This window comes from Nocardia sp. NPDC057663, from assembly GCF_042799895.1.
Lineage (GTDB): Bacteria > Actinomycetota > Actinomycetes > Mycobacteriales > Mycobacteriaceae > Nocardia.
In genome coordinates, this window is the sequence record NZ_JBHVHX010000022.1 from 1 (window position 1) to 55872 (window position 55872).

The 55872-nt window shown below is 66.5% G+C and carries 54 protein-coding genes and 5 pseudogenes (1 of these 59 only partly in view); 44 read left to right on the forward strand and 15 right to left on the reverse strand.

What is annotated here, in order from left to right; all coding sequences use genetic code 11:
* Window positions 1-547: 547 nt before the first annotated feature.
* Window positions 548-1422: pseudogene (gene istA, locus ACFVAV_RS30195) on the forward strand (IS21 family transposase); the annotation flags it as partial.
* Between the two features lie 2 nt (window positions 1423-1424).
* Window positions 1425-1696: pseudogene (locus tag ACFVAV_RS30200) on the forward strand (ATP-binding protein); the annotation flags it as partial.
* Between the two features lie 175 nt (window positions 1697-1871).
* On the opposite strand, the gene ACFVAV_RS30205 reads toward ACFVAV_RS30200, so the two are convergent.
* The 4 genes and pseudogenes from ACFVAV_RS30205 to ACFVAV_RS30220 all read right to left on the reverse strand — a co-directional run bounded on the left by ACFVAV_RS30205 (window position 1872) and on the right by ACFVAV_RS30220 (window position 5313).
* Entirely contained in the window at window positions 1872-2390 is a 519-nt protein-coding gene (locus ACFVAV_RS30205; protein WP_379039071.1) for a hypothetical protein, read from the reverse strand.
* 38 nt (window positions 2391-2428) lie between these two features.
* Window positions 2429-3910 carry an integrase gene (locus ACFVAV_RS30210; protein WP_379038979.1) on the reverse strand — a complete coding sequence of 494 codons (1482 nt, stop codon included), beginning with the start codon at window positions 3908-3910 and terminating at the stop codon, window positions 2429-2431.
* Window positions 3911-3938: 28 nt separating this feature from the next.
* Window positions 3939-4255 (reverse strand): annotated as a pseudogene (locus ACFVAV_RS30215) (helix-turn-helix domain-containing protein).
* A 2-nt stretch (window positions 4256-4257) separates the two neighbouring features.
* Entirely contained in the window at window positions 4258-5313 is a 1056-nt protein-coding gene (locus ACFVAV_RS30220; protein ID WP_379038980.1) for a tyrosine-type recombinase/integrase, read from the reverse strand.
* A 145-nt stretch (window positions 5314-5458) separates the two neighbouring features.
* Between ACFVAV_RS30220 and ACFVAV_RS30225 the strand changes: the two are divergent.
* Window positions 5459-5614 (forward strand): annotated as a pseudogene (locus tag ACFVAV_RS30225) (ATP-binding protein); the annotation flags it as partial.
* A gap of 40 nt (window positions 5615-5654) precedes the next feature.
* Here the strand turns inward: ACFVAV_RS30225 and ACFVAV_RS30230 are convergent.
* Window positions 5655-6752, reverse strand: a complete 1098-nt coding sequence (locus tag ACFVAV_RS30230; protein WP_379038981.1) for an alanine--tRNA ligase-related protein — start codon at window positions 6750-6752, stop codon at window positions 5655-5657.
* A 286-nt stretch (window positions 6753-7038) separates the two neighbouring features.
* Between ACFVAV_RS30230 and ACFVAV_RS30235 the strand changes: the two genes are divergently transcribed.
* Window positions 7039-7338: a hypothetical protein gene (locus tag ACFVAV_RS30235; protein WP_379038982.1), complete on the forward strand. Its 300-nt coding sequence runs from the start codon at window positions 7039-7041 to the stop codon at window positions 7336-7338.
* Here the strand turns inward: ACFVAV_RS30235 and ACFVAV_RS30240 are convergent.
* On the reverse strand, window positions 7316-7804 hold the full coding sequence (locus ACFVAV_RS30240) for a DUF6228 family protein (protein ID WP_379039068.1): 489 nt from the start codon (window positions 7802-7804) through the stop codon (window positions 7316-7318). The genes ACFVAV_RS30235 and ACFVAV_RS30240 overlap by 23 nt on opposite strands.
* Before the next feature lie 22 nt (window positions 7805-7826).
* Here ACFVAV_RS30240 and ACFVAV_RS30245 point away from each other — a divergent pair.
* A pseudogene (locus ACFVAV_RS30245) lies at window positions 7827-7925 on the forward strand (AAA family ATPase); the annotation flags it as partial.
* Window positions 7926-8213: 288 nt separating this feature from the next.
* On the opposite strand, the gene ACFVAV_RS30250 reads toward ACFVAV_RS30245, so the two are convergent.
* The gene (locus tag ACFVAV_RS30250; protein WP_379039069.1) at window positions 8214-8447 is read right to left on the reverse strand and encodes a site-specific integrase; all 234 of its coding nucleotides are present in this window, start codon (window positions 8445-8447) and stop codon (window positions 8214-8216) included.
* Between the two features lie 240 nt (window positions 8448-8687).
* On the opposite strand from ACFVAV_RS30250, the gene ACFVAV_RS30255 reads away from it, so the two are divergent.
* A complete protein-coding gene (locus ACFVAV_RS30255) occupies window positions 8688-9011 on the forward strand; it encodes a hypothetical protein (protein ID WP_379038983.1) in 324 nt (107 codons plus the stop codon).
* 81 nt (window positions 9012-9092) lie between these two features.
* Here ACFVAV_RS30255 and ACFVAV_RS30260 read toward each other — a convergent pair whose 3' ends face one another.
* A complete protein-coding gene (locus ACFVAV_RS30260) occupies window positions 9093-9818 on the reverse strand; it encodes an SDR family NAD(P)-dependent oxidoreductase (RefSeq protein ID WP_379038984.1) in 726 nt (241 codons plus the stop codon).
* A gap of 102 nt (window positions 9819-9920) precedes the next feature.
* Between ACFVAV_RS30260 and ACFVAV_RS30265 the strand changes: the two genes are divergently transcribed.
* Window positions 9921-10763 carry a LysR family transcriptional regulator gene (locus tag ACFVAV_RS30265; RefSeq protein WP_379038985.1) on the forward strand — a complete coding sequence of 281 codons (843 nt, stop codon included), beginning with the start codon at window positions 9921-9923 and terminating at the stop codon, window positions 10761-10763.
* Between the two features lie 619 nt (window positions 10764-11382).
* On the forward strand, window positions 11383-12090 hold the full coding sequence (locus ACFVAV_RS30270; RefSeq protein ID WP_379038986.1) for a histidine phosphatase family protein: 708 nt from the start codon (window positions 11383-11385) through the stop codon (window positions 12088-12090).
* 254 nt (window positions 12091-12344) lie between these two features.
* Here ACFVAV_RS30270 and ACFVAV_RS30275 read toward each other — a convergent pair whose 3' ends face one another.
* Window positions 12345-12509: a hypothetical protein gene (locus tag ACFVAV_RS30275; protein WP_379038987.1), complete on the reverse strand. Its 165-nt coding sequence runs from the start codon at window positions 12507-12509 to the stop codon at window positions 12345-12347.
* Between the two features lie 266 nt (window positions 12510-12775).
* Here ACFVAV_RS30275 and ACFVAV_RS30280 point away from each other — a divergent pair, with 266 nt between their 5' ends.
* Both ACFVAV_RS30280 and ACFVAV_RS30285 read left to right on the forward strand, forming a co-directional pair.
* Window positions 12776-13303, forward strand: coding sequence for a hypothetical protein (locus tag ACFVAV_RS30280; protein WP_379038988.1), 528 nt, complete (start codon window positions 12776-12778; stop codon window positions 13301-13303).
* 345 nt (window positions 13304-13648) lie between these two features.
* Entirely contained in the window at window positions 13649-14032 is a 384-nt protein-coding gene (locus ACFVAV_RS30285) for a hypothetical protein (RefSeq protein WP_379038989.1), read from the forward strand.
* Between the two features lie 179 nt (window positions 14033-14211).
* Here ACFVAV_RS30285 and ACFVAV_RS30290 read toward each other — a convergent pair whose 3' ends face one another.
* Window positions 14212-14844: a TetR/AcrR family transcriptional regulator gene (locus tag ACFVAV_RS30290; RefSeq protein WP_379038990.1), complete on the reverse strand. Its 633-nt coding sequence runs from the start codon at window positions 14842-14844 to the stop codon at window positions 14212-14214.
* Between the two features lie 130 nt (window positions 14845-14974).
* Between ACFVAV_RS30290 and ACFVAV_RS30295 the strand changes: the two genes are divergently transcribed.
* The 3 genes from ACFVAV_RS30295 to ACFVAV_RS30305 all read left to right on the forward strand — a co-directional run bounded on the left by ACFVAV_RS30295 (window position 14975) and on the right by ACFVAV_RS30305 (window position 17541).
* A complete protein-coding gene (locus ACFVAV_RS30295; protein ID WP_379038991.1) occupies window positions 14975-15421 on the forward strand; it encodes a hypothetical protein in 447 nt (148 codons plus the stop codon).
* Between the two features lie 99 nt (window positions 15422-15520).
* Window positions 15521-16093: a hypothetical protein gene (locus ACFVAV_RS30300; protein ID WP_379038992.1), complete on the forward strand. Its 573-nt coding sequence runs from the start codon at window positions 15521-15523 to the stop codon at window positions 16091-16093.
* Between the two features lie 1127 nt (window positions 16094-17220).
* Window positions 17221-17541 carry an enoyl-CoA hydratase-related protein gene (locus ACFVAV_RS30305; protein ID WP_379038993.1) on the forward strand — a complete coding sequence of 107 codons (321 nt, stop codon included), beginning with the start codon at window positions 17221-17223 and terminating at the stop codon, window positions 17539-17541.
* Window positions 17542-17563: 22 nt separating this feature from the next.
* Here ACFVAV_RS30305 and ACFVAV_RS30310 read toward each other — a convergent pair whose 3' ends face one another.
* On the reverse strand, window positions 17564-18157 hold the full coding sequence (locus tag ACFVAV_RS30310) for a TetR/AcrR family transcriptional regulator (protein ID WP_379038994.1): 594 nt from the start codon (window positions 18155-18157) through the stop codon (window positions 17564-17566).
* A 155-nt stretch (window positions 18158-18312) separates the two neighbouring features.
* Between ACFVAV_RS30310 and ACFVAV_RS30315 the strand changes: the two genes are divergently transcribed.
* The 10 genes from ACFVAV_RS30315 to pntB are packed head-to-tail and all read left to right on the forward strand — an operon-like array spanning window position 18313 to window position 29011.
* Window positions 18313-19533 carry an acetyl-CoA C-acetyltransferase gene (locus tag ACFVAV_RS30315; RefSeq protein WP_379038995.1) on the forward strand — a complete coding sequence of 407 codons (1221 nt, stop codon included), beginning with the start codon at window positions 18313-18315 and terminating at the stop codon, window positions 19531-19533.
* Complete coding sequence (locus ACFVAV_RS30320) at window positions 19530-20285, forward strand: SDR family oxidoreductase (RefSeq protein WP_379038996.1); 756 nt, start codon at window positions 19530-19532, stop codon at window positions 20283-20285. Before ACFVAV_RS30315 ends, ACFVAV_RS30320 begins: the two co-directional genes overlap by 4 nt.
* Window positions 20286-20316: 31 nt before the next feature.
* Window positions 20317-21075 (forward strand): 3-oxoacyl-ACP reductase FabG, encoded by a 759-nt coding sequence (gene fabG / locus ACFVAV_RS30325; RefSeq protein ID WP_379038997.1) that lies wholly within the window; start codon window positions 20317-20319, stop codon window positions 21073-21075.
* Window positions 21072-21524: a MaoC family dehydratase gene (locus tag ACFVAV_RS30330; protein ID WP_379038998.1), complete on the forward strand. Its 453-nt coding sequence runs from the start codon at window positions 21072-21074 to the stop codon at window positions 21522-21524. Before fabG ends, ACFVAV_RS30330 begins: the two co-directional genes overlap by 4 nt.
* A complete protein-coding gene (locus tag ACFVAV_RS30335; RefSeq protein ID WP_379038999.1) occupies window positions 21524-22552 on the forward strand; it encodes a phosphotransferase family protein in 1029 nt (342 codons plus the stop codon). Before ACFVAV_RS30330 ends, ACFVAV_RS30335 begins: the two co-directional genes overlap by 1 nt.
* Window positions 22552-23775 (forward strand): acyl-CoA dehydrogenase family protein, encoded by a 1224-nt coding sequence (locus tag ACFVAV_RS30340; protein WP_379039000.1) that lies wholly within the window; start codon window positions 22552-22554, stop codon window positions 23773-23775. The genes ACFVAV_RS30335 and ACFVAV_RS30340 overlap by 1 nt, the downstream gene beginning before the upstream one ends.
* Complete coding sequence (locus ACFVAV_RS30345; protein ID WP_379039001.1) at window positions 23772-24950, forward strand: acyl-CoA dehydrogenase family protein; 1179 nt, start codon at window positions 23772-23774, stop codon at window positions 24948-24950. Before ACFVAV_RS30340 ends, ACFVAV_RS30345 begins: the two co-directional genes overlap by 4 nt.
* On the forward strand, window positions 24947-26041 hold the full coding sequence (locus tag ACFVAV_RS30350) for an acyl-CoA dehydrogenase family protein (protein ID WP_379039002.1): 1095 nt from the start codon (window positions 24947-24949) through the stop codon (window positions 26039-26041). Before ACFVAV_RS30345 ends, ACFVAV_RS30350 begins: the two co-directional genes overlap by 4 nt.
* Window positions 26038-27561 (forward strand): Re/Si-specific NAD(P)(+) transhydrogenase subunit alpha, encoded by a 1524-nt coding sequence (locus tag ACFVAV_RS30355; protein ID WP_379039003.1) that lies wholly within the window; start codon window positions 26038-26040, stop codon window positions 27559-27561. Before ACFVAV_RS30350 ends, ACFVAV_RS30355 begins: the two co-directional genes overlap by 4 nt.
* A 28-nt stretch (window positions 27562-27589) precedes the next feature.
* Window positions 27590-29011 (forward strand): Re/Si-specific NAD(P)(+) transhydrogenase subunit beta, encoded by a 1422-nt coding sequence (gene pntB, locus ACFVAV_RS30360; RefSeq protein ID WP_379039004.1) that lies wholly within the window; start codon window positions 27590-27592, stop codon window positions 29009-29011.
* 245 nt (window positions 29012-29256) lie between these two features.
* Here pntB and ACFVAV_RS30365 read toward each other — a convergent pair whose 3' ends face one another.
* Window positions 29257-30222 (reverse strand): alpha/beta hydrolase, encoded by a 966-nt coding sequence (locus ACFVAV_RS30365; protein ID WP_379039005.1) that lies wholly within the window; start codon window positions 30220-30222, stop codon window positions 29257-29259.
* 155 nt (window positions 30223-30377) lie between these two features.
* Between ACFVAV_RS30365 and ACFVAV_RS30370 the strand changes: the two genes are divergently transcribed.
* From ACFVAV_RS30370 to ACFVAV_RS30380, 3 genes are read left to right on the forward strand one after another with little or no spacing between them, the layout of a single operon-like run.
* Complete coding sequence (locus tag ACFVAV_RS30370; RefSeq protein WP_379039006.1) at window positions 30378-31040, forward strand: hypothetical protein; 663 nt, start codon at window positions 30378-30380, stop codon at window positions 31038-31040.
* Window positions 31033-32388: a glutamine synthetase family protein gene (locus ACFVAV_RS30375; protein WP_379039007.1), complete on the forward strand. Its 1356-nt coding sequence runs from the start codon at window positions 31033-31035 to the stop codon at window positions 32386-32388. The genes ACFVAV_RS30370 and ACFVAV_RS30375 overlap by 8 nt, the downstream gene beginning before the upstream one ends.
* A gap of 56 nt (window positions 32389-32444) precedes the next feature.
* Window positions 32445-33149: a gamma-glutamyl-gamma-aminobutyrate hydrolase family protein gene (locus ACFVAV_RS30380; protein WP_379039008.1), complete on the forward strand. Its 705-nt coding sequence runs from the start codon at window positions 32445-32447 to the stop codon at window positions 33147-33149.
* 68 nt (window positions 33150-33217) lie between these two features.
* On the opposite strand, the gene ACFVAV_RS30385 is transcribed toward ACFVAV_RS30380, so the two are convergent.
* Window positions 33218-33895, reverse strand: a complete 678-nt coding sequence (locus ACFVAV_RS30385) for a TetR/AcrR family transcriptional regulator (protein ID WP_379039009.1) — start codon at window positions 33893-33895, stop codon at window positions 33218-33220.
* 318 nt (window positions 33896-34213) lie between these two features.
* Between ACFVAV_RS30385 and ACFVAV_RS30390 the strand changes: the two genes are divergently transcribed.
* The 13 genes from ACFVAV_RS30390 to ACFVAV_RS30450 all read left to right on the forward strand — a co-directional run bounded on the left by ACFVAV_RS30390 (window position 34214) and on the right by ACFVAV_RS30450 (window position 48453).
* Window positions 34214-35836 (forward strand): class I adenylate-forming enzyme family protein, encoded by a 1623-nt coding sequence (locus ACFVAV_RS30390; RefSeq protein ID WP_379039010.1) that lies wholly within the window; start codon window positions 34214-34216, stop codon window positions 35834-35836.
* Between the two features lie 10 nt (window positions 35837-35846).
* Entirely contained in the window at window positions 35847-36626 is a 780-nt protein-coding gene (locus tag ACFVAV_RS30395; protein WP_379039011.1) for an enoyl-CoA hydratase/isomerase family protein, read from the forward strand.
* Window positions 36627-36640: 14 nt separating this feature from the next.
* Window positions 36641-37735 carry a Zn-dependent alcohol dehydrogenase gene (locus ACFVAV_RS30400; RefSeq protein WP_379039012.1) on the forward strand — a complete coding sequence of 365 codons (1095 nt, stop codon included), beginning with the start codon at window positions 36641-36643 and terminating at the stop codon, window positions 37733-37735.
* A gap of 35 nt (window positions 37736-37770) precedes the next feature.
* Entirely contained in the window at window positions 37771-39228 is a 1458-nt protein-coding gene (locus tag ACFVAV_RS30405; protein WP_379039013.1) for an aldehyde dehydrogenase family protein, read from the forward strand.
* Window positions 39229-39341: 113 nt separating this feature from the next.
* Window positions 39342-41000, forward strand: a complete 1659-nt coding sequence (locus tag ACFVAV_RS30410; RefSeq protein ID WP_379039014.1) for a flavin-containing monooxygenase — start codon at window positions 39342-39344, stop codon at window positions 40998-41000.
* The gene (locus ACFVAV_RS30415) at window positions 40997-41371 is read left to right on the forward strand and encodes a hotdog fold domain-containing protein (protein ID WP_379039015.1); all 375 of its coding nucleotides are present in this window, start codon (window positions 40997-40999) and stop codon (window positions 41369-41371) included. The genes ACFVAV_RS30410 and ACFVAV_RS30415 overlap by 4 nt, the downstream gene beginning before the upstream one ends.
* Before the next feature lie 5 nt (window positions 41372-41376).
* Window positions 41377-42675 carry an NAD(P)/FAD-dependent oxidoreductase gene (locus ACFVAV_RS30420; protein ID WP_379039016.1) on the forward strand — a complete coding sequence of 433 codons (1299 nt, stop codon included), beginning with the start codon at window positions 41377-41379 and terminating at the stop codon, window positions 42673-42675.
* Between the two features lie 175 nt (window positions 42676-42850).
* The gene (locus ACFVAV_RS30425) at window positions 42851-43831 is read left to right on the forward strand and encodes an NAD(P)H-dependent flavin oxidoreductase (RefSeq protein WP_379039017.1); all 981 of its coding nucleotides are present in this window, start codon (window positions 42851-42853) and stop codon (window positions 43829-43831) included.
* Between the two features lie 188 nt (window positions 43832-44019).
* A complete protein-coding gene (locus ACFVAV_RS30430; RefSeq protein WP_379039018.1) occupies window positions 44020-44715 on the forward strand; it encodes a transporter in 696 nt (231 codons plus the stop codon).
* 42 nt (window positions 44716-44757) lie between these two features.
* On the forward strand, window positions 44758-46116 hold the full coding sequence (locus ACFVAV_RS30435) for a flavin monoamine oxidase family protein (protein ID WP_379039019.1): 1359 nt from the start codon (window positions 44758-44760) through the stop codon (window positions 46114-46116).
* Window positions 46117-46306: 190 nt separating this feature from the next.
* Window positions 46307-47020, forward strand: a complete 714-nt coding sequence (locus ACFVAV_RS30440) for an SDR family oxidoreductase (RefSeq protein WP_379039020.1) — start codon at window positions 46307-46309, stop codon at window positions 47018-47020.
* 15 nt (window positions 47021-47035) lie between these two features.
* A complete protein-coding gene (locus ACFVAV_RS30445) occupies window positions 47036-47278 on the forward strand; it encodes a hypothetical protein (RefSeq protein WP_379039021.1) in 243 nt (80 codons plus the stop codon).
* 269 nt (window positions 47279-47547) lie between these two features.
* The gene (locus tag ACFVAV_RS30450; RefSeq protein WP_379039022.1) at window positions 47548-48453 is read left to right on the forward strand and encodes a hypothetical protein; all 906 of its coding nucleotides are present in this window, start codon (window positions 47548-47550) and stop codon (window positions 48451-48453) included.
* A 244-nt stretch (window positions 48454-48697) separates the two neighbouring features.
* On the opposite strand, the gene ACFVAV_RS30455 is transcribed toward ACFVAV_RS30450, so the two are convergent.
* Window positions 48698-49639, reverse strand: a complete 942-nt coding sequence (locus ACFVAV_RS30455; RefSeq protein WP_379039070.1) for an acyl-ACP desaturase — start codon at window positions 49637-49639, stop codon at window positions 48698-48700.
* A gap of 268 nt (window positions 49640-49907) precedes the next feature.
* Here ACFVAV_RS30455 and ACFVAV_RS30460 point away from each other — a divergent pair, with 268 nt between their 5' ends.
* The 3 genes from ACFVAV_RS30460 (at window position 49908) to ACFVAV_RS30470 (ending at window position 51608) form a co-directional block, all read left to right on the forward strand.
* The gene (locus ACFVAV_RS30460; RefSeq protein ID WP_379039023.1) at window positions 49908-50114 is read left to right on the forward strand and encodes a hypothetical protein; all 207 of its coding nucleotides are present in this window, start codon (window positions 49908-49910) and stop codon (window positions 50112-50114) included.
* A complete protein-coding gene (locus ACFVAV_RS30465) occupies window positions 50107-50628 on the forward strand; it encodes an ester cyclase (RefSeq protein WP_379039024.1) in 522 nt (173 codons plus the stop codon). Before ACFVAV_RS30460 ends, ACFVAV_RS30465 begins: the two co-directional genes overlap by 8 nt.
* A gap of 212 nt (window positions 50629-50840) precedes the next feature.
* Entirely contained in the window at window positions 50841-51608 is a 768-nt protein-coding gene (locus tag ACFVAV_RS30470) for a Mut7-C RNAse domain-containing protein (RefSeq protein ID WP_379039025.1), read from the forward strand.
* A gap of 8 nt (window positions 51609-51616) precedes the next feature.
* Here the strand turns inward: ACFVAV_RS30470 and ACFVAV_RS30475 are convergent, their stop codons facing one another.
* The gene (locus tag ACFVAV_RS30475; protein WP_379039026.1) at window positions 51617-51940 is read right to left on the reverse strand and encodes a hypothetical protein; all 324 of its coding nucleotides are present in this window, start codon (window positions 51938-51940) and stop codon (window positions 51617-51619) included.
* Between the two features lie 1989 nt (window positions 51941-53929).
* Between ACFVAV_RS30475 and ACFVAV_RS30480 the strand changes: the two genes are divergently transcribed.
* Both ACFVAV_RS30480 and ACFVAV_RS30485 read left to right on the forward strand, forming a co-directional pair.
* On the forward strand, window positions 53930-54934 hold the full coding sequence (locus tag ACFVAV_RS30480) for a 2OG-Fe(II) oxygenase family protein (protein ID WP_379039027.1): 1005 nt from the start codon (window positions 53930-53932) through the stop codon (window positions 54932-54934).
* 153 nt (window positions 54935-55087) lie between these two features.
* Window positions 55088-55872, forward strand: the 5' portion of a protein-coding gene (locus tag ACFVAV_RS30485; protein WP_379039028.1) for a 2OG-Fe(II) oxygenase family protein. It continues 265 nt past the right edge of the window; only the first 785 of its 1050 coding nucleotides appear in the window; its start codon is at window positions 55088-55090; its stop codon lies off the right edge, out of view.

Genomic DNA, 55872 nt, shown 5'->3' on the forward strand with positions numbered 1-55872 from the left:
CCACGATTCCGAGGAATCTTGAGGCACCGGCCCTGAAGGCGTGGGTGCCGAAGAATCGACGGCCGGCGTGATATCCGACTAGAGGGTCAGTCCGCCTGCTCGCCGTACGCACCGGCACAACGCCTCAGCCGGTACCAGCCATGACCCGCCGAGCAAATCCGCCAAGCCCGCGCGATGCTCACTCGCCCCGACGAATCCGTGTCCTCGATCGCCCGCCTGCGCTGCGTCTCCCGCTCGACTCGCTATAAATACGTGCCCGAACTCGGTACCGGCCAGCCGGTGACCGCCGAAGCTGCGGTTCACCGTCTTCACCGCGGCAAGCTGCGCCGGGTGTGCAAGTGGAACGGCCCACCCAGGGCATATCAACTGGCACCGGCTTCGGTGTTCAGGTACACCACGAGATCGCGGGGCAGGCCGTGGGTGTCGTGCAGGTAGTGGTAGTCGTCGTCGGTCAATGGAACGGTGAAATGGCTGCGGTGTCGGTGCCGACTGAATACTGATCGGATTCTGCCGAAGTAAAACTGAGCAGCCCTGTACCCCTTGGAGGGTGATAGCTGTGGAGGATTGGGCCGAGATCCGTCGGTTGCATCGCGCTGAGGGCGTGTCCATCAGCGAGATCGCAGGAGGTTGGGCATCGCCCGCAACACTGCGCGGGCGGCGCTGGCCTCGGACCGACCACCGAAATACGTTCGGCCGCCCCGCGGTTCGAAGGTCGATGCGTTCGAGCCACAGATCCGGGCATTGCTGGCGGAGTTCCCGCGGATGCCGGCGACGGTGATCGCCGAGCGGATCGGGTGGAAGCATTCCTCGTCGATCCTGCGGGCGCGCATCCACGAGTTGCGACCGGAATACGCCGGGGTCGATCCGGTTGATCGGGTCGAGTATCAGCCAGGTCGTATCACGCAGTGCGACTTGTGGTTTCCCGATGCACGGATCCCTGTCGGTCACAGCCAGGAGCGGGTGTTGCCGGTGCTGGTGATGGCGGTGGCGTATTCGAGGTTCCTGGCCGCGGTGATGCTGCCCTCGCGCCAAGGCGGTGACCTGCTGGCGGGAATGTGGCAGTTGATCAGCGGGTTCGGCCGGGTCACGAAAACGCTTGTCTGGGACCGGGAAGCAGCGATCGGTGGGACTGGGAAGGTGACTGAGCTGGCGGCGGCGTTCGCGGGAACGTTGGGGACCAGGATCTTGTTGGCGCCACCGCGAGACCCTGAGTTCAAGGGCATGGTCGAGCGGGCGAACGGGTTCTTGGAGACCTCGTTTCTGCCCGGTCGCAGGTTCACCTCACCAGTGGATTTCAACACCCAGCTCACCGAGTGGTTGGGTCGGGCCAACACCAGGACGGTTCGGGCGATCGCGGGCAGGCCCGTCGATGCGTTCGAGGTCGACCACGCGGCGATGATGGCGTTGCCGCCGAGGGAACCACGATGCGAATCGCGACCGCCCATTTCCCTCAGGTCAAAACTCTCGAAGACTTCAACCTCGACCACTTGCCTTCGCTGCGCCGAGATGTGTTGGCGCACTTGGCAACAACGACGTTCGTCGCCAAAGCTGAGAACGTGATCCTGCTCGGCCCACCCGGCATCGGCAAGACCCACCTCGCGATCGGGATCGGGGTCAAAGCCGCTCAGGCCGGGCACTCGGTGTTGTTCGACACCGCGAACAAATGGATCACCAGGCTCTCATCGTCGACGAGGTCGGCTACATCCCGTTCGACCAGGACGCGGCGAATCTGTTCTTCCAACTCGTCGCGTTACGAGGTCGGCTCGATCATGGTCACCTCGAACCTGCCGTTCGGGAAAGCGCACATGTTCGCGCAAACGTGTGCATAGCGCCGCCGAAGTTCAACGGGTTCGATGGTCAGGCTGATGTGTCTAGGACGGCAGGGCTGTATGGCCGCGAACACCGAGTTCGGTGCGCATCGCAGAGTGCAAGGCGCGGCGCAGCGGCGGCCCGGCGGCCAGCTCCCGCTCGAAGGCTTCGTTGTCACGGTCTTCGGCCGCTTTCGCCAGATTCCACAACTGTGCCTGAGCGGCGTCGGCGGCTGCTGAAACACTGGCACTGGCGGTGATCTGCAGCGTGTGGAAGGCGCGACTGAAGTCGGTCGACTCCGACTGGGCGAATGCTTCGATCAGCGTGGCAGGCGTGGCGGCTTGGCTGCACTCGTTCCGGAATACGAGGATTCGATCACGCAGCGCGGTATACGCCGAGAGATAGTCGACGAACGATTCGCGAACCTCTTGCCGATTCTTGTCGTCAGCAGCGGATTCCAGCTGCCGCTGGGCCGCGAGGCGTTGATTACGGCTGGTCAATGCGCTCGTGGTGATGCCTCCGACGGTGCTCACAACCACACCTGACAAGGTGCCGAACACGGCAATCCACGCGGGTTCCACGAGCTCATGATAGGTCAGCAGCAGCCGATCCCGGCATGTCAGCCGGTTCGGATCCCCGCAGCTGCGCCAAGGCGCAAAGACGTTCTGCCATCTTCTGACTTCCCGGCCTTGGTCCCTTTGGTGACGATGACGTGCGGGTTGGTGGTTCGCCAGGACGCGCGATGGGCCAGACAACGCTGCACGATCGCCCAGCTGGCTGGATCCATCGGGACCGGATGCGGTCGCTCGCCGAGCCGGACGGTCTGCAGGATCGGATCAACATCGTCGCAGATCAGCAGCCGGGCCTCGCGGCTGGAAGCGCCATGCAGCAGGGCGAGGATGCCGACCAGCGCTTCATGCGGATGCACCAGCGGATCGGTGGTCCACCGCCGAAACAGCGACCGCTGTTGCTCAATTGTGAGGGTCCGTCCGCAAAATCCCTTGGCCTCCTTCCGGTCCAGGCTCTTCGTCGGATCGACAAGCACCAGGCGGCGACTCCGCGCGAAGCGGAAGAACTGGCGCAGCACGGTGATTCTCCACTGTCGCGATTTCGGCAGGACGAGCAGGAACGCCTCCACATCGCCGACGTCGACGGTCGACCAATCTTGTTTCCCGCGTTCGCTGTTCAAGAACGAAGCGAAGTCTCGAACGGCTGCCAGCGCGGCCTCGATGGTCGAGTCGCTGCGCGGCAGCGTTCCCGCCCGGCGGGCGCGGGTCCTGGCGGCGAGCATGAACTCGGCGAACCCCGCGACCGCCGACCGCAGTGGCTCCGGGACCGCGTCGATCCGCCGTTGTCGGCGCCCGGCCGCAAGCTTGTCGTGCTGGTCGGTCGGCATCGCCAACCCGTGTTCGGTGAAGAAGTCCTGCATCGATCTGGCCAGCGAACCCATGGAACGGCCCGAGCGGCGGGCCCTGTCGAGCAGGGACTGCGGATGATTGGAGTGCTCATCGTCGAGCAGCCGGCCCAGCTCGGTGATCACCACGCACGCGCGGCCTGGCGAATAGCCTTCGGCGAGACAGGCGATCAGGCCGGGCAGCCAGTCCGGCGGGTCGGCGAGCCGTGCTACGAGATGCTCGCCGGCGACATGCGGCCGATTCGGATGACTTTGCCAGCACCGCGAGCACATGCCGCGGCCGGCATGGCGGCGCAACTCTCCGCAGGCGGCACAGACGCGGGGCGGCTTCTTCAAGGGTCTCGGTCTCGAACAGTGGCCGCACCAGCCGGTTTCCGCGCGCAGATACCCAGGATTGCCGCACCGCGGACAGTCCTTTTTGCGGGCCTGCCGGTCGGCTTTGCGCTGGCAGTCGCGGCACAACACGGCATCGGCCAGCCGGACCTTGTGACCGCACTGGCCGCACCGCCGCGAACACAGGATGCAGCGACCGGTCTCGACGCTCAGCACCCGGCTGCGGCCGCAGTCGGGGCAGGGTTGTTTGGACGCAGCGTCTTTGGCTCTGGCGGTGCACCGGCAGCACAGGTCGCGGCTGATGATGCCGACCGAACCACCACACCCGATACAGTCACGCTGGCGGTTACCCATGTGCTGCAACAACTTCCATGGCGGCCTGTCACATCGGGGGCAGTGAGCGGCCGCGCGCGTTGACGGCCTGGCGCTGCGTCGGCGCAGACCGGACCGGCGGCGCGGCCGGCCGCTCGACCGGGGTGGTGTCGATCTCGAACAAGTCGTCGGGAGTGCATTGCAGGGCGGTGCACAATGCGATCAGGTCGTCATCTTGATCTGGGTGGGTTCCTTGGTGAACAGCGCCGACACCGACGCCGCTGACATCTCCAGCCCGGCCTTGTCGGCCAGCAGCCGGCGCAGCTCGGTCCCGGTCCACACCTCACGCTGAGCCGCGGCCATCCGCAGCCGCCATTTGATCCTCACGCCTACTCGTCCTCTCCGCTGAGCTCGGCCAGCGTCGTGGTCACCGCGCGCCGATACGCGTCCTCGATGAACGTCGCTGACGGACGGACATACCGCATCGTCGAACCGACGGTCCAGTGACCCAGAAGCTGTTGGATCGCAACCAGATCCACGCCACGCTCGTAGTTGTGGGTTGCACAGGCCCGGCGAAGCGCATGCGGACTGAACCGATCCGAGCGGGGCCGGCCTTCGAGCTCCATCAGATACCGCAGCCGGTTGCGGATCGTTCCGCGATGCAGCGGCCCACCGGATTCGTCGGCGAACAACACCGGCGAGTCCGGGAACTTGGGCCGGACATCGGTCAGGAACCAGCGCAGCACCAGGTCCAGTCCGTCGAGCATCGGCGCCCACCGCGGACGGGGACCGGACATCTTGGCGCCCTTGCCGAAGCGGACATGGAGCTTGCCGAACGGGCCACGATCGAAATGCACATCTGGAAGTTCCAGCAGCGCGGCCTCTTCCGAGCGGAGTCCTGCGTGATAGAGCGTCCGGAACAGCGCGTAGTCCCGCGCGGCGGGCCCATACTTTCGGGCGGTGACGATGCGCGCCTTCATGAACTCGAAGAACTCCCGCACCCGCTCGGGAGTCGGCGGCGGCAGCAGCGCCGGTGAATCGTCACCGACATGGCGGGAGGCGTTGAACTCGTCGACCGGGCAGACCAGCTTCACCCCGAACGCGGCCTCGATCTCGGCTGCCTTGCGGACCTGCAGGAATCGATGGAATCCCTTGAAGATCTGCACATATTCCCGCCGCGTCGACGGGGCTCGGCCGGCGACGGCGAGGTTGCCGACGACCCGGTCGATGTCCTCGGCGGTGACTTCCCACGCGGGTCGGCCCAGCGCCGTCAGCGTCCGTTCGAGCAGGCCGATGTCGTTGTCGATGGTGACCGGGCTGAAGCCGCGGGCCCGCCATGATGCGACGAAGGCGTCCACGCAGTTGCGTTGGAACACAACCGGATCTGACTCGACCGATTCGACTGGCACCACGTTGCCGGGAATCAGTCGCAGGCCCTCTGCCATCGGCACACCTTCTTCACACCTGAACGGTTAAGGCAGCACCTAACATAGGCTGCTCACACCTTGAAGAAGGCAGGAACGCGGAAATGAGCTGAAGGGCCAGCCAGCTGCGGGTTTCCACGAGAACGAACAAGTGCCAGCCCCAGATCGATGGGGCGAAACCTTCTCCGACGACGTTGTCGCCGCGGCAATGATCGACCGCTTGGTCCACCACGCCGAGGTCCTGACGCTGACCGGAGACTCCTACCGAACCCGGCAACGCCGCGAGCTACTCGCCAAGGACAACCGCGTTACCAGCAACTAACCAACCCCGGGCTGCTCGAGTTTAGTTCGGCATCAACTGATCAGCTTTGGCTCGGCATTGACATGCGGGACAAGACCTTTCGTCCGCGCTGGAGCAGCAGATCGAATTTGCGTTCCTCATCGAGCAGGATGGTGCGCACCTCGTGGGGGTGAACAGATTGCCGGAAGTGCCCGAGGGTGTGTTCCACCAACTCGATCGGCACGTCGGACAGGGTGCGGGTCGGATCGTCGCGCCACAGCGTGGTCAGGGTGCGGCGGATCAAACGGCGGAGTACATGACCGCGACCGGACGGGGATGGCGTGACCCGGTCGCCGAGCGCGACGATGCTCGATCGCAGATGGTCCGACAGCAGTCGCAGCGACCGTTCGTCGAGCGGGCCCCAAATTCGGGGCAGGGTGATCAGCCAGGGCTGGAAGACGTCGATCTCAAAGACGGACTGCGTATTTCGCAGGATGCGCACCAGCCGTTCCAGGCCCAGGCCGGTGTCGATGCCGGGCCGGCGCAATGGCTCGAGGCTGCCGTCGGAATATCGGACGTAGCGCATCATGACGTGATTCCACACCTCCACCCACCGGTCATCGGATGTCGGTGTGCCCTGCGGTATTTCGTCCCCGGTCCAAACGAAGATCTCGGAATCGGGTCCGCAGAGTCCGGTCGGGCCGTTGGACCACCAGTTCTCGTCCGTGGTCGGCTCAACTGGTACGCCCAGCTCATCCCACGTGCGCGACGATAGGTGATCGGGCTCGACGTGTTCGTCACCGCCGAACACCGTGACGTGCAGTCGTCCGGGCTCGATGCCGAAGCCGTCGCGCAGTAGTTCAAATCCCCAACGCAGGCTCTGCGGGCCGCTGTAGTCGCCGAGTGACCAGGACCCGAGCATTTCGAACACGGTGAGGTGGGTGTCGTCACCGACCTCCTCGACATCGGTGGTGCGCAGGCAGCGCTGCAGGCTGGTGAGCCGCTGGCCCAGCGGATGGGGTCGGCCCATCAGATAGGGGGTCAACGGGTGCATCCCGGACGTGGTGAACAGCACCGGATCCCCCGGCGAGGGAATGAGCGACCCGCCCGGCGTCAGTTCATGCCCGCGTTCGCGGAAGAAGTCGAAGAAGGTTCGAACGGTCTGGTCTGTGGTAATCACAGTGGTTGCTCCATCGATGTGAAATCGACCGGAAGCGATCGCGCACGGCGAGTCCGGCAACAAGACCGACGCACACCAGCGGACCGTTTCCGGTCGCCGGCATGGGGGAAAGAGGTCAGTCGGCAGCGACCGGCGAGCTGAGAGCTCGTGCGGCCGCGGCAGCGATTCGTGAATTGACCTTCATGGCTGCACGGTACCAACCAGGCCGTGCGGAGCGCGACCGGATATCGACCGGGCGGCAACCAGCGGAATGTTGACCGCGCGCCTGCGGCGTGGCGTACTCCGGTTGAGAGTCGTCGCGGTTGCTCACGATGCCCTCGAGCCCGGAATCCGCGACGAGCGCCAGCAGCTCGTCGGAGCCGGTGTCGGCCAGCGACCAGGTCGGCGGGACCCGCACGCGCACACCGTCGTCGAGGCCGAGCTCGGCCAGTTAGGCGCGGCGCGACCAGTACAGGTCGGCGAGCAGGGCCTGGTCGTCGACGTGCAGGAGGTCGAAGACGATGTAGTCGACCTGGACCTCGTCGATCAGCGTGGTCGACGGGTAGAACCGGCTGATCAGCGTTTCAATGTGTCACGCCGGGGCTGAGCTCCCCTGGGGCTGGTGGGCCGAGAACACGGTTTAGTTTGTTGGCAAGCTGCAGCATCTGTTCACCAGCCTCGAGTACAACGGTTGTGGAGGCCGTCCAGTTGCCGTCCGTGTGCCGCCATGGCCTGACTGTCCATGTCAGGCCTACATAGCCCCGAGATGCGAACACCGCCTCAACCCGCAAGTCGTGGTCCATACTCTCCCATACCTGGGCACCGTCCCAGCCAGTAAAATCGCCAGTCAGGTCATCGAAAAACGAGACCAGATCGCAGTCGCCCATGACGGACAATGTCACTTGGTGCACAGCGGCCAGTAGCCCAGGAGCCCCGATCCGGACGCAGACCCGGATCGAGCTATCACCCCAAGGGTCGACCCGGTTCCACAGCCGAACCCATGTCCCGGCACCTGGAGCACCCAGGGATACTGCCCTGCCCGGGTCCGCATTCTGGTCACAGTCGCAGTCCATCGCCGCATGCTATCTGCAAATCCTGGCCACGAAGCTGGTCAACGAGCTCGTCGAGGCCGCCGACGACAAGATCCTGTCGAAAACGATCGCCCACTACGGTCGCGTCGACCTGCTGGTTGTATCGGCGTGACCTCACCCCATGAGATCGGTCCGGCTGATCTGGTGGACCGACTACCGGGGTCCCGTCACCAACGGGTTAGTGGTGCAACAGTCTGAGCCAGGCCAGATACCTCAGCGCCCTCCGGCCACTGGGGTTCAGGTCCACCCGCATGTCTCGGCCGACGACGACATCGACCCGAGTGACACCGCCCAGCGTCAACCCCTCGAAGACCTGATCGGCACCGACATGGTCCACGTCCACAATTCGGGCACTACCGCCCGATCAGCCGCCGTTGGAGGGGCACATCAGTTAGTTCAGAGAAGCACGCGTGCTTGTGCTGGCACGGGCTGCCGTAAGGGCGGGCGCAGGTGCCCAGTTCGAGCTTGCATAGTTCGAAGTGTGTTCGTCGAACACCGCGACATAGGTTTGGGTGGTGTTGATGTTCTTGTGCCCCAATAGTTTCGCGGCGATGTGGACAGGCAGCCCGTTGCTGACGGCGTCGGTAGCCCACAGGCGCCGGAAGTCATGCGGTGTGTAGCGCAGCGGTTGCCCGGTGGCGTCGGTGAGCCCCGCGACGCCGTCGAGGACCGCGGCGCGCCGCCACTACGGCCAAGGAAGCGCCGACCGGGATCGGCGCATCATCCGCATCACCATTGCCGTGCTCACCGACCTCGCTGGCGACGCCCGCACGCTCGGTGATCTCGATCAGACTTGGCTGGATCGCTGGATCGTTGAGGCACCCGATCGGGCCCGATTCGCGCACTGTTCGATCCGGACTCCGCCGTGCCACTCGATGTTCGGGCTGCCGGGGCGCTCGTACTGCTCTACGGCCTGCCGGTGACACGAATCCATCGATTGAACATTGACGACCTCCTCGACATCGGCGGAGATTCCTTTCTCCGCCTCGACCGGCACCAGGTGCTGCTGCCACCACCGCCGGCGCAGGTGCTGCGCACGCTGGCCCACAGGCCTCGACGCGCCAGATCTACGGCACCGCAACAGTTTCTGTTCCCGGGCAGCCGCACTGTCGACGCGCCGATAGCGGCGTACACGCTCACCGCCCGGACGCACTACCTCGCGGCACGCGAACGCCTACCCCAACAGTAGGTCCCGGTCAGGAGGCGGCAGAACTCAGCGGCGCGATCCGGCTGACGTCGAGAACGGGAATGGTTCGCACCGGTGTGCCCGTCACCAGGGCACTGTTCCGGCGTCGTCGAAGAATCCGCCGGTCGGTCCGTCATCGGGCAGGGTCGCGAGGTGAATCGCGATCGCCGCCCCCTGTTGGGGTGTGCGGACGCCTCGGAAGCCGTTGAGGTCGGTGGCGGTGAAACCGGGGCAGCCGGAGTTGATCAGGATGTTGGTGTCGCTCAGTTCCTTGACATATTGGATGGTGACGGCGTTGAGGAAGGTCTTCGACGCCAAGTACGCAGCTGGAACCGGGCCCATGTCGATGCCGGGCGTGGTCTGCAGGGCGAGCGAGCCCACGCTGCTGGACATGTTGACGATTCGCGGTGACGCCGAGCCGCGCAGCATGGGCAGCATCGCGTTGGTGACCCGGATGACGCCGATCACGTTGGTTTCCACGAGAGCTCGCACGGTCGCGGGATCGACCGTCGTGGGTGTCTGTGGGATACCGCCGGTGATCGCGGCATTGTTGACCAGGACGTCGAGCCCTCCGGCATGGTCGGCGATCAGCTGGGCCGCGGCGACGACACTCGCGTCGTCGTCCACGTCGAGTGGCACGCCGAACGCATCGGTCCCGGCCGCACGCAGTTTCTCCACCGCGGTGTCGCGGCGTTGTTGATCCCTCGCGCCCACACCGATTCGCCAGCCAAGGGCGCCCAGGCCCGCCGCGATCTCGTATCCGATTCCTTTGTTCGCGCCGGTCACCAGCGCGATCGTCGGTTCACTCATGCCGTTGATCATGTTGCGGGCTCGGGTGGTGCGTCCAAGACCGATTGGGTGGGCGGCGATACCGCACGGGTATTGGTCGTGGTGAGCGCCGGATACGATCACATGGTGGAGACGCGGGAGTTGCGATACTTCGTCGCGGTCGCCGAGGAGTTGCACTTCGGGCGGGCGGCACAGCGGCTTGCGATGGCGCAACCACCGCTGTCGCGGGCGATCCAGCAGCTCGAACGGCGGCTCGGAGTCGTTCTGCTGCACCGCAATGCTCGCGCGATCCGGTTGACCGAGGCCGGGTCGGTGCTGCTGCGGGAGGCCCGGATCGCTCTCGACGCGGTCGAAGCCGCCGAGCGACGCACCCGCCGCGCCGCTGCCGACCTGCCCGGCGTGGTGCTGGCCACCAAGGCGGGAGCGTCCAGCGAACTGTTGTCGAAGCTGCTGGACGCCTACGCCGCCGATCCCTGCGCTGTCGCAGTCGACGTAGTGCTGTGCGGGCCCGGCGAACCGGAAAGACTGCTACGCAACGGGAGTGCCGACGTTGCTCTGCTCCACCGGCCCTACGACACGACGACCGGATTCGACACCGAGGACCTGCACACCGAACAGCAGATCGTGGTCCTGCCCACAGGGCATCCCCTCGCCAACCGACCCCACATATCGATGGCCGAGGTCAACGCCCTGACCGACCTGCCCCTGCCGCGCTGGCCCCGACGGGATGGAAGTTATCCAGACGGCCCCGGCCCGCAGGTTCGCGACCACACCCAGTTGACCCAGCTGATCACGCTCGGACGGGCCTGCGCGGTCGTGCCCGAGTCGCTCCGCGCCCAGCTACACGACGATCACGCCACCGTGCCGGTGCCGGACGCACCGGCTGTCACCACCGTCATCGCCTGGCCGCCACACAGCAGATCCAAAGCCGTCGCCGATCTCGTCCGTACGGCGATACGCCTCTAGCCGATAGCATCCACATCTGCCGCTGGGCGCGCGGTCATCAACGTACGCATCTGCCGATTACAGGAAGCTGGACGAGCATTTGCCTCTGGCTGACCGCTCGGCAGATTCAGCGGCAGGACTGAACACCCCACGAGATCAACGGATCGATCCTGATCGATGAGCGACAATCTCGAAAAGTGAGGTCGGACTCGTCAGTGAAGCCCGCGCGGAGGCTGCGTCCGCGCGAAGCAGGTCCCTAGGGTCTATGTGTGCCCTGCCGCCGGACAGGCTCATCGCGGCCACCCAGCAGTCAGTTCAGCCCGTGATCCGCCTGAGCGGGACGGAGTGATCTTCCCCGGTCGCCTGACGGGATCGGCGGTATCGAAACGGCCGGGCGAGCGGGTCGCGTGAGTCGACATGCCGCTCGCGCCTCCGCTACCGGTGGTTTCGCCTGCGCGCGGTCCAGTGCGCGAAAGATCCCGATGAATGGGATACCCCGTATTTGATTCGGGCAAATGGCTGCTTCTGTGAGACGCGAAACCCCAAGTTCCGGTTCTTCGGCAACCTGAAGTGGCGTTCGCCACGATGAAAGGCATTCTCACCCATGCGAATCCGATCTCTTCGATTGTCCAGTGCGGCGATGGCGGCCGCGGTCGCGGCCACAGCCGCTACCACCGGCGTCGCGTCCGCCGATATCGACTTCGGAAGCTCCGGCAGCAGCTCCGGCAGCAGCGGCGAAATGGTCATCACCCTGGTGCGCCATGCCGAGTCTCTCGGTAACACCTCCGGCCTGATCGACACCAAGGTGCCCGGACCCGACTTGACCTCACGCGGCCGGACACAGGCAGACAATCTGGCCATCCAGCTGGCCGACAAGAATTACGACTGCGCCTTCGCGTCCAACATGGTGCGTACCGAGCAGACTGCGGCACCGACCGTCGCCAAACAGGACCTGAGCCTCAACATTCAGTCCGGTTTTCGGGAGATCGAGGCAGGCCAGTACGAGGGCACCCCGGAGGCCGAGGCGCTGTCCGGGTACCTACAGGCGCCGATCAAGTGGCTCTCCGGCGACCTGAACGCACGGATTCCAGGCTCCATCGACGGCAACGAGTTCGACGGCCGCGTCGATCAGGCACTGCTCGATGTGCAGCGCCGCGGCTGCGCCAACCCGGTGATCTTCTCGCACGGCGGAACCATCATGTTCTGGTCGATGATGAACGCCGACAACGCCGACAAGAGCAAACTCGGCACCGATCCGATGCGCAACGGCGGCCGCGTCGTCCTCGAGGGCAGCCCGCAGAAGGGCTGGACGATTGTCGAGTGGGTCGGCCACCCGGACCTGGGCTGATTCACCCTTCCGCGCCCCGGACGTCACCGACACAATCGATGGCACTGGGGCGCGGTTGTATCTCAGCCCAGGGTTCCCCATGGCATAGTCGTCCACCGCACCCGATGGGATCACCGTCGTCGAACTGGTCGCCCGCGGGAGGTTCCCGCACCAGCGGCTGCTGCGCCAATGGTCACGCGCCGACGAAGGCGCTGTCGCCCAAGCACTCTCGGCCACCGTCACCGCGGACCTGTCGACCCGCCTGGTCGACGAACCTACGACGCTACCTCGATATCGCCCACCAGATCGAGGTGCTCAACCTGCTGCACGAATTGCACCAGCAGGCCCGCGCTGTCGTCGCGGTCCTGCACGACCTCAATCGCGCCGCCCGCTAGGCCACCGACATCATTGCGATGAACGGCGGATGCGTTGTAGTACAAGGCAACCCACGCGATGTCATCGCCAACGAACTCGTCTCGCGCACCTTCGACCTCCCTGACACCGCCATCGACGACCCCCTCACCGGCACTTCCCTCGTCATTCCCATCGACACTCGCAAGAGGCAGATCCTGTACTGCCGCTTATCGCGCCGACCAGACCGGTCAGTGCGCGCGGGGCGAAGGTCGACGGGCCAAGATGATCGGGCGCTGGCCGACCGCACCATCATGCCGAGTTGAGTGTGCAGGTACTGGGATCGATAGGTTGAATGGCGGATCTGACGCATCGCGTCAACGTGATCGCGGACGAGGACGCCATGGCTGTGCAGGCGGTGGTTCTCAGGCTGGACTGCGATGGTATCGGTGTGACCGGAGAGGAGTGGCTCCTCGTTCGAGACCTCCTCGAAGTGGGTGATCTGCAAGAGGACGAGTTGCATATTTCCCTCCTGGACATTCCGCCGACGCTGGCGTATTCGTTCACACCCGATGCGCCTGAGCACATCCCCGAACCGCTTGCCGCAGATCGTCTGATGGCCATGTCCGTCGCCGGGCGGGGTGTTACTGCGGTCAGGAGGGTGTATCGGTCACCGAAACACGTGGCGGCGAATCCAGCGTCCTGGCTGTATCTCGTCGAGACCGAGGTCGGTGTGGAGGAGGCGAGACTGTCCGACTACCTGAGTTCTCAGCTGTGGCACGAGTTGAATGAAACGCAGCTGGTCGAGGCATACCCTGCCGGGGCTGTTCTACCGACCTATCATTCTGCCGCATTGGCAGCATCGAAGCTGCTCTGGCCCTGAACAATCAACGCAAGAGGCGCTGCACCTCAGCCCGCGCTATCCGCCCTGCGCGCTCATGCCGAAGAGCGGACGTCTGGGCCGCGTAGCGGAGGGCGTCCACTTTGCGGGATCGGCGATCGCTGGATACGGTGACGCCGTGATTCTTTCAACTGGGAAGGGCGTCGTGCGCCTCAGCCGGTGATCCCCGGAAGGGCCCTGACTCCCGGCGCGCGCCATCGTGCGGGTGAGGTTAGGTCCATTACCCAAGATCGGAAGCGCTTGCAGCGCAAGCGTTCGACTGCCACCAGCCAGATCAGGTTCGGCTATCGGCCGGGACCGCCCGGACGTACCGACATCCACCGGATCATGCCCCGCATAGATACCATCCCTCTGACCGATCTCATCGACACCTTCGAAATCTGCGCCGGCATGCAGCCTGCGGGTGACGCGTACGGTGGACTCGTACCCCGATTCGTCCGGTTCGAGTCGGCGATGGACCATTTCCACGGGTCCTCTCCCCTCACCACGGGACAGAAGACCCCCGTACTCGCGTGCAGTTGCGGGGAATTGGGCTGCTGGCCGCTGCTGGCTCGCATAAGCCTGACTGGCGATCTTGTCGTGTGGGACTGCTTCGAACAGCCCTACCGCACTACTCGTGACTACACCGCATTCGGCCCATTCCTGTTCGACCGCAACCAGTACGACAAGGCCGTCCAGGGACTCAGCACCGCAATCGCCGCCCACGAATGACACGCCGAACTCGCACCTGACCGTTGAGCAAGCGCATCAGCGAGACCGCTCTCGAGAAGATCCTGTATTGCCGCCTATCGCGCGGTCGCGAATGTCCGCATCTGCCGATTACACGGCGATCGCAATGCTGTTGGGCATGCCGGTCGGCGGGGCTGGACAACTCTTGGTACCGCCGTTGCCTATGCGAGCGTTGGAGCCCTTGTTCGCAGGGCGTCGGGGATGGCGGCGAAGGCTTCGTGCAGGCGGGTGATGAGCGCGGATCGGCCGCCGGCGCCGTCGGCGGCGACCCAGCCACGCCCGGCGATGCTCCAGGCCGTAGTGGTCAGCTCGGCGAGGATGCGGAGGCGCAGATCGCCGGGGGGCAGGGCCAGTTTGCCCGAAAGGTGTGCTGTCACTTCGGTTTCCACACCCGAGCGGGCGTATTCGACGTAGCCGAGCAGGCTGGGGGCGGTCAGGATCAGGCTGCGTGTGGCGATGTAGCGCTCATCCCAGTCGTCGGGAAGCGCGGTCGCCGTGTCGGTGAGGACGTCGCGTAACGCGGTGAGGATCGGCCCGGTGAGTTCACTCGCGGCGAGGGCTTGGAGATAGCCGGTCCAGAGCTCGGTCTCGGCCTCGACGGCCACTGCCTCCTTGGTGGGGAATGCCCGGAAGAACGTGCTGCGCGAGACCTCTGCTGCCTCGACCAGTTCCTCCACGGTGGTGGTGGCGAAACCCTTCTCGGTGAACAGCGCCAGGGCGGCGTCGGCCAGGGCGCGGCGGGTGCGGATCCGCTTGCGTTCCCGCAGCGGCAGGGCGCGGTCGTCTGAAGGCATACCGAGATCCTAGCGCGCCAAGAACCTCAGGCCCAAAAGAAACTCAGTTCAAATTGGGACTTGCGCACGTATGATACTTAGTGCCAGAATCGTTCACGACACCGAGCACCATCCGAACCAGGAGATCGCAATGAGCACCGCTACCGCCCCGACCACCCTGAACCCCTCGATCATTGGTCAGGCCGAGAAGCACCACACCGCGGTCCTGACCCGCGCACTGGCTGGCACCACCCTGGATGAGAAGCAGTGGATCGTGCTGAATCAAGCCCTTGCCGCTGGCGAGCCGGTCGATCCGAGCGCCCACATCGCCCGGATCGCCGCAATGACTCAGTGGGCCCGCACCGAGGTCGAGACCGCCGTGAACGCACTGCTCGCCAGTGCTCTGCTGGCCACCACACCCCACGGACTGCTCGAGCCCGCCGACACCGGCAAGGCCGTGGTGAGCAAGGTTCGCGCCGAATCCGGCGCGATCGTGGCCGCCGCCTACGGCGCGGTCCCGGCCGAAGATCTGGCCACCGCGGCTCGAGTCCTGGCCACCATCACGACCCGCATGGCCCAGGAATTGGCCCACGCCTGAACCGAATTCGCCACCGGACCATCGCTTTCGCGAGCGTGGGCCGGTGGCGCACGAGCACCGTTGCGGGTTCGTCCATCCACATAGAAGAGGTTTCACGAAATGAACAGCAGAACTACCGTTGTCGGCATAGCGGTCTCGGCCATCGCGGCGGCATTGCTGCTTACCGGTTGCGATGGAACGACCGCCGAGGCCGGACCGCCCGCGAGCAGCACCGTCGCCGCCGTGACCACGACCCAATCAGCTCCGGCCCCCGCCACCTTGACTCCATCGATCATCGGCCAGGCCGAGAAGCACCACACCGCGGTGCTGGTTCGCGCACTGACCGGCACCACTTTGGATGAGAAGCAGTGGATCGTGCTGAATCAAGCCACTGGCGAGCCGGTCGAGCGGGCCGCTCACATCAACCGGATCGCCGGATTGACCCAGTGGGCCCCCGCCGAGGTCGAAACTGCCCTGAATGCGCTACTCGCCAAGGGCCTACTGGCGAACACACCCCACGGCAGACTCGAGCCCACCACCGCAGGCAATGCCGTAGTGGGCAAGGTTCGCTCCGAATCCGGCGCGATCTTGGCCGCCGCCTACGGCGCGGTCCCGGCCGACGATCTGGCCACCGCGGCTCGAGTCCTGGCCGCCATCACCGCCCGCATGGCCGAGGAATTGACCCACGGCTGAACCGAATGGCCGCAGGCCCAAGGGCAGCGGCGGGTTGCGCGCGGGGCGGGCGCCGCTCAATCAATGTTCTCGGGTTTCTGGAGTGGTTCGCCCGCGACGCCCTTGGCCGAACCTGGCAAGCTCACCGGCAGCGACGATCGGGAGCTGGCCAGCGCGGAGGCCCATCGACTGCGCCGAAGTTCGTCGCCGAAGCCCGCAGAGATATGGGGATCGGTCCTGCGGGGTTCGGCCACCTTCACTCAGGCCATCAACTGGACTCCGGAGTCGATTTGGTTCCGCTGCGGACCCGGCCCATCCCGCAAGCAGAACTCCGTGTCGTCGCGCACAACCTGCTCCTCGAACGCCCGGAAATGCCGCTGGGCGCGGTCGCGAATGTCCGCATCTGCCGATGGCAGGGCACTCTTCTGGCGGATTGGTCACAGCGCTCAGGAATCTGCGTTCGTCGACTCCGGAAGGTAACCTGAGGCGCGCGGTGAAGCGGGAGGGGTGTGGTTTGGCGCAACGTTGGGTGACGATCTGTCTGCCGCCGGATGCGATCGATGACGTGGAAGCTGCGATCACGCGAGCTCTCGCTCCATTCGAGATGCGGCAAGGGTTCCCGGAGCGAGATATGTGGGGCACGTGGCGGATTCGGGATGGTGGAGAAGGAGCCGGGTTCTACGTCCTTCCGGGTCATGAGGACGATCCTCGGCTGATTCACGACGGCCCCAACCAATTCGGCATCGCGCTGCCACCCAAGCGAGGCGAGTGCGCGGGTGGCCCGAAGTCCTTGCTGAATGTCGCGGTACACAACCTGTCATGGCCCGATGTACTCACCCTAGACGGCCGGTGGGTCGAGTCGAGCGGCATTTGCCGACATAAGGATTGGGGCGAGACCACGTCCCGTGAGGACCAACCCGACTGCCCGATACCGCCGGGCGGCATCGAAAACTACCTGGAGACACTGCCCGACGACACAGTGCTTGTTCGGGTCTGTTGCCACGGCTAGCAACACCCTCTCCTGCCGAGTACCGCGGTGAGGACGGCACGGTATCCGCTCCGACGCAGGTGCCCCGCCGATCCGTTACGACGCTGTGGACCAAGGCTTGGCCACACTGTCCGCCATCGCGTCAGGCTCAGGTGCTTCGATGCACATGCCACGGATCGGGTGCGGATTGGCCGGTGGAACCTGGGACCGCGAGTGGCCGAGTTCCTCCGTCCGGAACTGGCGAGCGGGTCTCATTGCCCGGATCGTTTCAGCGGCGAGCCTGATCGACGATGCGCTGTCGACCGGCGAGCTGATCGCGAAGATGTCCGGCCCTGCCGCGGTTGCCACGAAGGACGCGGTGAACCGCGCGTTCGAGTCGTCGTTGGCGGAGGGTGTTCGGTACGAACGCGCGTTGTTCAGAGCGCGATTCGCGACCGCCGACAAGAAGGTAAGGTATGGCGGCCTTTCTGGAACAGCGTGACGCACAGTTCGTTCGGCAATAGTCAGGTGGCGCCGACGATGCGTAACGCCATCTCGGCGTAGGCCGTGGCGATGTCTTCCGGCGACCAGTCGCCCTCGTCGCGGTACCAGCGCGCGATATCGATGCCGAGCGAGAGCAGGGCGGTGGCCGCGATCCGCGCGTCCGGGGTGTCGAAGACGCCTGCCTGGATGCCGCGCTCGACCAGGTCGCGCATGGTCTGATCGATCCGGTGGCGGATGCCGCGGATCTCGGTGCGGTGTTCGGGGCTCAGCGAGTTCAGTTCGTAGTTCACGATCCGGGCGCCGGTGTGCCCGCGGGCGTGGTGCACGGCGAAATCGTGAACGACAGTGCGCAGCGCGATCGCCGGATCGTCGGACGACGCGGCCGCCTTCAGGATCAGGTCGAGTGTCTCGTCGTGGCCCGATCGTGAGATCAGGTAGAGCAGCTCTTCTTTCGATTTGTGATGCACATAGACCGCGGCCGGGCTCATGCCGGCGGCCCCGGCGATATCGCGCGTCGTTGTCCCGTTGAAGCCCTTCTCGGCGAACGCTGCGACGGCGGCTTCCAGCAGACGCGCGCGGGTCGAGTCGCTGCGGGATTCGGTGGTGTCGGTCATGGGATCGCCATTATCTCGCCTCGGTAGAGCGGCGCTGGTCACGGGCGGTGTGATGTGGCTAACAGGGGCTCGAGGCCGGTTGTCTATTGACGGTAACCCGGGCCGCCTGCACTATTTTACCCACTAAGCAAGCGCTTACTTATAAGGGAGATTCGATGCCTGAAGCTGTGATCGTCGCCGCTGCCCGTTCCCCGATCGGCCGCGCGGGCAAGGGCTCGCTCAAGGACATGCGTCCCGACGACCTGACCGTCCAGATGGTGCAGGCAGCCCTGGCCCAGGTGCCGAACCTCGACCCGACCCAGATCGAGGACCTCGTCCTCGGCTGTGGGCAGCCCGCGGGGGAGTCGGGCTTCAACATCGCCCGTGCCGTCGCCGTGCTGGCCGGGCTCGACACCGTCCCCGGCACCACCGTCAACCGCTACTGTTCGTCGAGCCTGCAGACCACCCGCATGGCGCTGCACGCCATCAAGGCAGGCGAGGGCGACGTCTTCATCTCGGCGGGCGTCGAGACGGTGAGCCGCTTCACCAAGGGCAACGCCGACGGCATGCCCGACACCCAGAACCCGATCTTCGCCGACGCGGTCGCCCGCGCCGCCGAGCGCGCCGCCGGTGGCGCCGCATCCTGGGCCGACCCGCGCAGCAACGGCGCACTGCCCGATGTCTACATCGCCATGGGCCAGACCGCGGAGAACGTCGCCCAGTTCACCGGGATCACCCGCGCCGAGCAGGACGAATTCGGTGTGCGCTCGCAGAACCTCGCCGAAAAGGCCATCGCCAACGGCTTCTGGGCCACCGACATCACCCCGGTCACGCTGCCCGACGGCATCGTGGTCAGCGCCGACGACGGCCCGCGCGCCGGTGTCACGCTGGAGGCGGTGAGCCAGCTGAAGCCGGTGTTCCGGCCCGACGGCACCGTCACCGCGGGCAACTGCTGCGCGCTCAACGACGGAGCGGCCGCCCTGATTGTCATGTCCGACACCAAGGCAAGGGAACTCGGCCTGACCCCGCTCGCGCGCGTCGTCAGCACCGGGGTCTCCGGCCTGTCGCCGGAGATCATGGGCCTCGGCCCGATCGAGGCCTCCAAGCAGGCACTGCGCCGCGCCGGTCTCAGCATCGACGACATCGACCTGGTCGAGATCAACGAGGCCTTCGCCGTGCAGGTGCTCGGCTCCGCCCGCGAACTCGGCATCCCCGAGGACAAGCTCAACATCAACGGTGGCGCCATCGCCGTGGGCCACCCGTTCGGCATGACCGGCGCCCGCATCACCAGCACCCTGATCAACTCGCTGCGCTTCCACGACAAGCAGTTCGGGCTGGAAACCATGTGCGTCGGTGGCGGCCAGGGTATGGCCATGGTGCTGGAGCGGCTGTCGTGACCGGCCGTTTCGCGGGCAAGACCGCGATCGTCACCGGCGCCAGCCGCGGCATCGGCCTCGGCATCGCGCAGCGGCTGGTCGACGACGGCGCGAAGGTCGTCATCACCGCCCGCAAACAGGAAGCCCTCGACGAAGCGGTCCAGCAGCTCGGCGGCCCCGAACATGCGCTCGGCGTGGCAGGCCGCGCCGACGACGCCGCGCACCAGGAAGACGCCGTCGCCCGGGCGATCGAGACGTTCGGCAGCGTCGATCTGCTGGTCAACAACACCGGGATCAACCCGGTGTACGGCCCGATGATCGAGATGGATCTGCAGGCGGCCCGCAAGATCATCGAGGTCAACTGCCTGGCCGCGCTGTCGTGGACCCAGCAGGTGCACAAGGCGTGGATGGCGGAGCACGGTGGCGCGGTGGTCAACGTGTCGTCGGTGGCCGGGATCAAGCCCGCGCCGGGGATCGGCTTCTACGGCGCCAGCAAGGCCATGCTCACCTACATCACCCAGGAACTGGCCGTGGAGCTCGGCCCGCGGCTGCGGGTCAACGCGGTCGCCCCGGCCGTGGTGAAGACGAAGTTCGCCACCGCCCTCTACGAGGGACGCGAACAGGAACTCGCCGAGACCTACCCCCTCAAGCGGCTCGGCATGCCCGAGGACATCGCGGGCGCGGTGGCATTCCTGCTCTCCGACGACGCGGCGTGGATCACGGGTCAGTTACTGGTCCTCGACGGCGGCGTCACGCTGACCGGCGGCGTCTGAGAACACACCCTTCGACTTCAGGAGATACCGAATGAGCACACCTACCAGGACCGCGATCGTCACCGGCGCCGCCCGTGGCATCGGCGCGGGCGTAGCCCGCCGACTTGCCGCCGACGGCATGGCCGTCGCCGTGATCGACCTCGACGAGGTCGCCTGCAAGCCGGTCGTCGAGCAGATCCAGGCCGCGGGCGGCCGGGCGATCGCCGTCGGCGCCGACGTGGCCGACGAGGCCGCCGTCACCGCGGCCGTCGAGCGGGTCGTCGCCGAGCTCGGCGCCCCGACCGTGCTGGTCAACAACGCGGGCGTCCTCCGTGACAACCTGCTGTTCCGGATGACCACCGACGACTGGGACACCGTGATGAACGTGCACCTGCGTGGGTCGTTCCTGATGACCCGCGCGGTGCAGAAGCACATGACCGAGGCCAAGTTCGGCCGCATCGTCAACCTGTCGAGCACCTCGGCGCTCGGCAACCGCGGCCAGGCCAACTACGCCGCGGCCAAGGCGGGCGTGCAGGGCTTCACCAAGACCCTGGCCTTCGAGCTCGGCAAGTTCGGCGTCACCGCGAACGCGATCGCACCCGGCTTCATCGAGACCGAGATGACCGCGGCCACCGCGGCGCGGGTCGGCATTCCGTTCGAGGATTTCAAAGCCGGTGCCGCCAAGGAGATCCCGGTCGCGCGCACCGGTGTGCCCGCCGACATCGCGCACGCCGTGTCGTTCTTCGCCAGCGAAGGCGCCGGTTTCGTTTCCGGTCAGGTGCTCTACGTCGCGGGAGGGCCGAGGGCATGAGGACTTTCCAGGGCGTCGCCGAGCTCGAGGCCGCGGTCGGGTCCCATCTCGGCTATTCCGAGTGGGACACCATCACCCAGTCGCAGATCGACGCCTTCGCCGACGCGACCGGTGATCACCAGTGGATCCACATCGATACCGAGAAGGCGGCCGCCGGCCCGTTCGGTACGACCATCGCGCACGGCTACCTGACCCTGTCGCTGGTCCCGCTGCTGGTCGCGCAGGTGTACCGGGTCGATGGCGTGAAGATGGCGGTCAACTACGGCTCCGACAAGTTGCGCTTTCCGGCGCCGGCGCCGGTGGATTCGACGGTGCGCGCCGGGGTCGAGCTGGTCTCGGTCGCGGCGGGTGCCGCCGGGTACCTGGTGACCGCCCGGGTCGCGGTCGAGCGCGAAGGCGGCGTCAAGCCGGTCTGCGTGGTCGAGGCGCTGACCCTCGTGGTGGCCTGATGGAGCTCCGGACCGACCTTCCGGGCCTGGATCTCGACCGGTTGTCGACCTGGCTGCGCGGCCAGGTCGACGTGGCGGGCGCGCTGCGCGGCACGGTGATCGCGGGTGGCAAGTCGAATCTGACCTACGAGGTCACCGACGGCACCGCCCGCTGGATCGTGCGGCGCCCGCCGCTGGGTCATGTGCTGGCCACTGCCCATGACATGGCCCGCGAATACCATGTGATGGCGGCCCTGCGGGACACCGATGTGCCGGTGCCGATGATGTACGCGCTGTGCCAGGACGACGCCGTGCTCGGCGCGCCGTTCTATGTGATGGAGCGCGTCGAGGGCACGCCGTACCGCTCCGCCGCGGAGCTGGCCGAGCTGGGACCCGAACGGACCAGGGCGATTTCGACCCGCCTCGTCGACACCCTTGCCGCGCTGCACGCGGTCGACCCGGCGGCGGTCGGGCTGGCGGACTTCGGCAGGCCGGAAGGCTTCCTGGCCCGCCAGGTGAACCGGTGGAAGAAGCAGCTCGACGCGTCCCACACCCGCGACCTGCCCGCAGCCGTCGAGCTGCACGCCCGGTTGGCCGCCGACGTGCCCGCCGAGTCCACCGCGGGCATCGTGCACGGTGACTTCCGGCTCGACAACGTTCTCGCCGACGACCGGGACCGCGCCGCTGCCGTGATCGACTGGGAGATGGCCACACTCGGTGACCCGCTCACCGATCTGGCGCTGATGATCGTCTACGGCCGGCTCGCTGCCGAGCCGACGGGCGAGGTGGGTGTTGCCGATGCGTCGACGGCACCGGGGTTCCTGACCGAGGCCGAGATCATCGCCCACTACACCGCGCGCAGCGAGCGCGACATGTCCCGCTTCGGTTTCTATCTCGGGCTCGCCGCGTTCAAGCTCGCCGCGATTCTCGAAGGCGTGCACTATCGCTACCTGCAGGGCCAGACCGTGGGCGCGGGCTTCGCCGGAGTGGGTGCCGCGGTGGAACCCCTACTCGAATCCGGCCTCACCGCACTGAAGGAGTACCGCTGATGGATTTCGCCTTCGACGGCCGCACCGAGGAACTGCGTTCCTCGCTGCTGGATTTCATGGACACTCACGTCTACCCGGCCGAGCCGGTGTTCCGCGAGCAGCTGTCCCAGCTCGACAATCGCTGGGCGTGGGACTCGGTTCCGATTCTGGCTGAGTTGCGCGCCGAGGCCCGCAATCGCGGCTTGTGGAACCTGTTCCTGCCCGGCGCGGAGGGCGCCGGGCTGACCAACCTGCAGTACGCGCCGCTGGCCGAAATCACCGGCCGCAGTGGGCATCTGGCCCCGGCCACGCTCAACTGCGCCGCGCCCGACACCGGCAACATGGAGGTGCTGGCGCAGTTCGGCACCGAGGCCCAGCGCAAGGAGTGGCTCGAGCCGTTGCTGGAGGGGCAGATCCGGTCCGCGTTCGCGATGACCGAGCCCGATGTGGCCTCCTCCGACGCCACCAATATCGCGACCCGGATCGAGCGGGACGGCGACGACTACGTGCTCAACGGCCGCAAGTGGTGGATCACCGGCGCGATGAACCCGAACGCGCAGATCTTCGTCGTGATGGGCAAGACCGACCCGTCCGCGAGCAGGCACCGTCAGCAGTCGATGATCCTGGTCCCGCGCGACACCCCCGGCATGGAGATCGAGCGGGGCATGGAGGTCTTCGGCTACGACGACCACGAGCACGGCGGCCACGCCGAGCTGTCGTTCACCGATGTGCGGGTGCCCGCCGCCAACCTGATCGGTGGCGAGGGCGACGGTTTCGCCATCGCGCAGGCCCGGCTCGGCCCCGGCCGCATCCACCATTGCATGCGGGCTATCGGCGTCGCCGAGCGCGCGATCGAGGCGATGTGCGCCCGCGCCGACGAGCGCGTCGCCTTCGGCAAGCCGCTCAGCGAGCAGGGGGTGATCCGGGACTGGATCGCCGAGTCGCGGGTCAAGCTCGAACAGCTGCGACTGCTCGTGCTCAAGACCGCCTGGCTGATGGACACCGTCGGAAACAAGGGCGCCCACACCGAGATCCAGGCGATCAAGATCGCCACCCCGGCCACCGTGCAATGGATTCTCGACAAGGCCATTCAGGTGCACGGCGCCGCCGGTCTGTCGCAGGACTTCTCGCTGGCCGCGTCCTACGCGGGCAACCGTACGCTGCGGTTTGCCGACGGCCCGGACGAAGTTCACAAGAACGCGCTGGCCAAGAACGAGCTGCGCAGACAGCGGGAGGCCCGATGACCATCGACGAACTCCGTACCAGGATCGGGGAATTCCTCGCCGCCAACGATCCCGCCACCACCGAGCGCCTCGAGTTCCTGCGCGCTCGCTACGACGCGGGCCTGGCGTGGGTGTACTTCCCGGAGGGCCACGGTGGTCTCGGTCTGCCCCACGCCTGGCAAGCCGAGGTGGATCACGCCTTCGAGCAGGCCGGCGCCCCGGACAACAATCCGATGGCCAACGTCATCGGTCTCGGCATGGCAGGCCCGACGATCCTGGCCTGCGGCACCGAGGAGCAGAAGAAGCGGTTCCTGCGTCCGCTGTGGACCGGCGAGGAGATCTGGTGCCAGCTGTTCAGCGAACCCGGCGCCGGCTCCGACCTGGCCAATGTCAGCACCCGTGCGGTGCGCGACGGCGGCGAGTGGGTCGTCAACGGGCAGAAGGTGTGGACCTCGAGCGCGCATCTGGCGCAGTTCGCGATCCTGCTGGCCCGCACCGACGCGGGTATCCCCAAGCACCGCGGCATGACGTACTTCCTGATCGACATGACCCAGCCGGGAGTCGAGGTGCGACCGCTGCGCCAGATCACCGGTGAGGCCGAGTTCAACGAGGTCTTCATCACCGACGCTCGCGTCCCCGACGACCAGCGCCTCGGCGGCGAGGGCGACGGGTGGCGCATCGCGAACACGACCCTCAACACCGAGCGGGTCGCGATCGGCGGCAAGGCCAGTGCCCGCGAGTCCGGGATCATCGGCGTGGTCGCCCAGACGTGGCGCGACAATCCGCAGCTGCGGACTCCGGAGTTGCACGACCGGCTGCTGCGGCTGTGGGTCGATGCCGAGGTCGCCCGGCTCACCGGCCTGCGGCTGCGGCAGAAGCTGGCCCAGGGCCAGCCGGGCCCGGAGGGTTCGGCGATGAAGCTGTCCTTCGCCCGGATCGCTCAGCAGCTGTCCGGGCTGGAGCTGGAGCTGCTCGGCGAGGACGGTCTGCGCTACTCCGACTGGACCCTGGTCCGTCCGGAGCGTGTCGATATGAACGCACGCGACGCGGGCTACCGCTACCTGCGGGCCAAGGGCAATTCGATCGAGGGCGGCACCTCCGAAATCCTGCGAAACATCGTGTCCGAGCGCATTCTCGGCCTGCCCGCCGAGCCGCGCACCGACAAGGACCGTCCCTGGAAAGAAGTCGCGCGATGACCGATGTTGATCTGCTCTACACCGAAGTCGAGGACGAGCTGCGCAACGTGGTGCGCTCGGTGCTGACCTCCCAGTGCGAACCCGGCGCGGTCACCGCCCTCTACGACGGCGACCGCGCGCTGGTCGACGGCTTGTGGAAGAACATCGCGGTCGACCTCGGGCTGGCCGGGCTGCTCGTCCCCGAAGCGGACGGCGGCGCGGGCGCGTCGGCCCGCGAGGCGGCGGTCGTGCTCGAAGAACTCGGGCGTTTCGTCGCCCCGGTGCCTTTCCTGACCAGTGCCGTGGTCGCCACCACCGCACTGCTCGGCTCCGGTTCGGCGCTGCTGGGTCAGCTCGCGGCGGGGGCGCGGACCGCCGCCCTGGTCGTCCCGTTGACCACCGCTGCCCACACCGCGCTGCCCGCCATCTCGGCTGATGCCGACGGTCAGCTGAGCGGCACTGTCACCAGCGTCGCCGGTGCGCTCGAGGCCGATGTACTGCTGGTCCCTGCCACCGGTCCCGATGGCGTCGCACTGTATGCGGTGTCGTCCACCGAGGTCCAGCTCACCCCGGTCGTCTCCTTCGACATGACCCGTCAGCTCGCCGATATCGAGTTCGATGGTGTCGCAGGTGAACTGGTCGTGGCCGACGGCGAGGCCGCGGTGCGCCGCGCACTCGCCGCGGGCACGGCCCTGCTCGCCTCGGAGCAGTACGGGGTGGCGCGGTGGTGCCTCGACGAGACCGTGTCGTATCTGAAGGAGCGGCGCCAGTTCGGTCGCGTGGTCGGCGGATTCCAGGCCGTCAAGCACCGGCTGGCCGATCTGTACACCGCCGTCGAGTCCGGCAATGCCGCCGCCCGCTACGCCGCCGCGACCCTCGCCGCCGACGACGCCGACGCGCCCGTCGCGGCGGCGGTAGCCCAGGCGTTCTGCAGCGACCTCGCGGTCCACGCGGGCGAAGAGGCGGTGCAGCTCCACGGCGGCATGGGCATGACGTGGGAGCATCCGGCCCACCTGTACCTCAAGCGCGCCAAGGCCGACCAGCTCGCCTTCGGCACCGCCGGTGCGCACCGGGCGCACCTGGCCGACCTGGTCGAGGTGCCGGGACCATGATCATCGGTGTTCTGCGGGAAGCACGCCCGCGCGAGACCCGGGTGGCCGCCACCCCGGCGACGGTCACCCGGCTCGTCCGGCTCGGCTACGAGGTCGTGGTCGACACCGGCGCGGGAAGCCTCGCGTCGTTCTCCGACGACGCCTACGTCGAGGCGGGTGCCACGATCGGCAACGCGCGCGCCGCCGATATCGTGCTCGGTGTCAACGCGCCCGCCACCTACCAGCTCGACGACCTGAACCCCGGTGCCACCGTGATCAGCCTGCTGGGGGTGGTGAGCGATCCCGAGCTGCTCGCCGACCTCGGCAAGCGGCCGATCACGGCGCTGGCCATGGACGCGGTGCCCCGCATCTCGCGCGCCCAGTCGCTGGACGTGCTGTCCTCGATGGCCAATATCGCGGGCTACCGCGCGGTCGTGGAGGCCGCGCACGCGTTCGGCCGGTTCTTCACCGGACAGGTCACCGCCGCGGGCAAGGTACCGCCCGCCAAGGTTCTGGTGGTCGGTGCCGGGGTGGCCGGGCTGGCCGCCATCGGCGCCGCGGGCAGCCTCGGCGCTGTCGTGCGCGCCACCGATCCGCGGCCGGAAGTCGCCGACCAGGTGAAATCGCTTGGTGGAGAATATCTCTCGATCGACTCCGCCGAGGCGGAAGTGTCGGCGACCGGCTACGCCAAGGAGATGAGCGGGGACTACAAGGCCCGTGAGGCGCAGCTCTACGCCGAGCAGTGCGCCGATGTGGACATCGTCATCACGACCGCCCTGATCCCCGGGCGCCCCGCGCCGCGCATCATCACCGCCGAGATGGTGGCCTCGATGAGGCCCGGCAGTGTCATCGTCGACATGGCCGCGCAGAACGGCGGCAATGTCGAGGGCACCGTCGCCGACCGCGCGATCGTCACCGACAACGGCGTCACCATCATCGGCTACACCGATCTGGCCGGTCGACTGCCCGCGCAGGCCTCGCAGCTGTACGGCACGAACGTGGCGAACCTGCTCGAGCTGATGACCCCGGGCAAGGACGGCAGGCTGGTCCTGGACTTCGACGATGTGGTCCAGCGTTCCATCACCGTCGTGCGCGGCGGCGAGGTCACCTGGCCTCCGCCTCCGGTCGCCGTCTCGGCGAAGCCCGCGGCCGAACCCACCGCGCCACCCGAACCGGCACCGGTGAAGGAGCCGATGTCTGCTTGGCGCCGCATCGGGCTGGTGCTGATCGCGGCGGCCGCGGTGTTCGGGCTGATCGCGATCTCACCGCCCGCGTTGCAGGGACATCTGACGGTGTTCGCGCTGGCGATCGTGATCGGCTACTACGTGATCGGCCACGTGCATCACGCGCTGCACACCCCGCTGATGTCGGTGACCAATGCGATCTCCGGGATCATCGTGGTCGGCGCGCTGCTGCAGATCGGGCACGGCGATCCGTGGATCACGGGACTGTCCTTCGCGGCGATCCTGCTGGCGAGCATCAACATCTTCGGTGGCTTCGCGGTGACCCGCCGCATGCTCGCCATGTTCTCCCGCAGCTGAGCTGCGCCCGACCCCGGAGTGAATTCTCATGATTTCCGTTGAGACCGTGGCCAATTCGGCCTACATCGTCGCGGCGCTGTTGTTCATCCTCGCGCTGGGCGGCCTGGCCAGGCACGATACCGCCAAGATGGGCAACACCTTCGGCATCACCGGGATGGCGGTGGCCCTCGGCGCCACCGTCGCGCTGGCGATCGGTCGCGACATCGAGCCGCTCGGACTACTGCTGCTGTCAGGCGCGACCGCGCTGGGTGCGGCGATCGGCCTGTGGCGGGCCCGCATCGTCGAGATGACCGGGATGCCCGAGCTGATCGCGCTGTTGCATTCGTTCGTCGGTTTCGCGGCGGTGCTGGTCGGCTGGAACGGCTACCTGCATGTCGAACGACATCCCGGCGGTGCCGATGCCGAGCTGCTGCGTGCCGAGGGGCTGCTGGGCATCCACGGCGCCGAGGTCGCAATCGGTGTGTTCATCGGCGCGGTGACGTTCACCGGTTCGATCGTGGCCTACCTGAAGCTCTCGGCGCGGATCAACTCCGCACCGTTGCTGTTGCCCGGCAAGAACATCCTCAATGTGGGCGCTCTGGTGGTGTTCGCCGCGCTGACCGTGTGGTTCGTCGTCGACCCGCGGCTGTGGACCTTGGTGGCGATCACCGTGGTCGCGCTGCTGCTCGGCTGGCACCTGGTTGCCTCGATCGGCGGCGGTGACATGCCGGTCGTGGTGTCGATGCTCAACAGCTACTCCGGCTGGGCCGCGGCGGCCTCGGGCTTCCTGCTCGGCAACGATCTGCTGATCATCACCGGTGCGCTGGTCGGCTCGTCGGGTGCGTACCTGTCCTACGTCATGTGCAAGGCGATGAACCGGTCGTTCCTGTCGGTCATCGCGGGCGGCTTCGGCATCACCGCGGGCCCGGCCGGTGACACCGACCTGGGCGAGCATCGCGAGATCACCGCCGACGGCGTCGCCGAGCTGCTCTCCGGGGCGGACTCGGTGATCATCACCCCCGGTTACGGCATGGCCGTGGCCCAAGCCCAGCACGGCGTCGCCGAACTCACCCGCACACTGCGCGAGCGGGGCGTGAGCGTGCGTTTCGGTGTGCACCCCGTCGCGGGCAGGCTGCCCGGCCACATGAACGTGCTGCTGGCCGAGGCGAAGGTGCCCTACGACATCGTGCTGGAGATGGACGAGATCAACGACGATTTCACCGGCACCGATGTGGTGCTGGTGATCGGCGCCAACGACACGGTCAACCCGGCCGCCTCGGAGGACCCGGCCAGCCCCATCGCGGGCATGCCCGTGCTCACGGTGTGGGAGGCCGACAATGTCGTCGTGTTCAAACGATCCATGGCCTCCGGGTACGCCGGTGTGCAGAACCCCCTGTTCTTCCGGGAGAACTCCGCGATGCTGTTCGGCGACGCGAAGGACCGGGTGGAAGACATCGTGAAAGCGCTCTGACCGGGCCTGAAATGAAATAAGGGCGGCAGTGCCACAAGCACTGCCGCCCTTTCCTGGTTTCGTTCCTCCGTCGGCGCGGGGTAGTGGCGCGGCACAGTGACCGGCTATCCCGGTGGAGACCAGCATGCGCAGCGGTGTGCGTTCAATCATGATCATATGACTATGACGGGCGGCTCACCAATTATCGCCGGAGCTTGCCGCCCGTCGACAGACGTCAGCTCATCGCGCACACCGCTGGGCCGCCGCTAGCTCCGCGCGAGCTCGCGCAGGTACTGGCACACCTCGTCGATCGCTTGCTTGGCCTGCGCGAACACCGCGACCTCGGTGAAGAAGCCGTGGAAGATGCCGGTGTACCTGGTCGACGTCACCGCGACGCCGTCGCCGCGCAGCCGCTGCGCGTACGCCTCGGCGTCGTCGCGGATCGGGTCGACTTCCGCGGTGATGACCAGTGCGGGCGGCAGATCGCGCAGGGACTCCGCGCGCAGGGGCGCCGCGAGGTAGTCGCCGCCCGGGTGGCCGGCACCGGCGTACTGCTCCCAGAACCACCGCGCGTCCGCGGCGCCGAGCAGCGGCGCGTCGGCGAAATCCGACCACGACGGCCTGGTGAACGTGTCGTCGACGGCGGGGTAGGCGAGCACCTGCGCCACGGGCAGAGCGCTGCCCTCCTCGCGTCGGTGCAGGCACAGGGCGGCGGCGAGATTGCCGCCTGCGGAGTCGCCGCCGACCGCGATCCGATCCGGGTCGATGCCCAGCTCGGGCGCCGATCGGGTCAGCCATGTGTACGCATCGATGCAGTCTTCCAGCGCCGCCGGGTACGGGTTCTCCGGCGCCAAGCGGTAGTCGAGGGACACGACCGTCCAGCCGGATCCGGCGGCGATCGCGCGGCACAGGTCGTCGGCGCCGTCCAGAGTGCCCAGGACGAAACCGCCGCCGTGCAGGTAGACCAGGGCGGGCGCGGCGCTCTCGGGGGGCGTACCGTCCGCGCGGTACAGGCGGGCCGCGATCGCGCCGGCACGCGTCGGCACGGTCAATTGTCCGACATGGTCCAGCAACGTGATCGGCTCGGCGGACGGGGCCGAGTTCACCAGCGCGCGGGCCTGCTCCGGCCCCAGCTCGTGCAGGGGCTTCTGCAGGATCTGGTCGATCATCCGGGCCACGGCCGCGGCCTGGTCGTCGAGCAGATCCCACCAGGCGGGAGTGTCGTCGTTCATGAGAAAACCTCGCTAGTCGTTGACAAGCAGTGATCTGTGCCTCACCATCATAGTCACGTGACCCAGACATTTGACTATAAGTTCACGTTCCATTTGGGATCCGCTGTCGACGGTGTACCGCGCACACGATCTCGTCGAGTCGAAAGGACAACATGATGACCGAAACGACGATCGGTCCCGCGACACGCGGGGCTGACGCGGTCGGCGGGGTCGACATCCGGATCGAGGACGACGCCAGTCCGATCGTCCGGCTGATCGCCCGGACCGTCACCGATTCTCTCCGTGCCGACAGCTCCCTCCTGCCCGCCGGGCTGGAAGGAGCGATCGCGATCCGTTCCCACGACACCCCGCAGGCCGCGACGATCACCATCGCCGATGGCGCCATCGCGGTGTCGGGTGGTGTGTTCGTCGAGCCCGACCTCGACGCGACCGTCGACTTGAACCAGTTCTTCGCCCCGGTCGGTGAGCCCGTCGGCTCGCCCGAGTTCGTGGCCGTGGCCGTCGCGCTGCTGTCGCCGCCGCTGCCGGACTGGAAGACCGCCGCGGCGTCTTTCTGGGCCGCGGCCCGGTCGACCCCCGGCATTCCCGACATGTTGATCGCCATCACGGAGGGCCCCGAAGGCCTGGACCAGGTCGTCGTGGGCGAGGGGGAGACCTACTACGTCATCGCGGGCCCGCCGGATCTGCTGGCCGCCATCTTCACCGGCGCGGTCGATCTGCTCGCCGCCCTGTCCACCGGTCTCATCGGCGTGCGCGGCACGCTCGCGCAGCTGTCCGTGCTGGTCGCCGCATCCTGGAAGGTTCGTTACGATGTCTGAAATTGCCACCACCGCAACGGCTCTCGCGGCCGATGTGCATACGGTCCGGATCGAGTCGACCAACCACGACGGCTCCTTCCACGGCAAGAACGTCGCGCCCAAGAAGTTCGCCGCGAGTGCGGAGTCGGGTTTCGCGGTGGCCGATCTGCTGTTCGGCCTCGACCTCGGCAATGCGCCGACCATGGGCTTCGCCTACCCCGCCTGGCGTGGTCACCTCGCCGACCTGCAGTTCCGGCCCGACATGTCGACGCTGGTGCAGTGGGTGCCCGGCCTGCAGTCCGTGATCGGTGACTACTGGCAGGCCGACGGCACCCCGATCGGCACCTGTCCGCGCAACCTGGCTCGCAAGCTGGTCGATCGGCTCGCCACCCGTGGTTTCACCGCCACCATCGCGGTCGAGATCGAGGCCACCGTGTTCCAGGAGTCCGTCCACGAGGCCAGGGCGAAGGGATACCGCGATCTCACCCCGCTCGGCGGATCCGCGGGCACCGCCTACAACCTCGCGAAGTCGAAGGACTGGGTCGACTACATGTCGGCAGTCGTCCGGCGTCTCGAGCAGATCGGCATCGAGTGGGAGGCGTGGAGCGACGAGGACGCGGCCGGCCAGGTCGAACTCAATCTGGTTCCCGGCGACCCGATCTCGGTGTGCGACAACTGGGCTCGCGCCCGGCAGGTGATGCGTGAGGTGGCCTTCGAGCGCGGTCACACCGTGACCTTCATGGCCAAGCCGACCGCCGGCTACGGCCAGGCCTCGCACGTCAACCTGTCCCTGCAGCGTGACGGCGTCAACGCGTTCTACGCCCCCGACGGGCCGTCGGACACGATGCGGCACGCGGTCGCCGGGCTCCTGGCCACGATGCGCGGCGCGGCCTCGATCATGCTTCCGCAGATCACCTCCTTCCGGCGCCTGGTCGACCTGAGCGGACCGCCGACGACGGTGACCTGGGGCATCGCCAACAAGAGCACCGCGGTGCGTGCGGTGGTCGGTCACCCGAGCTACTCCCGCCTCGAGTACCGCGTTCCCGGCGCCGACGCCAACCTGTACCTCGCGGTCGCGACGATTCTCGCCGGTGTGATCGCCGGGATCGACGGCGAGCTCGAACCGGCGGATCCGGTGAGCGATCTGGCGTGGTGCGTGCCCGACCTCGAGCGGCTGCCCGAGACCATCACCAAGGCGGCCGACGCACTCGAGGCCGATCTGATCCTGCGCGAGCAGCTCGGTGACGAGTTCGTCGACTACTGGGTCGGCACGCGGCGCTGGGAGTGGATGCAGTTCCACACCGCGGGTGGCGACCCGTTCGCCGAGCTGTCGGAGTGGGAGTCCAAGCGCTACTTCGAGTTCCCGTGACCGCGGGCTCGACCCGGGTGAAGCCCCTGATCGGCCTGACCGGACGACGGTTCAGGATGGAGTTGGTCAAGGGCTCACACCCGGGGTACGGCCAGCGCCTCACCGACAGCTTCATCTCCGATTTCGCGGAACGGATCGCACGCGCCGGTGGCGTGCCGGTGATGCTGCCCTACGGCGCCGATCCGGCGGCGCTGGGTGACTGGCTGTCCGGTGTGCTGATCACCGGTGGTCAGGATGTGCATCCGAGCTGCTGGGGTGGGGACGAGTCGGTGGTCAGCGGGATCGATCCGCTCGCCGACCCTTCGGTCCACGATCCCAGTCGGGACGAGTTCGAGATCGCGTTGACCCGGGTCGCCTTGGAGCGGCAGATCCCGCTGCTCGGCGTCTGCCGCGGCATGCAGGTGCTCAATGTGACCCTCGGCGGCACGCTGATTCCCGACCTGCCGGTCGGGCCGATACGGCACCTCATGTCAGCGGGTCCGCTGTCGGACGGCGACCCCGAGCACGTCGTCACCTTCGATGCGGGGACGACCGCCCAGAAGGTGTTCGGCGATCGGCTGGTGACCAACTCGTGGCACCACCAGGCGATCGATGTCTGCGGCGACGGGCTGGTGGTCACCGGTCGCACCGATGACGGCGTCGTCGAGGCCGTCGAGCTCTCCGGGGCCGCCGTGCTCGGGGTGCAGTGGCATCCCGAGTGGATGGTCACCGATGACGGTGCGGTGCGCTGGCTCGTCGAAGCGAGCGCCGAGCGGCGCTGAGCGGAGCAAAAACGACTGTGGCCGCCACCCTTTCGGGTGGCGGCCACAGTGCTGTGGTGTCGGCGCGGTCAATCCACGCGCACCCAGGACACCAGCGACCGCATGTCCGGCTCGGGCGCGATCTCCGCAGGCCGGACCGCGGGTGCGGCGGCATCGCCGAGGTTGGCCGCCATCCACGCGTCGAGCACGCCGACGGTGAGTTCCATCTGTGCCCGCGCCGCGGCGGCGTCGGTGAACACCAGCCAGTTGAGCGCGAAGCCGTCGGACAGCGCGGACACCACGTAGATCAGCTGGTCGATCGTGTCCGGGCCGACCGGGCGGCCCGCGGCGGTTGTGGTGCCCTCGAGGATCGTGCGCATGGTCGAGAAGGCCTCGTTGTACACGACCTCGGCCTGCTCGCCCTCACGCTGACCCCAGCTGATCAGCTCGAGGATGGTCGCGCCGAAGTCCGGATTCTCCAGGTACCACTCCAGCACGCCGCGCAACAACCCCCGTGCGGTGTTCTGCGCGTCGCTGTGGGCGTCGCTGCGGTTCAGCACATCTCGATACTCGCCGGCGAGGTATTCGAAGACCGCCGCGAACAGCACCTCTTTGGTGGCGAAGCAATAGTGCAGCGTGGCCAGGGGAGCGTTCGCCTCTTCCGCGATGCGGCGCGTGGTGGCTCCGTCCACCCCGTGGGCGGCGATCACGCGCACGGCCGCCGCAACCAGCTCGGCGCGACGTTCGGCGGCGGGAATGCGAGCCATGCGGTACTCCTTCGAATCAGATCTGAACGATTGATCAAGTCAATATCGACATTACCAGCCTGAACTGCACATGGGGGGACTACCAGGCAGGGTGTTTCCAAAATAGTTAGTCATGTGGCTTGATCAATTGACCCACTACCGCTACCGTTATGGCAGGCCTCACATTCCCACCCCCTGGTGGTTGCACTCCTGCTCTGCGGCGTGGCGATCCGGGCCCATCGACAACCACCCATGACGGCGTGCGCACCGCGCCGGCCGCAGCCCGGCGACTGCAGGTCGATCGACGACCTACCACCTGCTACCCGCGAAGAGGACGACATGACCCAAGTCGAATCGGTCCACCCCGAACGCGCGATCACGCTCGATCGCCTGGCCGTCGACCCGCCGATCGACACCCTCGTCGGCCTCCTGGCCGACCGGGCGGTCCGTTCTCCCGACCGTGAATTCCTCCGGTTCGTGGACGGGTCCTGGACCTTCGCCGAGATCGACGACTGGACCTCGCGTCTGGCCCAGCGACTGGTCACCGAGGACGGAGTCCGCCCAGGGGACCGGGTCGCGATCATGCTGCCCAACGTGGTGCAGTGGCCGATCGCCTGGTTGGCGATCCTCAAGGCGGGCGCGGTGACGGTTCCGGTGAACTCGTCGTATCAGCGGGCTGATCTGGAATTCGTCCTCCAGGATTCCGGCGCCCGGGTGCTGTTCACCGACGCCGAGCACACCCCGTTGGTCGACGAGGTGCGCGCGGCGAACAGCGAACTGGCCGACGTCCGCATCATCGAAGCCTCCGCACCCGGCGAGCTCGCGGGATACCCGGCGGACCGCCCCGCGGTCGCCGTCACCGGCACGACCCTCGCGAACCTCCAATACACCTCGGGGACAACCGGATTCCCCAAAGCCTGCATGCTGACCCACGACTACTGGACCCGGCTGGGCTGGGTGTGCGCGAACGCGACCGGCCTCGGCGCCGACGACGTGGCACTCACCTCGCAGCCGTTCTCCTACATGGACCCGCAGTGGAACACCTCGCTGTGCCTGACGATCGGCGCGCCGCTGGTGGTGCTTCCCCGGTTCTCCGCCTCCGGTTTCCTGGCCGACGTCCGCAAGCACCGGGCCACGTTCTGCTACGTGCTCGGGTCGATGCCGACGCTGCTGTTCAAACAGCCACCCACCCCGCAGGACCGCGACAACGACCTGCGCATCGTGCTGTGCTCGGCCATCCCCGTCGCGCTGCACGCGGAGCTCGAGCAGCGGTGGGGCGCGCCGTGGCGGGAGATCTTCGGGATGACCGAGAGCGGCGTCGACCTGGTCAGCCTGCCTGAGAGCGCCGGTGATGTCGGCAGCGGACGGCTGGGCCTGCCGGTTCCCACCAAGCAGGTTCGCGTCGTCGACCCGCAGGGTCGCGAGGTCGCCGAGGGTGAATCCGGCGAACTGATCACCTCGGGCAAGCCGATGATGCTCGGTTACTGGAACCGGCCCGAGGACACCGCGCAGGTCCTGCGCGACGGCTGGCTGCACACCGGCGACGTCGCCGTCCGTGAGGCGGGCAGCTACCGCCTCGTCGGCCGGATCAAGGACATGGTCCGCCGCGGCGGGGAGAACATCGCCAGCGCCGAGGTCGAACGCGTCCTGGAACGGGACGACACCGTCGTCGCGACGGCGGTGGTCGGCGTCCCGGACGAGCTGTTCGGCGAGGAGGTCAAGGCCTTCGTGCAGATGGCCCCCGGCATCGAGGAGAACCGCGCGACCGCGGAGCAGATCGTCGAGGCCGCGCGAAACCAGCTGGCGCGCTTCAAGGTTCCGCGCTACGTGGAATTCGTCGCCGATTTCCCGCGCACCCCGTCCGAGCGTGTGTCGAAGCCGGCGCTGAAGGCTCGCGCTGCCGAGCATCCCGGCACCACCTACGACTTGCAGCCGCCGCGCACCGACGGCAACGGTAACTGAGGAGCTAGACGTGACCGACAACTACCTGGACGTGCACATCGCCGACGATGTCGCGGTTCTCACGCTGAACCGCCCGTCAAAGCTGAACGTGCTGGACGTGGCCACACGGGTGCAGCTCGCGCAGACGATCCGGCGGTTCGGGACGGGTGACCTCGTCCGTGGGATCGTGCTCACGGGCACGGGGCGGGCCTTCTCCGCGGGCGAGGACCTGCAGGTGGTGCCGACCACCTACGACGAGATTCACCAGGCCTTCGCGACGTTCCACGACATCACCCGCGCCATCCTCGAGACGAGCGTCCCGGTGATCGCGGCCGTGAACGGGATCGCGGTCGGCGGTGCCTCGGAGATCACCCTGTGCTGCGACTCGCGCATCGGCACCCCCGCCGCCGAGTACTACCAGCCGGAAAACCACCGCGGGATCATCATCTCGAACGCCTCGAGCCTCCTGATGGGTCGTCTGGTCCGCAACCACGCGATGCGAATCATCCTGGGCTCCCAGCGGATCGGCGCGGATGAGGCACTGCGGATCGGGCTGCTCGACGAGATCGTGGCCACGGAGGCGCTGGTGGACCGCGCGGTCGAGGTGGTCAGGCAGTGGAACTCCGATCCCCGGACCACCGCGCTGCACCTGGGTCTGCTGCGGCCGCGCCCCGAAGAGATCGAGGCCGCCTTCCTCCGCGAGGACGACGCCGCCCGCCAGTCCTGGGAGTCCGGCACCTTCACCGAGGGGATCGCCGGCTTCTGGGCATCGAAGAACGCTGCGCCGTCGGCGCCCGCACAGAGTAATTGAGATCGGAGACGATGATGATCACCACCGAAGCAGCAGTTCTCACCGCGGTGAACGAACCGCTCGAATTCACCGAGATCCAGGTCGACGACCCGGAGCCCAACGAGGTACGCCTGGCCGTCTCCCATGTCGGTCTGTGCCACAGCGACCTGCACTACATGACCGGAACCGTCGGCGCGGACCTGCCCGTGGTGGTCGGGCACGAGGTGGCGGGCGTGGTCGAATCGGTCGGCTCCGCGGTGACCTCGCTGCGTCCCGGCGACCGGGTCGTCGGCGCGCTCACGCCCTCGTGCGGACTGTGCCGCAACTGCCAGGTCGGGCATTCGACCCAGTGTCAGCGCATCACGCAGATCCGGCAGCGGCCCCGGCCCGCCTTCCAGCTGCCCAGCGGTCAGGCCGTCCACCGGCTCGGCGATGTCGGTGCGTTCTCCCGCCACACCCTGATGCGGGAGAACGCACTGGTGAAGGTGTCCGACGAGGTCGGGCTGCACGTGGGCTGCCTGCTCTCGTGCTGTGTCATCACCGGCATCGGCGCCGTGTTCCGCGCCGCACAGGTACGCCCCGGTGCCACCGTCGCCGTCATCGGTTGCGGCGGTGTGGGTTCGGCCATCATCCAGGGCGCGCGCCTGGCGGGTGCCTCGGCGATCGTCGCCGTGGATCTCGACGACGCCCGGCTCGCGGCGGCCCGCACCTACGGCGCCACCCACGTCGTGAACGGCGCCGCCGACGTGCCCGCCGAGATCCAGAACCTGCTCGGCGACGGCGTGGACTACTCGTTCGAGGCCGTCGGCAGCGCGCGGACCGCGGCCACCGCGCTGGCGGTCCTGCGCGCCACGGGCACCGCGTGCATGGTCGGTATCGCCCCCGACGGAACCGATCTGACGCTGCCTGCCTGGAACTTCTTCTTCAGTGAGAAGCGCCTCATCGGTTCCTACATGGGTTCGGGCCAGGCGCAGGAGGACATCGCCCAGTTCGCCCGGCTGTACCTGCAGGGCCGCCTGCTCCTCGACGAGATGGTCAGCGACGTCATCCCGTTCCACGACATCGACAAGGGCTTCGAGGCGATGAAGTCCGGCGAGGTCACCCGCATCGTCGCCGACCTCACCGTCTGAGCCACGTCCCCGTTCGAGCCCCGAAGGAGCCCTCGATGTCGAATCCCCAACTGCCCCAACCGATCAACTACATCGCCGACGACTGGTCCGCGTGCGAGACGATCCCGGACGCCTGGAATCTCGACCCCAACACCGGCCTGCCCGTGCACCGCGCCGTCACCACCACCCCTGCCGACGTGGAACGCGCCCTGCGCCACGCCGAGCAGTCCTACGGTTTCGAACGCTGGGACGACGCGGCGAGCGAAGAACGCGCCGCCGTCATCGAGCGCGCGGCCGACATCGTCGAGTCCCGGATCGAGGACATCGCCCGCACCGACGCCCTCACCAGCGGCGTCCCGATCGCCAAGTCCCGCATGGTCGCACAGTTCCTGCCGTACCGGATCCGCTCCGCGGCCGCGGAGTTGCGCACTATCCCGCGTCGCACGGCGCTGGCGGCCGACGGTCGCGACGTGCGGCTGTACAAGGTCCCGTGGGGTCCTGCCGCCATCCTCACCCCGTGGAACGGCCCCAGCTTCATTCCCGCCGCGAAGATGGTGAGCGCGCTGGCCGCCGGCTGCCCGGTCATCCTCAAGCCGTCGGAGCACGCGCCGAGCAGCGCGCAGATCATCGTCGAGAGTTTCGTCAAGGCGGGCCTGGCCGCCGGTGCGTTGCAGCTGCTCCACGGTGCGGGCGACGTGGGCGCGGCCCTCACCGGCGACCCGCGCGTGAAGATCGTCTCCTTCACCGGTGGCCCGAACGCGGGCCGTGCGATCGCCCGCGCCGCCGCGGAGGACTTCAAGGTGCTCCAGCTCGAACTCGGTGGCAACAACCCGGCCCTGGTGCTGGACGACGCCGACATCGACGTGGCCGCCGCCGGCATCCTCGACGGGATGACCAAGCTCAACGGTCAGTGGTGCGAGGGCCCAGGCAAGGTGCTGGCGCACAAGAGCCTGGTCGAACCGCTGCTCGAGGCGCTGCTCGATCGCATCGCCCGCATCGAGATCGGGAACTCGCTCGACGAGAGCACCGAGCTCGGCCCCATCTCCAATGCCCCGCACTTCGCGACGCTCCAGAGCCGCATCGAAGGGCTGCGGGCCAACGGTGCGACCATCCATCAGCCCGCGACACTGCCCGGTCTCGACGGGTTCTTCCTGTCGCCCACCGTCGCTACGGGCGTCGACGCGTCGCTGGCGACCGCCGAGCTGTTCGGTCCGCTCATCAGCCTGCACGCCGTGGAGTCCGACGAAGACGCCCTGCGCGTGGCCAACGCCAACCCCTCGGGTCTGGACGCCTATGTGTTCGGCGGCGACCTGGACCGCGCCATCGAGGTCGGCTCGCGGGTGCTGTCGGGCGAGGTGCGCGTGAACGGCGCGAAGGTCGCCGATCTGGCCGACGGCTCGGCCCAAAGCTTCTGGGGCACTTCGGGAATCGGCGGCCACGCCCCCGGTGAGTCCGTCCGGGTGTTCTGCGGCGACCGAGTGGTCGGCGTCGATTCGCCCGACCTGCCGATGTAGCGATCGCGGAACTACTTCCGTCTCACCCCTTGACTGTGACCGGTACCACTGGTGTACTTCAACTAGGTCAGTTGATCCAGTCGGTCGACCATACAATGGAAAGCGGCTTTGCCATGAACTCCACCCCCACCCCTGAGATCGTCGACGTCATCGGTGTCGGTGCCGGCTTCACCGGCGTCTACCTCTCGCACCGGCTGACGACGGCCGGCTGGACCTTCGCGGGTTTCGAGGCCGGGCCGAGTGTCGGCGGTACCTGGTTCTGGAACACCTATCCGGGCGCCCGATGTGACGTCGAGAGCATCTACTACTCGTACGCGTTCGACGAGACGCTCCAGCAGGAGTGGACGTGGAGCCAGCGGTTCGCCCCGCAGGCCGAGATCCTCAGCTACATCGAACACGTCGCCGACCGCTTCGACCTGCGCAAGCACTTCACCTTCAACACTCGCGTGGTCAGCTCGACCTGGAACGCGGCCGACCGCCTGTGGGAGGTGCAGCTCGACAACGGGGAGATCCGGCGCGGCCGCTACCTGATCTCGGGTGCGGGCGGCCTGTCCACCCCGAAGGACTTCGACGTGCCCGGCCTGTCGAACTTCGCAGGCCTGAAGGTGTCGACGAGCCGGTGGAACATCTCTCTCGACGATCTCGCGGGCAAGCGCGTCGCCGTGATCGGCACCGGATCCTCCGGTGTGCAGGCCATTCCGCTGATCGCCGAGGTCGCCGATCACCTCACAGTATTCCAGCGCACCCCGAACTACGTGATGCCCGCGCGCAACGCCGAACTCTCCCCGGAGCAGGTCGCCGCCGTGAAGGACGACTATGTGGCGATCCGCGAGGAATGCAGGCACTCGCCCGGTGGCATCCCCGATCGCCCCGTCACCGACCGGGCCTTCGACGTCTCGGACGAGGAACGCACACGGCGCTACGAGGAGGCCTACGAGCGCAGCGGCTTCCAGGGCGTCGGTGGCGAGTTCGTCGACCTGCTCTTCGATGTCGAGGCGAACCGGACCGCGTCGGAGTTCATCCACGACAAGATCCGCGAGATCGTCGAGGATCCGGCCACCGCGGAACTGCTGGTGCCCAAGTACCACCCGCTGGGTGCCAAGCGCAGCGTGTTCGGCACCGACTACTACGAGACCTACAACCGGCCGAACGTGTCGTTGGTGTCGCTGCGGGACGAGCCGATCGAGACGATGACCGAGAACGCGATCGTCACCCCGAAGGGCACCTACGAGGTGGACGCGGTGGTGCTCGCGATCGGGTTCGACGCCTTCACCGGCCCGCTGTACGGGCTCAATCTCACCGGCGCGTCCGGCGCGAAGCTGCAGGAGGCCTGGAGTGACGGTATCTGCTCCTACCTCGGGTTCATGGCTGCCGACTTCCCCAACTTCTTCATGGTCGGCGGACCGCTGAGTCCCGCGCTGGCCAGCAATGTGGTGGTGACGATCGAGCAGGCCGTCGACTGGATCGCCGACCTCATCGAGCACGCCCGCGACTCCGGCGCCACGCTGATCGAGGCCACCCCCGAGGCCCAGCAGGAGTGGGTCGACATCACCGAGTGGACCGTGGCCCAGACGCTGTACGCCACCACCGACTCGTGGTACCGGGGCTCCAACATCGAAGGCAAGCCCAACACCTTCATGGGTTACCTGGGCGGTGTCGGCAAGTACCGCCGCATGTGCACCGAGATCGCCAAGCGGGACTACCCCGGCGTCGCGATCGACGGCGAAGCGCAGTCGCGCGCACTCGGCCCGATTCACGAGGAGATCGCATGAGCAAGGCAGTCCACCGGCGGTACGTCGCCTTCTCCGACGCCCACTACGCCGGTAATCTCGTCGACGGTGCCTACGCCCTGAAGCTCTTCGGCGACGTCGGCACCAATCTGGCGATCGAAATGGACGGGCACGAGAGCCTGTTCGCCGGCTACTCGTCGGTGGAATTCCTCGCCCCGGTCCGGGGCGGCGATGTCGTCGAGGCCGAGGCGACCCTGGTGAAGAAGGGAAACCGCAGCCGCACAGTCGATTTCGAGCTCCGTGTGATCTGTCGTGGCTCCGACGACACCGGCCGGGCGCAGGTCCTGGAGACACCTCTCCTCGCGGTGCGTGCACGCGGCACCGCGGTCATCCCCGCTGGCGGAACGGAGTAGACGCCATGGAATTGATCCATGACACCGGTTGGGCAGGACAACCCACCACGGTCGAACCGTCGCTGACCGGTGACATCGACTGCGATGTCGTGGTGATCGGCGGCGGTGGCGGCGGCATGTCGGCCGCCCTTCGCCTGGCCGAGAAGGGCGTCGACGTGGTGCTGCTCGAGGCGAAGACTCTCGGTGGGGGCGCCACCTCCCGCAATGCCGGATACATCACGAACTCGGTCGCCGCCGATCCGGAGATGCTGGGTTTTCTGCTGAAGCGCGAGCGGTTGCGCGAGCTGTACCGCTACGCCGAGAACGCGGTGCATTTCGCCGAGGATGCGATCAAGCATCACGCGATCGACTGTGACCATCGGCAGGAGGGCATCGTGATGGCCGCCGTGTCGAAGGGGCAGTTGCGGCACGCGCGCCGCAACGCGAAAGTCCTGGCCGAGGCCGGATCGTCGGGCGAATTCGTCGAGGGCCCCGAGGCGGGTCTGCCGGAGGGCTTCCTCGGTGGCATCCGCGAGGGCGTCGGCGGCACGGTCAATCCGGGCAAGTTCGCCCTCGGCCTGCGCGCCGCGACGATCGCTGCGGGGGTGCGGGTCTACGAGTCCACTCCCGCACGCGACATCGCCGACGTCGGCAACGGGGTCACCGTCGAAACCCCGCACGGAAAGGTCAGGGCCCGCAAGGCACTGCTGACCACCAATGCCGCGAGCAACAGCCTGCCCATTGCGCCCAAGCACCTCGCCATCCCGGTGTGGACCTCGCTGGTCGAGACCGAGCCCATCCCACCCGAGCGGCTCGACGAGATCGGCTGGACCAGCCGGGCCCCCATGGTCACACTGCACATGATCCTGGAGAGTTACCGCGTCACCCCGCGCGGGACCATCGCGTTCGGCACGCGCCGTGTGCAGGCGGGCCGCAACCCACTGCCGGATCGCACCCCCGCGCCGCACGTCGCCGACGACCTCGTCCGCGGCTTCCACGACCGCTTCCCCGGCCTGCGCGACATCAAGCCGGTGAAAGCGTGGGGCGGCTGGATCGGCATGAGCTCCACATGGCTTCCCGTCGCGGGCGAGGCCTCCGACAACGTGCTTTACTCGGCGGCCTGCAACGGTCACGGCTTCGCTCAGGCGCAGTACGTGGGCCACATGCTGGCCGACCACGTCACCGGTGCCCCGATGCACGAGGACCTGGCGGCGATCTGGCACGGCCGAAAGCGGTTCTGGCCCAGCTTCGTCAGCAATCCCGCGCTGTATCTGGGCTGGCTCGCCGACCGCGCCGTCGACCGCGTGGCCTCGGTCGGAAAATAGTCACCACGCCGGTTCACGCCGGCCGTCGACGAAACGGCACCCGCCGCCGACGGCCGGCGCGACGCGAGGAGCACGTATCCCGGTCGCTGACCGGGGTCATTGACAAACAGTTATCCCTGACCCAACATCATAGTCGTATGACTGAGACAAATGACTAGATTGGGCCAGGATGCACATGTTCACCAACACCTTCACCGAGACGTTCGGTATCGAGCACCCCATCGTCTGTGGCGGCATGACCGCCGTCGGCACCGCGGATCTGATCAGCGCCGTGGCCAACGCGGGCGCTCTCGGATTCCTCGCCGCCCTCACCCAGCCGACCCCCGAGGCGCTGGTCAAGGAAATCGCCCGCTGCCGCGATCTCACCGACAAGCCGTTCGGTGTCAACCTGACCATCCTGCCGACCATCAAGCCGGTGCCCTACGACGAATATCGTGACGCCATCGTCGAAAGCGGCATCACCATCGTCGAAACCGCGGGCGGCAACCCGCAGCCGCACCTGCCCACCTTCAAAGCCGCAGGCGTGAAGGTCATCCACAAGGCGGTCACGGTCCGCCGTGCCCTCAAGGCTCAGCAGCTCGGTGTCGACGCGATCAGCATCGACGGATTCGAATGTGCCGGGCACCCCGGTGAGGACGACGTCCCCGGCCTAGTGCTGATCCCCGCCGCCGCCAGGGCGCTGTCCATTCCGATCATCGCCAGCGGCGGAATCGCCACCGGCGCGGGCCTTGTCGCCGCCCTCGCGCTCGGCGCGTGCGCGGTGAACATGGGCACGCGGTTCATGGCGACCACTGAGGCGCCCATCCACGACAACGTCAAACAGCAGATCGTGGACAACACCGAACGCGACACCGTCATCGTGTTCCGCGAGTTCCACAACTCCGCCCGCGTCGCTCGCAACGCGGTCTCCGAGGAGATCGCCGCGGTCTCCCGCGAGCCCGGTGCGACCTTCGACGACATCGCCCACCTGGCCAGCGGTGCCCGCGCCCGCGAGCAGGTGTACGGCAACGGTGATGTCGACGGTGGCCTGTGGTGGGCCAGCCAGGCCCAGGGCCTGATCCATGACGTCGGCAGCTGCGCGGACGTGGTCGACACGATCCTCGCCGAAGCGCGGCAGATCATCACCCGGACCCTGCCCGGTCACCTCGCGGGCTGATCGGCTGATCGGGTCGTTTCGGAATTAGTGGGTCATTTGCCTTGATCATATGACTGACTCGCGGTAGCGTTATGACTGGCATCACATCCCGACCCATGTCGGGGCTACCCGCGCGCCCCTCTCGGCAGCGCTGACGAAACGACCCATCGCCGCCGGCCGGCGGGTGTCACCCTTTCAAGGAGAAGATCATGTCCATCAAGGAACTGCTTTTCGCGGTCGCGGACATCTGGATGATCGTCGTGGGATTCACCTACGGGATCAAGTTCATCCGGAACTACAAGAACTACCTGCTCGGCATCGAGTGGATCATTGTCGCGACATCGGGTACGAACTTCCTGATCTACGGACTCCTGAAGGCCGGCCACGACAGCCCGATGTACTTCGCCGCGTCGTTCCTGGATGCCTTTTCCCGGTCCGTGGGTATCACGCTGATCCTGGTTCTCGGGCTGATGGCGGTCACCCACCGGTACAAGCCGTCCGTGGCGGTGGACGTCGGTGCTTTCGCTCTCGCTGCGGTGGTGGGTTTCGCTCTCGTCGGGTACACCGAGACGTTCGGTACCCCCGCCAAGATCTTCTTCGTCGTGGTCACCGTACTCACCACGATCTTCCTGCTCTACTTCGTCAAGCGGCTGTGGGAGATCGACGAGCGCGGGCACGCGGTGTGGGCCGCCATCTCCGCCGCCTGCTCCTTCGTCATCGCCGCGATCTACGACTTCGTCCGCATCCCGGGCGACGACGCTGAGCACACGATCTTCTACATCCTCGCGCTGTCCACGTGGGGCCTGCAGATGTTCGTGTTCTACCGCGCCTACCGGGCGTTCGACGACTACAACAAGCGCGTCGACGCCCAGGCGGTGGCCGGTGACGCCTCGGTCGCGGCGTAATCGCAGGTCTTCCTTTCAAACGATCCAGAGCCAGGAGCTGAAATGGCAACGCAAGATGTGCAGGAAGAAACCACCGAGGTAGTCGTCGTGGGCGCCGGAATGGCGGGGTTGACGGCGGCGACAACCCTCGCACCCGAGGCTGAGGTGGTGGTGCTCGAGTCCACTGATCGCACGGGCGGACGCGTCGACACCGTCCGGCAGGGCGACTACTGGATCAATGTCGGCACCCAGTTCACCGAGGGCACCGGCACGCTGATCGAGGCGCTCGACCGGCACGGCATCGAGATGGGCTCGCTCGCGGGCAAGAGCGTCGCGCTGCACCTGAACGGTTCGACGGTCGACACCTCGAATCCCTTCGCGCTCATGTTCCGCACGCGGATGAGCATGATGGATCGGCTCGGCCTGGCCATCGTCGGTGCGCGCATTCTCGCGGCCGCACCGTTTCTCGAGTCGCAGAGCCGTTTCGCCCAGCGGGTGCGTGCCCGGCTCGAGGCCAAGCTCGCGTCGTATCTGCTGAACGGCGTCCGCTCGGAACTGGCCGCCACCATCGTTCGGTCGTGGTCGGCGCAGTGGATGGGATGTGACCTGGACGAGACGGCCGCCGCCCAGTTCGTCTACTCGGTCGGCATCGCGCTGACCGACCCGGAGAAGGTTCCGAACTTCTCGCTCCCCGCGGGCGGCAACCAGACACTGACCGACGTGCTGACCGAGGATCTCGGCGCCCGCATCCGCCTGAACTCGGTGGTGCAATCGGTGCGCCGCGACGGTGACGGCGTGGTCGTCGACTATCTCGACGGCGACCGCCCCAAGCGGTTGCGGGCCGCGCGAGCGATCGTCACCGCGCCGGCCGATATCACCGAGCGGATCATCCCCGACCTCCCGCAGCAGTACCGGAACGCGTTCAACGACATCACCTACGGCCGCTATGTGGTGGTCGGCTTCTTCACCGACGAAGTCGGGCCGCAGCGGTGGGACAAGTACTTCGGCATCTCCGCGCCGCAGCTGTCGTTCCAGGCGGTGTTCAACCATGCCGCGGCACTGCGCACCGGCAGTGACCGCAAGCCGGGCGGCGCCCTGGCCTGTTTCGCCGGTGGCGGCAAGGCCGACGCGCTGCTCGACCTGCCCGACGAGGAGATCGTGTCGCGCTTCACCAACGACCTTCTCAGCGTGCTGCCCGAGTTGGAAGGGAAGCTGGGGGAGGGCATCTTGCGTCGGCACCGCCGGGTCGTACCCTTCTGGGCACCCGGTCGGCGCAAGACACTCCCGACATTGCGTGACCCGCTCGGCAACATCTACCTCGCGGGCGACTACCAGCTCGACGTGCCGTCGCTCGCCGACGCGGCCGCATCCGGTGAGCGATCGGCGCTCGCGGTACTGGCAAGCCTGGGTCGCTCGCGCTAGCCACAGCAAGAACGAGATCCGTCGACGCGTGCAGTGGGTGCTCCGCTGCGCTAGCACCGCACGCTTCGCCGAACGAGCGGGATCGCTCACCCGACCACGCAGTCCACCTCTGGAGTTCCGATGTTCCTACTCGACATCCGTACAGTTTCGAAAACTCGTTCCGCTCGGCACAAGGTGGCGGTGTAGTGACATGCGCCGGCTCGATCTGACCGGCCGCACGGCCGTCATCACCGGAGGCGCCCGGGGGATCGGTTACGCTGCGGCGCAAGCCATCTCGGCGGCGGGCGGCAACGTCGTCCTCACCTCGCGGCAACAGAAATCCGCCGATGCCGCCGCGGCCGAACTACCTGGCAACGCGCTCGGGATGGCCGCGCGCGCCATCGACGAGATCGCCGCTCAGCGCTGCGTGGACGCGGCGATCGACCGTTTCGGCAGCGTCGACATCCTGGTCAACAATGCAGACACCAACCCGTCCCACGGGCCGGTCATCGACCAGGACTACATGCGATTCACCAAGACTTTCGGGGTGAACGTGTGGGCGCCGATCCTGTGGACGTCACTGGTGACGCGGGCGTGGATGGGTGAACACGGCGGCGTGGTGATCAATACCGCGTCGATCGGCGGGCCGGGATTCGACGCCGATCTCGGCCTGTACAACGCGTCCAAGGCTGCACTGATCCACCTCACCAGACAATTGGCGTTCGAGCTGTCGCCGAACGTGCGGGTCAACGCCGTCGCGCCCGGACTCGTGCGAACGGAACAGGCCGAGGACATCGGTGCCGCCATCGCCTTCCTCGCTTCCGGCACGGCCGGCTGGGTGACCGGCGAGACCTTCCTCATCGATGGCGGGCAGCGACTCGCCGATGCGGCATCGCTGCGCGCGAGCGAGCGCGGCCGTGCCTGAAACAGAAGGACGATCGTGAGCCCTGTCGAGATCGAAATCTTGGAGTTCGCAAGTCAGTGGGCACCCTACGGAGGCAACGACGCAGAGGCCTTCGTGCGTTTCGGTCTCACCGCCGAGGATTTCCACCGGCGACTGAGCCGCTTGCTCCGCTCGCCGGCGGCGCGCACGCTCACCAATTCGACCATCGCTACGTTGCTCGATCAGTGCAACAAGCGGTTGTACCGACCCGTATCAGCCAGACCCACCGGCACGCGCTGATCAGCACGGCTGATGTCCTCGCCGATTCGTTCGGGTGGAATGGCAGCGTACTGAGTTCGATGCGGACGCTGCTGTGATACTTCGGGCCGAAGTCGCTACGGCAATTTCTCAGCAATGGCACGTCGGTGCGGTGCGGTGAGTCGGTCCGATCAGGGAATGTGCGCATGTCTTTCGCGATCGGCGCGGGACCTTGACACGGCGCTGGTCACGGCTTTGACTGACGTGGAAGCTGATGTTACCTCGTCCGACAGTGCTCTGAGAGGTCGACAATGCGCAGCACGTGGTTAGCGAGCCCGGGGCATCGGCGCGGATCAGCCCGCCACGGGGCCATCTCGGTACTGGCATTGATCGGTGCGTGCCTGCTGTCCTTGACAGCCACCCAGACGACGTCTGGGCAACCCATGGCTAACACCGCGGACACCGGGTTCACGATCCCCTTCGCCGGTGCGCCCGCCTACGAATACCTGGCACCGACGCAGATGACGAGTCCGGATCAGCTCAACCAGCCGCTCGGTCAGGCGCTGGCCGACACGATCGCCGGTCAGGTGGGTCTCAACCGAGCTGACGCGCTGACCGAGCAGCAGTATCGCGATCTCAGTACCGGTGGCGGCGTCGGTGGCAGCCGTGAGGCGGCGGAGGTGATCGTCGCCTGCGTCCAGATCCTCACCAATACGGTCGGCCGCCCCCTCTATTCCGAGGTCGACGGGCAGAGTACGCCCTCGGTGCTGGCCAGCTACGGACTGTACGTGAACCCCGGTGGGCTACTGCAGAGCCCGGCCAACGCGGATGCGCCGACCAGGCAGGTGAACACCTTGATCGCGCCGGGCGGTTATGTCGGCAACTGGTTGCGGGACAACGGCGCGGTTCGAACCCTGATCGCGCTCTACCGGTCGGCCTACACAGTGCAAGCCGCCTATGGCTTTGCAGCACAACAGATTTCGGGTTCCGCCCAGCTGGTGACCAACACCAAGGCGGGCGTGAGCTCCGAGGTCGGCATGTCGATGGCCCCACCGCTGTGGATCGTGAACTTCGCCCTGATCTACATCTTGAACCCGGCCCTGGCGGCCGAGATGCCCGCTTACTGGGCTCCCATACCCCCGCCGATCGCCGACGCCATCAAAGCGAGCCCCACCGGCCAGGTGCCTTTCAGCGACTACGCGGCCTACTTCGGGTGACGGGCGGTAGCACGGAACGCCTGCCCAGCCGCTCGCGCCGACCGGACTACCTGCGCCGACTGGTCGCTCCCGGCCGACGCGGCACGGGATCCAGCGCAAGCACAACGCCGGACATCGAACTGTCACAGCAGCTCTGGCCCCACCGGCCCGCAAGAAATACCCGACCTCGGCAGCCTCGGTGCCCCCATCGACGCAGGATGTCACAGTCGCGCGGGTGTTCGCGCCACTGTGACATCCAAGTGCCCTATTCGGCCCTTGCCGCATCGCGGGCGAGGATGCGCGCGCGTTGTTCTTCGAACCGGATGACGTCGCGAGTGAGTTTCTCGAGGTACTCGGCGAGTTCTTCGCGGCTGCGCTCGCCGCGTGCGGTGAGGTCGGTGCGCTGGAAGACATTCCAGATTCGCAAGACCGGCAACACGACCTCGTCCAGGTGCTGGCGCAGGTCGTAGATCCCGTGCTTGACCATCAACACGCCATTGCGGCGCCAGTTCGGCATGCCGGTGCCCGGCATGGCGAACGTCTTCACGATCGTGGTCACAGACTCCATCGTCTGGTCAGGAGCGATGTCGAATGCGGCGCCGGTGACGTTGCGATAGAACATCATATGGAGATTCTCGTCGGCCGCGATGCGCTGCAGCATCTGTCCGGCGATCGGATCGTCGCAGACTCGTGCTGTGCTGCGATGGCTGACCCGGGTAGCCAACTCCTGGAATGTCACATACACGACCTGATTGAGCACCCCACCGAAGCCATCCGGTGCGTGTACACCGCGGGTCAGATGCACCATACGGTCGTTCTCCAAGGCGACGGGATCCACAGCGCGAGTGCAGACGAGGTAGTCGCGCATGGCGATAGCGTGGCGGTTTTCCTCGGCGGTCCAGCGGCCGACCCAGGTTCCCCACGCACCGTCGCGAGAGAAGTTCTCGGCGATCACGCGGTGGTAGGAAGGCAAGTTGTCCTCGGTCAGCAGATTCGTGATCATCGCGACTTTGGCGACCTCGGAGAGCCGTGACTGCCCAGGCTCCCAATCTTCACCGCCCATCGCGGCGAAGTTGCGGCCCTCGTCCCAGGGAACGTAGTCGTGCGGACACCAGTCCTTGACCGTGGCCGTGTGCCGGTCTATGTTGACCGCTACTACCGGTTCCAGCGCCGTCAGTAGCTCGAGTTGTGTCAAATCCTTTGTCATGCAGCGCCTTTCGATTCGGTGGAAATAGCCACGGAAATGCCGCTGTTCACGCGTATCTGACTGTGCGGCCACGCCGCTCACCCCCACTTTAGGCGGGTGGTGAAACCGGATGGGGGACTTCTACCGTGCATCGCTGACTTCGACCAGCCGACAACGGTCGACGGTGTCCACATGTGTCGGCCTGCGGACGACCTCGGGTGAAGCCTGCATAGCGACATTAGGAATGCGAACCACCAGTGACAGGGTGCACTGGAAGGGTGAATCATTGATGGAACTGACCAGTCGCCCGATGCAGCCGTTTCTCTGGTGGTCGGCCGACCTGAAGGCGAAGCCGGGAGTTCCGACGCGCACCGGCATGAGCGCGGACTGCCCACTCGGTCATATCGAGTATCGCCGTGTCGGCATGATCGACGCCGTCACCCGCGGGACTTCCTCGAGCCTCCTGTTGATTGTCAAAGGAGAACATTATGAGTAGATCATCAGTCCCAATAGTCTCAACGGCGTGGGTCGACGAGTTCGCCGTGCGCTGGGGAACCGCCTGGAACTCCCACGACCCTGAGCAGGTCCTCGCACTGCTCACCGACGACATCGTCTACGACGACTCCGCCTGGCCCCGGACCATGCACGGCAAAGCCGACGTGCGCGAATTCCTCGAGCACAGCTGGCGCGCGTTTCCCGATCTGACCTTCGAGTTGGTCGCCGGCCCACACGTGGCAACCGATGGCCCGCGAGCCGCCTACTGGTGGAAGGCCGGCGCAACCCACCGGGGCCCGCTCGACCCACCTGGCATCCCCGCCACCGGCAGGCCCATCGAATTCGACGGCGTCGACATCCACGAGTACAGGGACGGAAAGGTCGCCAAGCTGCGGATCATCTTCAACATGACCGACGTAGCCGTCCAGTTGGGCTTGGTCCCAGAACCCGGGAGTGGAACAGAGAAGGTCATGGTCGGCATGCAGAAGCTCAGGTCCCGCTTCACCCGCTCCTGAGCACGTCCTAACGCACGCCGAGCAGCATCCCGTTTCTGAACATGTCCACCGGGTGTGCGTCGATATCACTCCGACCGAGGCACCAGCCGTAGCGGCGCCGTCTCGGGAGGCAGCCATCCGCCGCGCAGCCCCGGGAGCCCGTGATACGAGGCACGCCGCTCGGTCCCGGCGGGTGCTCCCCGCGGGAGTGGGCCCGCGACGACAATGGTGGTATGTCCACCAGTGTGGAACTGCGCGCGTACGCCGAGCTGAACGACTTCCTACGCCCGGCCGCTCGGTATGCGGCGCAGCAGCGACCGGTCCGTCCGCATCAGACCGTCAAAGACATCGTCGAGGCCGCGGGCATCCCGCACACCGAGGTCGATCTGATACTGGTGAACGGTGAGTCCGTCGACTTCGGCCACCACCCGCGACCGGGCGATCGGATCGCCGCGTACCCGATGTTCGAAACTCTGGATGTCGGGCCGCTGACCAGGGTGCGGGCCCGCCCGCTGCGCGATCCGCGGTTCATCGTCGATGTCAATCTCGGCGGCCTCGCCCGGCTGATGCGCCTGATGGGACTCGACACCCGCTGCGACTGGGCCGCCGCCGACGCCGCGCTGGCCGAGACAGCCGCCGCCGAGCATCGCATCCTGCTCACCCGCGACCGCGGCCTCCTCGCGCGGCGCAACGTCACTCACGGCGTCTACGTGCACGCGGACCGGCCGTTCGAGCAGATCGTCGAGCTGATCCGCAGGCTCGACCTGGCCGATCGCCTTGCCCCATTCACCCGCTGCCTGCGCTGCGGCGGCATCGTCACCGACGTGGCGAAGGGCGACATCATCGATCGCCTCGAACCGCTCACCCGCCGCTACTACGAGACCTTTCGCCGGTGCTCGGAGTGCGGGCGCATCTACTGGGCGGGCTCACATCAGCGCCGACTCGCCAACACGGTCACCAGGATTCACGCCGCGACGGGGGTCCGAAGGGGCGTTGACTAGAGGCGTCTCTACCCGCAACAGAACGGGTTGTCGCACGGTTGACCGACTTCACTGCCGTAGGTCACGAAATCCCGAACCGGGGCCAGGACTTCCTCGATAGTGCCGGTTTCCAGCATCGGAACGGACCGGTCCAGTGGTTGCCCCCATGTCGTCGGCAAGCCATCGATGTCGAAATACGGCACGCCCTCGACGAAGAGCGTCCACAGCGCATGATCGGGAAAGCTGTTGAGCCGCAAGACCCACCACCGACCGTCGACCCGGGCGGCGACCGGAAAATACACGTTCCCGGTCTTCCGCCACCGAGGTTGTGCGAAAAGCTCGAGCCGCGACATGCTTTTCAGTCTCCACGATTCCGCCGATGGCCGTCATGTTGTTGATACCCGGCCTGCTCGGTGCTGGGTGCCGCTGCGGACGATGAGTAGTGTGCCGCTGGTCCGGTTGCCTCGTCGAACGGGCTGATGGAGGCGCGCAGCAGGGTGCCGCCGGGTGGGTAAAGATCGTGCGGGTCCACCTAGGACAGGTCGATGGGCTCACGACCGAAGCCACCGGTAGATGACCGGCCATGCACAAGCGAGGGCGTGCTGGGTCCACACCAGCGCCGCTGGGATCGTCACGGTCAACACCGGTGTGCGCTGGGACTCGTCGGTCATGCCTGGACGCCGGGGTCGGAGCGGCCGATAGGTTCGGCCAGGTGCCCGCGCGCAGCCGCGAGGTCGGTCGGCCCCCGGGCACCGGCCCGAGCGCGGGGTTCCTCGGAGAAGGCAGCCCAGTCGCCGCGGGCAGCCCACTGCCCTGATGGCCGGTCCGGAGGTAAACACAGTGGCGTTGCTGTCACGCTCGATCGTGCTGAACGGGACGCGGCGGCCGCGACCGTTTCGCTCCGGACGGTCGATCCCGGCGCGTGGCCGGGAGTGTTCGGGTCGTCGGTCATGGTCATTCCCCTGAAATCGGCGGCTGAGTTGCAGGTCTCGTCGAGCGCAGTGGTTGCCCAACAGTTCCGCTCCGGTCGCCGCCCCTATTCTGGCACGAAAACTATACGCTAGCAGCGGGTTTCGGGGTGTAGCGACGGTCAGCGCGACTGCTGCTGTGTCGGGTGCTTCATCTGCCACGGTGAGCAGCGGGAGCTGCCCACGATCCGGGCACGGATCGGGGGTGCGCAATGCACCGATCCAGCTCGGTCCGAGGGCTCAACATCCGCCAACGTGCCCTGCTTCAAGCACTCCAACGGGCCGTGCCGACCAACGGACTGATCAGTGCCAAGTGCGCTACCGGCACCGCTCAGGCGTGGAAGTCACTGTGGATCAAGGCATCCGAGCCCTGCTGTCGACCAGCTCGCTAGCCGAAATAGCCACTCTCGCAACGCGTATCGCCCTACGATGGTCCATAGCAAGTTGGCATGATCGCACGGGAAGGGGTGCTCCCATGTTCGAGCTGGCGACATCCGAGCAGGTGCGGCTGCGAGCAGGGCGTTGGGTTCGGCAAGGAGCACGGTTGGTACCTGGACCGAGTCATCGGAGCCGTCGAGGCCCACCATCGAGGCGAACGTGACGCCGACATGCCTATCTCGGTCAACGCGATCTTCGGTTGGCAAGAGGGCTCGCACTATCCGATGGGCCTTACTCGGCATCGACCGTGAGCATTCACAAACCTGTCTCGAACACGCTTGATTGCCTGTCAAGCAGGTTCCGATGAATCTGTGCAAAGGTCAGGTCAGCTTTCGCAATTGTCTGACTATTCACTCGCATCGATGTCATCGCATATCTTCAGGACGGCGACAACACATCCAACGCGGCATGTCAACAACAGCCTGTGTCACAAGCTTTGTCCGCACAGATCGGAACTGGCTACCACTGTTCGAATGCAAAATTGTCGCCTGTGTTGCTCGTTGCGAGATGGCACGGCAGAGTGTCGCGGCCGGCCATGTTCCCCGCTCGGGCATGGACTCCGGCTGTCGTCGCAACAGTTCTGTGCCGGCCTCCAATGGCAGATACGTGCAGGCTGACCTGGTTCGTCGGAAGTGCGAAGATTTGCGAACTTGGAATCCCTTTCTAATGCGTCGGTCAGGCCGGCTGCCGAATTGGATTGCTGAAATATAGCCATTGTCGCGACACTCCTGCCGTGTATCAGAATTCCTACCTCGACCGTTGACAGTGCAGCTGCCGTGGTGCATGCTTGAAGCACGTGGTGTCCGCCCCAATTTGATCTTTCTCAAGCTTATGTCGCCATCGAGTGGATCACTGCCGGACGCCTTATCAAATATCTTGTTGGGGGCTAGCGTGAGTGCAAGTAAATCCGACGCCGGGCACACAAAAGTCGCAGTGGTGGAGAGTGATCTCGACAATCTAGAGTATTCCCTTGTCGAGAGTCCCGACGATGTATTCGACGACAGTTTCGAGCCGGAGGTCTGCGACATGGCGGACCTCGATGGCGATGCGGCGGCGCGAGGCCGTTTCATAGATCGCCTCGGCACGGCCATGGCGGATGTCGGACTCGCTATCTTGATCAATCATGGGGCGGAAGCGATCCTGCCCACGGCCGCTGACGCGGCTCTGCAAATGTTCACGACGACGCCCGCCGAAGAGAAGTTGAGGTTCGTCGCGACGGACTGCACGTTCGGAGAGCCGCTGCAAATGGGATACATCCCGCTCCAGGAAAGTACGCCTTCGCTGCCGAATTTGGTAGAAGCGTGGGAGCTCGACAAAGCGGCTTTCCGTATTCCGGGAGAAGATGCGGAAAAGGCTCTCACTTTCTGGCCGGAGGAGCGATTCGAAGTCGCGCTGCGACCCTATTGGCAGGCATGTGAGCGGATGGTGCTTCCGCTTGTGCACGCGATGTTCCGATATTTGGGGGTCGACCCTTCGTTGTATGACGAAGAATTGTCTCCGCCGAACAGCGTGCTGAGGTTCAATCACTACCCGCCGATCGACGATGCCGTGGCAGATTCCGGGAAGACAGGCCGCGTCATCGCCCACGAGGACTATGGTTTGATCACTCTGCTGCCGGCCACCCCGGTAGAGGGACTGCAGCTCTACCACCCTCGACGCAAGACGTGGAGCAGGGTCCACGCGCCGGCCGGGTCTTTTGTATTGAACAGCGGCGACTGGCTGAAAATGATCAGCAACGACCACTTCCACTCCTGTACCCATCGAGTCAGCGTGCCTCGCGACCGCGCCCAGCGAGCTGTGCCCCGCCTCACCATTCCGTATGTCGTTCATCCACGCGAAACGTCGATCGTGGAAGTATTGCCGGGCTTCCATCCGAAGTATCAGCCGATCAGTGGTCGGGATTTCATGACGAGGCTGGCTGCCCGGTATCTGGATCGCTGAGGTCTTCTGTGCGTCGGATCGATGCGCAGGTAGCCCGGCGGTTCGCTCTGGTGAGGAATTCCTGGCAGGGCTGATCTCGGCTGTCCTGTCCACTTGGCGCTGCGTGCAAAAACAATCGTCCGTTGACGGCTTGAATTCTTTAGAGGTGACAACATGGGTACCAACAATGCCAATAAGGCGCTCGGCAAGTTCGGGGTGGTAGATAAAGACCTCGATTACTCGCTCGAGGAAAGCCCCGATGACGTGTTCGACGACAGTTTCGAGGCGCCGGTCTGCGATATGTCCGACCTGCAGGGTGATGCGACGGCGCAGAAACGCTTCGTCGATCTGCTCGGCAGAGCCATGGAGGATACCGGGCTCGCGATATTGATCAACCATGGAATCGACACCGAATCGCTTCAGGCCACCGATGCGAACGCATTGGAACTGTTCACCTCGGTACCCGAGGAACAGAAGCTGAAATTCGCTGCAACAGACTATGTGTACGGCGGAGCATTCCGTCGTGGGTACTTCGCGGTCCAAGAGTGGACACCGACACGGCCGAATGCTGTGGAAGCGTGGGAATTCTTTCGCGATTCCTTCCGGCTGTCCGGCGAGGATCATGACAAGGCCCTGAGCTTCTGGCCGGATGAGAAGTTCGAAACTGCGCTGAGGCCGTACTGGCAGGCGTGCGAGGAATTGACTCTCCCGCTCGTGCAGGCCCTGCTCCGGTATCTGAACATCGATCCCTCGATCTACGACGAGGAACTTTCACCACCGTATGGTGTACTGAGGATCAACCACTACCCAGCCCTCGAGAGTCAAGCGGGTGGTCACGAGAACACAGGTCGTTTCATGACCCACGAAGACTACGGCCTGATCACCTTGCTGCCGGCCAATCCGATCGAAGGGTTGCAGGTTTACCACCCGCAACGCAAAACCTGGAGCAGGGTCACCGC

Bases quoted from the DNA above. Each gene is read 5' to 3' on its own strand.
- ACFVAV_RS30440 (WP_379039020.1), top strand. From the start codon at position 46,307: ATGCGCCGGCTCGATCTGACCGGCCGCACGGCCGTCATCACCGGAGGC.
- ACFVAV_RS30430 (WP_379039018.1), top strand. From the start codon at position 44,020: ATGTCCATCAAGGAACTGCTTTTCGCGGTCGCGGACATCTGGATGATC.
- ACFVAV_RS30285 (WP_379038989.1), top strand. From the start codon at position 13,649: ATGCCCCGCATAGATACCATCCCTCTGACCGATCTCATCGACACCTTC.
- ACFVAV_RS30240 (WP_379039068.1), bottom strand. From the start codon at position 7,804: ATGGACTGCGACTGTGACCAGAATGCGGACCCGGGCAGGGCAGTATCC.
- ACFVAV_RS30365 (WP_379039005.1), bottom strand. From the start codon at position 30,222: ATGAACGACGACACTCCCGCCTGGTGGGATCTGCTCGACGACCAGGCC.
- ACFVAV_RS30260 (WP_379038984.1), bottom strand. From the start codon at position 9,818: ATGAGTGAACCGACGATCGCGCTGGTGACCGGCGCGAACAAAGGAATC.
- ACFVAV_RS30350 (WP_379039002.1), top strand. From the start codon at position 24,947: ATGACCGATGTTGATCTGCTCTACACCGAAGTCGAGGACGAGCTGCGC.
- ACFVAV_RS30345 (WP_379039001.1), top strand. From the start codon at position 23,772: ATGACCATCGACGAACTCCGTACCAGGATCGGGGAATTCCTCGCCGCC.
- ACFVAV_RS30405 (WP_379039013.1), top strand. From the start codon at position 37,771: ATGTCGAATCCCCAACTGCCCCAACCGATCAACTACATCGCCGACGAC.
- ACFVAV_RS30370 (WP_379039006.1), top strand. From the start codon at position 30,378: ATGACCGAAACGACGATCGGTCCCGCGACACGCGGGGCTGACGCGGTC.
- ACFVAV_RS30270 (WP_379038986.1), top strand. From the start codon at position 11,383: ATGGCGGCCGCGGTCGCGGCCACAGCCGCTACCACCGGCGTCGCGTCC.
- ACFVAV_RS30265 (WP_379038985.1), top strand. From the start codon at position 9,921: ATGGTGGAGACGCGGGAGTTGCGATACTTCGTCGCGGTCGCCGAGGAG.
- ACFVAV_RS30465 (WP_379039024.1), top strand. From the start codon at position 50,107: ATGAGTAGATCATCAGTCCCAATAGTCTCAACGGCGTGGGTCGACGAG.
- ACFVAV_RS30330 (WP_379038998.1), top strand. From the start codon at position 21,072: ATGAGGACTTTCCAGGGCGTCGCCGAGCTCGAGGCCGCGGTCGGGTCC.
- pntB (WP_379039004.1), top strand. From the start codon at position 27,590: ATGATTTCCGTTGAGACCGTGGCCAATTCGGCCTACATCGTCGCGGCG.
- ACFVAV_RS30380 (WP_379039008.1), top strand. From the start codon at position 32,445: ATGGAGTTGGTCAAGGGCTCACACCCGGGGTACGGCCAGCGCCTCACC.
- ACFVAV_RS30280 (WP_379038988.1), top strand. From the start codon at position 12,776: ATGGCGGATCTGACGCATCGCGTCAACGTGATCGCGGACGAGGACGCC.
- ACFVAV_RS30335 (WP_379038999.1), top strand. From the start codon at position 21,524: ATGGAGCTCCGGACCGACCTTCCGGGCCTGGATCTCGACCGGTTGTCG.
- ACFVAV_RS30425 (WP_379039017.1), top strand. From the start codon at position 42,851: ATGTTCACCAACACCTTCACCGAGACGTTCGGTATCGAGCACCCCATC.
- ACFVAV_RS30295 (WP_379038991.1), top strand. From the start codon at position 14,975: ATGAGCACCGCTACCGCCCCGACCACCCTGAACCCCTCGATCATTGGT.
- ACFVAV_RS30390 (WP_379039010.1), top strand. From the start codon at position 34,214: ATGACCCAAGTCGAATCGGTCCACCCCGAACGCGCGATCACGCTCGAT.
- fabG (WP_379038997.1), top strand. From the start codon at position 20,317: ATGAGCACACCTACCAGGACCGCGATCGTCACCGGCGCCGCCCGTGGC.
- ACFVAV_RS30210 (WP_379038979.1), bottom strand. From the start codon at position 3,910: ATGGGTAACCGCCAGCGTGACTGTATCGGGTGTGGTGGTTCGGTCGGC.
- ACFVAV_RS30455 (WP_379039070.1), bottom strand. From the start codon at position 49,639: ATGACAAAGGATTTGACACAACTCGAGCTACTGACGGCGCTGGAACCG.
- ACFVAV_RS30460 (WP_379039023.1), top strand. From the start codon at position 49,908: ATGGAACTGACCAGTCGCCCGATGCAGCCGTTTCTCTGGTGGTCGGCC.
- ACFVAV_RS30290 (WP_379038990.1), bottom strand. From the start codon at position 14,844: ATGCCTTCAGACGACCGCGCCCTGCCGCTGCGGGAACGCAAGCGGATC.
- ACFVAV_RS30355 (WP_379039003.1), top strand. From the start codon at position 26,038: ATGATCATCGGTGTTCTGCGGGAAGCACGCCCGCGCGAGACCCGGGTG.
- ACFVAV_RS30385 (WP_379039009.1), bottom strand. From the start codon at position 33,895: ATGGCTCGCATTCCCGCCGCCGAACGTCGCGCCGAGCTGGTTGCGGCG.
- ACFVAV_RS30220 (WP_379038980.1), bottom strand. From the start codon at position 5,313: ATGGCAGAGGGCCTGCGACTGATTCCCGGCAACGTGGTGCCAGTCGAA.
- ACFVAV_RS30400 (WP_379039012.1), top strand. From the start codon at position 36,641: ATGATCACCACCGAAGCAGCAGTTCTCACCGCGGTGAACGAACCGCTC.
- ACFVAV_RS30450 (WP_379039022.1), top strand. From the start codon at position 47,548: ATGCGCAGCACGTGGTTAGCGAGCCCGGGGCATCGGCGCGGATCAGCC.
- ACFVAV_RS30310 (WP_379038994.1), bottom strand. From the start codon at position 18,157: ATGACCGACACCACCGAATCCCGCAGCGACTCGACCCGCGCGCGTCTG.
- ACFVAV_RS30470 (WP_379039025.1), top strand. From the start codon at position 50,841: ATGTCCACCAGTGTGGAACTGCGCGCGTACGCCGAGCTGAACGACTTC.
- ACFVAV_RS30305 (WP_379038993.1), top strand. From the start codon at position 17,221: ATGCACATGCCACGGATCGGGTGCGGATTGGCCGGTGGAACCTGGGAC.
- ACFVAV_RS30315 (WP_379038995.1), top strand. From the start codon at position 18,313: ATGCCTGAAGCTGTGATCGTCGCCGCTGCCCGTTCCCCGATCGGCCGC.
- ACFVAV_RS30410 (WP_379039014.1), top strand. From the start codon at position 39,342: ATGAACTCCACCCCCACCCCTGAGATCGTCGACGTCATCGGTGTCGGT.
- ACFVAV_RS30475 (WP_379039026.1), bottom strand. From the start codon at position 51,940: ATGTCGCGGCTCGAGCTTTTCGCACAACCTCGGTGGCGGAAGACCGGG.
- ACFVAV_RS30420 (WP_379039016.1), top strand. From the start codon at position 41,377: ATGGAATTGATCCATGACACCGGTTGGGCAGGACAACCCACCACGGTC.
- ACFVAV_RS30300 (WP_379038992.1), top strand. From the start codon at position 15,521: ATGAACAGCAGAACTACCGTTGTCGGCATAGCGGTCTCGGCCATCGCG.
- ACFVAV_RS30375 (WP_379039007.1), top strand. From the start codon at position 31,033: ATGTCTGAAATTGCCACCACCGCAACGGCTCTCGCGGCCGATGTGCAT.
- ACFVAV_RS30415 (WP_379039015.1), top strand. From the start codon at position 40,997: ATGAGCAAGGCAGTCCACCGGCGGTACGTCGCCTTCTCCGACGCCCAC.
- ACFVAV_RS30340 (WP_379039000.1), top strand. From the start codon at position 22,552: ATGGATTTCGCCTTCGACGGCCGCACCGAGGAACTGCGTTCCTCGCTG.
- ACFVAV_RS30435 (WP_379039019.1), top strand. From the start codon at position 44,758: ATGGCAACGCAAGATGTGCAGGAAGAAACCACCGAGGTAGTCGTCGTG.